The sequence below is a fragment of the Nonomuraea sp. PA05 genome, from assembly GCF_008086045.1.
In the GTDB taxonomy this organism is placed as follows: Bacteria; Actinomycetota; Actinomycetes; order Streptosporangiales; family Streptosporangiaceae; genus Nonomuraea; species Nonomuraea monospora.
The window spans coordinates 114,478-171,993 of record NZ_VSEY01000028.1 but is presented as its reverse complement, the minus strand read 5'-3'; the positions used below and the strand labels follow the sequence as shown (position 1 = coordinate 171,993).

Annotated in this window: 48 protein-coding genes (2 of these 48 cut by a window edge); 32 read left to right on the top strand and 16 right to left on the bottom strand. The window is 72.2% G+C overall.

What is annotated here, in order from left to right; all coding sequences use genetic code 11:
• The 3 genes in view from FXF51_RS37760 to FXF51_RS37750 are tightly spaced (at most 41 nt apart) and all read left to right on the top strand, a layout consistent with a single transcriptional unit that may run on beyond the window.
• Positions 1-74, top strand: the 3' end of a protein-coding gene (locus FXF51_RS37760) for a DUF4240 domain-containing protein (protein ID WP_187414787.1). 676 nt of this gene lie to the left of the window's left edge; the window shows 74 of its 750 coding nt (coding positions 677-750); its start codon lies beyond the left edge, outside the window; it ends in the stop codon at positions 72-74.
• A 41-nt stretch (positions 75-115) separates the two neighbouring features.
• The gene (locus FXF51_RS37755; protein WP_187414786.1) at positions 116-3,592 is read left to right on the top strand and encodes an NB-ARC domain-containing protein; all 3,477 of its coding nucleotides are present in this window, start codon (positions 116-118) and stop codon (positions 3,590-3,592) included.
• 9 nt (positions 3,593-3,601) lie between these two features.
• A complete protein-coding gene (locus tag FXF51_RS37750) occupies positions 3,602-4,012 on the top strand; it encodes a VOC family protein (protein ID WP_148439494.1) in 411 nt (136 codons plus the stop codon).
• A 70-nt stretch (positions 4,013-4,082) separates the two neighbouring features.
• Here FXF51_RS37750 and FXF51_RS37745 read toward each other — a convergent pair whose 3' ends face one another.
• Complete coding sequence (locus FXF51_RS37745; RefSeq protein ID WP_187414785.1) at positions 4,083-4,676, bottom strand: ankyrin repeat domain-containing protein; 594 nt, start codon at positions 4,674-4,676, stop codon at positions 4,083-4,085.
• Between the two features lie 104 nt (positions 4,677-4,780).
• Positions 4,781-5,380 carry a GlcG/HbpS family heme-binding protein gene (locus tag FXF51_RS37740; RefSeq protein WP_148439492.1) on the bottom strand — a complete coding sequence of 200 codons (600 nt, stop codon included), beginning with the start codon at positions 5,378-5,380 and terminating at the stop codon, positions 4,781-4,783.
• Between the two features lie 196 nt (positions 5,381-5,576).
• On the opposite strand from FXF51_RS37740, the gene FXF51_RS37735 reads away from it, so the two are divergent.
• The gene (locus FXF51_RS37735; RefSeq protein WP_148439491.1) at positions 5,577-6,743 is read left to right on the top strand and encodes a sensor histidine kinase; all 1,167 of its coding nucleotides are present in this window, start codon (positions 5,577-5,579) and stop codon (positions 6,741-6,743) included.
• Positions 6,740-7,363 carry a response regulator gene (locus FXF51_RS37730; protein WP_148439490.1) on the top strand — a complete coding sequence of 208 codons (624 nt, stop codon included), beginning with the start codon at positions 6,740-6,742 and terminating at the stop codon, positions 7,361-7,363. Before FXF51_RS37735 ends, FXF51_RS37730 begins: the two co-directional genes overlap by 4 nt.
• Positions 7,364-7,370: 7 nt before the next feature.
• Here the strand turns inward: FXF51_RS37730 and FXF51_RS37725 are convergent, their stop codons facing one another.
• On the bottom strand, positions 7,371-8,342 hold the full coding sequence (locus FXF51_RS37725; RefSeq protein WP_262380090.1) for a quinone oxidoreductase family protein: 972 nt from the start codon (positions 8,340-8,342) through the stop codon (positions 7,371-7,373).
• 154 nt (positions 8,343-8,496) lie between these two features.
• On the opposite strand from FXF51_RS37725, the gene FXF51_RS37720 reads away from it, so the two are divergent.
• From FXF51_RS37720 to FXF51_RS37705, 4 genes are all read left to right on the top strand, one after another.
• On the top strand, positions 8,497-10,011 hold the full coding sequence (locus FXF51_RS37720; RefSeq protein ID WP_148439489.1) for a hypothetical protein: 1,515 nt from the start codon (positions 8,497-8,499) through the stop codon (positions 10,009-10,011).
• A gap of 4 nt (positions 10,012-10,015) precedes the next feature.
• Positions 10,016-13,435 carry a hypothetical protein gene (locus tag FXF51_RS37715; RefSeq protein WP_148439488.1) on the top strand — a complete coding sequence of 1,140 codons (3,420 nt, stop codon included), beginning with the start codon at positions 10,016-10,018 and terminating at the stop codon, positions 13,433-13,435.
• Between the two features lie 116 nt (positions 13,436-13,551).
• Positions 13,552-14,688, top strand: coding sequence for a hypothetical protein (locus FXF51_RS37710; RefSeq protein WP_148439487.1), 1,137 nt, complete (start codon positions 13,552-13,554; stop codon positions 14,686-14,688).
• Between the two features lie 84 nt (positions 14,689-14,772).
• Positions 14,773-15,585: a hypothetical protein gene (locus FXF51_RS37705; RefSeq protein WP_148439486.1), complete on the top strand. Its 813-nt coding sequence runs from the start codon at positions 14,773-14,775 to the stop codon at positions 15,583-15,585.
• A gap of 208 nt (positions 15,586-15,793) precedes the next feature.
• Here FXF51_RS37705 and FXF51_RS37700 read toward each other — a convergent pair whose 3' ends face one another.
• Positions 15,794-16,513 carry a DUF4097 family beta strand repeat-containing protein gene (locus tag FXF51_RS37700; RefSeq protein ID WP_148439485.1) on the bottom strand — a complete coding sequence of 240 codons (720 nt, stop codon included), beginning with the start codon at positions 16,511-16,513 and terminating at the stop codon, positions 15,794-15,796.
• Between the two features lie 547 nt (positions 16,514-17,060).
• Between FXF51_RS37700 and FXF51_RS37695 the strand changes: the two genes are divergently transcribed.
• The 5 genes from FXF51_RS37695 (at position 17,061) to FXF51_RS37675 (ending at position 24,028) form a co-directional block, all read left to right on the top strand.
• Positions 17,061-18,017, top strand: a complete 957-nt coding sequence (locus FXF51_RS37695; protein ID WP_187414784.1) for a TOMM precursor leader peptide-binding protein — start codon at positions 17,061-17,063, stop codon at positions 18,015-18,017.
• A gap of 1 nt (position 18,018) precedes the next feature.
• Positions 18,019-19,398, top strand: coding sequence for a nitroreductase family protein (locus FXF51_RS37690; protein ID WP_148439483.1), 1,380 nt, complete (start codon positions 18,019-18,021; stop codon positions 19,396-19,398).
• Entirely contained in the window at positions 19,395-20,624 is a 1,230-nt protein-coding gene (locus FXF51_RS37685; RefSeq protein ID WP_187414783.1) for a YcaO-like family protein, read from the top strand. Before FXF51_RS37690 ends, FXF51_RS37685 begins: the two co-directional genes overlap by 4 nt.
• Before the next feature lie 171 nt (positions 20,625-20,795).
• Positions 20,796-22,034: an MFS transporter gene (locus FXF51_RS37680; RefSeq protein ID WP_187414782.1), complete on the top strand. Its 1,239-nt coding sequence runs from the start codon at positions 20,796-20,798 to the stop codon at positions 22,032-22,034.
• Entirely contained in the window at positions 22,034-24,028 is a 1,995-nt protein-coding gene (locus FXF51_RS37675) for a prolyl oligopeptidase family serine peptidase (protein ID WP_148439480.1), read from the top strand. The genes FXF51_RS37680 and FXF51_RS37675 overlap by 1 nt, the downstream gene beginning before the upstream one ends.
• A 125-nt stretch (positions 24,029-24,153) precedes the next feature.
• On the opposite strand, the gene FXF51_RS37670 is transcribed toward FXF51_RS37675, so the two are convergent.
• From FXF51_RS37670 to FXF51_RS37655, 4 genes are all read right to left on the bottom strand, one after another.
• On the bottom strand, positions 24,154-24,993 hold the full coding sequence (locus tag FXF51_RS37670; RefSeq protein ID WP_262380089.1) for an LLM class flavin-dependent oxidoreductase: 840 nt from the start codon (positions 24,991-24,993) through the stop codon (positions 24,154-24,156).
• Positions 24,990-25,835 carry a GNAT family N-acetyltransferase gene (locus FXF51_RS37665; protein WP_187414781.1) on the bottom strand — a complete coding sequence of 282 codons (846 nt, stop codon included), beginning with the start codon at positions 25,833-25,835 and terminating at the stop codon, positions 24,990-24,992. The genes FXF51_RS37670 and FXF51_RS37665 overlap by 4 nt, the downstream gene beginning before the upstream one ends.
• Positions 25,836-25,941: 106 nt before the next feature.
• Positions 25,942-26,289: an STAS domain-containing protein gene (locus FXF51_RS37660; RefSeq protein WP_148439478.1), complete on the bottom strand. Its 348-nt coding sequence runs from the start codon at positions 26,287-26,289 to the stop codon at positions 25,942-25,944.
• A 34-nt stretch (positions 26,290-26,323) separates the two neighbouring features.
• The gene (locus tag FXF51_RS37655) at positions 26,324-27,769 is read right to left on the bottom strand and encodes an LCP family protein (protein WP_148439477.1); all 1,446 of its coding nucleotides are present in this window, start codon (positions 27,767-27,769) and stop codon (positions 26,324-26,326) included.
• Positions 27,770-27,850: 81 nt separating this feature from the next.
• On the opposite strand from FXF51_RS37655, the gene FXF51_RS37650 reads away from it, so the two are divergent.
• Positions 27,851-28,867, top strand: coding sequence for a glycosyltransferase family 2 protein (locus tag FXF51_RS37650; protein WP_148439518.1), 1,017 nt, complete (start codon positions 27,851-27,853; stop codon positions 28,865-28,867).
• A gap of 61 nt (positions 28,868-28,928) precedes the next feature.
• Here the strand turns inward: FXF51_RS37650 and FXF51_RS37645 are convergent, their stop codons facing one another.
• Positions 28,929-30,665: a CDP-glycerol glycerophosphotransferase family protein gene (locus FXF51_RS37645; protein WP_262380088.1), complete on the bottom strand. Its 1,737-nt coding sequence runs from the start codon at positions 30,663-30,665 to the stop codon at positions 28,929-28,931.
• Between the two features lie 26 nt (positions 30,666-30,691).
• Positions 30,692-32,023, bottom strand: coding sequence for a bifunctional cytidylyltransferase/SDR family oxidoreductase (locus FXF51_RS37640; protein WP_148439476.1), 1,332 nt, complete (start codon positions 32,021-32,023; stop codon positions 30,692-30,694).
• 111 nt (positions 32,024-32,134) lie between these two features.
• On the opposite strand from FXF51_RS37640, the gene FXF51_RS37635 reads away from it, so the two are divergent.
• The 6 genes from FXF51_RS37635 to FXF51_RS37610 all read left to right on the top strand — a co-directional run bounded on the left by FXF51_RS37635 (position 32,135) and on the right by FXF51_RS37610 (position 37,870).
• Positions 32,135-33,553 carry a CDP-alcohol phosphatidyltransferase family protein gene (locus FXF51_RS37635; protein WP_148439475.1) on the top strand — a complete coding sequence of 473 codons (1,419 nt, stop codon included), beginning with the start codon at positions 32,135-32,137 and terminating at the stop codon, positions 33,551-33,553.
• Between the two features lie 11 nt (positions 33,554-33,564).
• Positions 33,565-34,173 (top strand): DUF5941 domain-containing protein, encoded by a 609-nt coding sequence (locus FXF51_RS37630; RefSeq protein ID WP_262380087.1) that lies wholly within the window; start codon positions 33,565-33,567, stop codon positions 34,171-34,173.
• A gap of 77 nt (positions 34,174-34,250) precedes the next feature.
• A complete protein-coding gene (locus tag FXF51_RS37625) occupies positions 34,251-34,985 on the top strand; it encodes a sugar phosphate nucleotidyltransferase (protein WP_148439473.1) in 735 nt (244 codons plus the stop codon).
• Positions 34,986-35,013: 28 nt separating this feature from the next.
• Positions 35,014-36,054, top strand: a complete 1,041-nt coding sequence (locus FXF51_RS37620) for an iron-containing alcohol dehydrogenase family protein (RefSeq protein WP_187414789.1) — start codon at positions 35,014-35,016, stop codon at positions 36,052-36,054.
• Positions 36,032-36,799: a CDP-alcohol phosphatidyltransferase family protein gene (locus FXF51_RS37615; RefSeq protein ID WP_148439471.1), complete on the top strand. Its 768-nt coding sequence runs from the start codon at positions 36,032-36,034 to the stop codon at positions 36,797-36,799. Before FXF51_RS37620 ends, FXF51_RS37615 begins: the two co-directional genes overlap by 23 nt.
• Positions 36,800-36,985: 186 nt before the next feature.
• Positions 36,986-37,870 (top strand): glycosyltransferase family 2 protein, encoded by an 885-nt coding sequence (locus FXF51_RS37610; protein ID WP_148439470.1) that lies wholly within the window; start codon positions 36,986-36,988, stop codon positions 37,868-37,870.
• Between the two features lie 33 nt (positions 37,871-37,903).
• Here the strand turns inward: FXF51_RS37610 and FXF51_RS37605 are convergent, their stop codons facing one another.
• Positions 37,904-38,617, bottom strand: a complete 714-nt coding sequence (locus tag FXF51_RS37605; RefSeq protein WP_148439469.1) for an acetoacetate decarboxylase family protein — start codon at positions 38,615-38,617, stop codon at positions 37,904-37,906.
• Between the two features lie 106 nt (positions 38,618-38,723).
• Between FXF51_RS37605 and FXF51_RS37600 the strand changes: the two genes are divergently transcribed.
• Both FXF51_RS37600 and FXF51_RS37595 read left to right on the top strand, forming a co-directional pair.
• Positions 38,724-39,170 carry an RNA polymerase sigma factor gene (locus FXF51_RS37600; RefSeq protein ID WP_187414780.1) on the top strand — a complete coding sequence of 149 codons (447 nt, stop codon included), beginning with the start codon at positions 38,724-38,726 and terminating at the stop codon, positions 39,168-39,170.
• Entirely contained in the window at positions 39,163-40,071 is a 909-nt protein-coding gene (locus FXF51_RS37595) for a hypothetical protein (RefSeq protein WP_148439467.1), read from the top strand. The genes FXF51_RS37600 and FXF51_RS37595 overlap by 8 nt, the downstream gene beginning before the upstream one ends.
• 34 nt (positions 40,072-40,105) lie before the next feature.
• Here the strand turns inward: FXF51_RS37595 and FXF51_RS37590 are convergent, their stop codons facing one another.
• The 4 genes from FXF51_RS37590 to FXF51_RS63005 form a co-directional block, all read right to left on the bottom strand.
• The gene (locus FXF51_RS37590) at positions 40,106-41,068 is read right to left on the bottom strand and encodes a glycosyltransferase (protein WP_148439466.1); all 963 of its coding nucleotides are present in this window, start codon (positions 41,066-41,068) and stop codon (positions 40,106-40,108) included.
• 56 nt (positions 41,069-41,124) lie between these two features.
• The gene (locus tag FXF51_RS37585) at positions 41,125-42,363 is read right to left on the bottom strand and encodes an acyltransferase family protein (protein WP_148439465.1); all 1,239 of its coding nucleotides are present in this window, start codon (positions 42,361-42,363) and stop codon (positions 41,125-41,127) included.
• A gap of 174 nt (positions 42,364-42,537) precedes the next feature.
• A complete protein-coding gene (locus tag FXF51_RS37580) occupies positions 42,538-44,196 on the bottom strand; it encodes an LCP family protein (RefSeq protein ID WP_148439464.1) in 1,659 nt (552 codons plus the stop codon).
• Positions 44,197-44,334: 138 nt separating this feature from the next.
• Positions 44,335-45,975, bottom strand: a complete 1,641-nt coding sequence (locus tag FXF51_RS63005) for a hypothetical protein (RefSeq protein ID WP_262380086.1) — start codon at positions 45,973-45,975, stop codon at positions 44,335-44,337.
• Positions 45,976-46,174: 199 nt separating this feature from the next.
• Here FXF51_RS63005 and FXF51_RS37565 point away from each other — a divergent pair, with 199 nt between their 5' ends.
• The 3 genes from FXF51_RS37565 to FXF51_RS37555 all read left to right on the top strand — a co-directional run bounded on the left by FXF51_RS37565 (position 46,175) and on the right by FXF51_RS37555 (position 50,340).
• Entirely contained in the window at positions 46,175-48,238 is a 2,064-nt protein-coding gene (locus tag FXF51_RS37565; protein ID WP_148439463.1) for a glycosyltransferase family 39 protein, read from the top strand.
• A 105-nt stretch (positions 48,239-48,343) separates the two neighbouring features.
• Positions 48,344-49,273 (top strand): glycosyltransferase family 2 protein, encoded by a 930-nt coding sequence (locus tag FXF51_RS37560; protein ID WP_187414779.1) that lies wholly within the window; start codon positions 48,344-48,346, stop codon positions 49,271-49,273.
• 2 nt (positions 49,274-49,275) lie between these two features.
• Entirely contained in the window at positions 49,276-50,340 is a 1,065-nt protein-coding gene (locus tag FXF51_RS37555) for a glycosyltransferase family 4 protein (RefSeq protein WP_148439462.1), read from the top strand.
• Here FXF51_RS37555 and FXF51_RS37550 read toward each other — a convergent pair.
• The gene (locus FXF51_RS37550; protein WP_148439461.1) at positions 50,241-51,218 is read right to left on the bottom strand and encodes a YbhN family protein; all 978 of its coding nucleotides are present in this window, start codon (positions 51,216-51,218) and stop codon (positions 50,241-50,243) included. The genes FXF51_RS37555 and FXF51_RS37550 overlap by 100 nt on opposite strands.
• 94 nt (positions 51,219-51,312) lie before the next feature.
• On the opposite strand from FXF51_RS37550, the gene FXF51_RS37545 reads away from it, so the two are divergent.
• From FXF51_RS37545 to FXF51_RS37520, 6 genes are all read left to right on the top strand, one after another.
• Positions 51,313-52,140 carry a class I SAM-dependent methyltransferase gene (locus tag FXF51_RS37545; RefSeq protein WP_148439460.1) on the top strand — a complete coding sequence of 276 codons (828 nt, stop codon included), beginning with the start codon at positions 51,313-51,315 and terminating at the stop codon, positions 52,138-52,140.
• Positions 52,134-53,036 carry a flippase-like domain-containing protein gene (locus FXF51_RS37540; RefSeq protein WP_262380085.1) on the top strand — a complete coding sequence of 301 codons (903 nt, stop codon included), beginning with the start codon at positions 52,134-52,136 and terminating at the stop codon, positions 53,034-53,036. The genes FXF51_RS37545 and FXF51_RS37540 overlap by 7 nt, the downstream gene beginning before the upstream one ends.
• A 94-nt stretch (positions 53,037-53,130) precedes the next feature.
• Positions 53,131-54,246 (top strand): glycosyltransferase family 4 protein, encoded by a 1,116-nt coding sequence (locus FXF51_RS37535; RefSeq protein ID WP_148439459.1) that lies wholly within the window; start codon positions 53,131-53,133, stop codon positions 54,244-54,246.
• A gap of 20 nt (positions 54,247-54,266) precedes the next feature.
• A complete protein-coding gene (locus FXF51_RS37530; RefSeq protein WP_148439458.1) occupies positions 54,267-55,358 on the top strand; it encodes a sugar phosphate nucleotidyltransferase in 1,092 nt (363 codons plus the stop codon).
• Positions 55,359-55,392: 34 nt separating this feature from the next.
• Complete coding sequence (locus tag FXF51_RS37525) at positions 55,393-56,286, top strand: DNA-3-methyladenine glycosylase family protein (protein WP_148439511.1); 894 nt, start codon at positions 55,393-55,395, stop codon at positions 56,284-56,286.
• 49 nt (positions 56,287-56,335) lie between these two features.
• Positions 56,336-57,516: the 5' end (the start) of a bifunctional FO biosynthesis protein CofGH gene (locus tag FXF51_RS37520; RefSeq protein WP_148439457.1), read on the top strand. Its footprint extends 1,366 nt past the window's final position; the window shows 1,181 of its 2,547 coding nt (coding positions 1-1,181); it begins with the start codon at positions 56,336-56,338; its stop codon lies off the right edge, out of view.

Genomic DNA, 57,516 nt, shown 5'->3' with positions numbered 1-57,516 from the left:
CGAACGGCGACAAGGCCGAGGCTCGGTGGCTGGGCTCCGGCGGCCCGCTGGACTCCGACCCGTCATCCCGCTGAGGTGCCCCATGGCGAGTGCCCGCCCTACGAACGTCCTGCATGTGCTCAGTCCTGTCCTGAGCATCGGGGTCGGCGCGTTGACCAACCTCGCCACCAGCAACCCGACCGTGTCCCTGATCGTCGCCCTACTGGTGCTGGGGCTGGGATACACCGGTGTGGAGTTCTTAAGGAACCGGTCGGAAGCCGCAGGAAGTGGGAAGAAGATCTTCCAAGTGCCGCTGCGGACCGACTGGGTGGAACGGCCCGCTGAGATCAGGGAAGTCCTCCGGGCGTTGCGCTTGTCCGACAAGAACTCCCCGGTGGCGCTGACCGCGGGCGTCCATGGGGCCGGAGGGTTCGGGAAGAGCGTTCTGGCCAACGCGGTCTGCTACGACTCCGAGGTCCGCAAGCGTTTCGACGCCGTGAAATGGGTGACCGTCGGGCGCGACCGCACAGGCCCGAAGCTGATCGAACTGATCAACGAGGTGGCGGCAGCGTTCGGCGCCTCCCGCTCGTCCTTCTCCGACCCGGAACAGGCAGGCCAGCATCTCGGGCAGGTCCTGGACGACGCGGGACGCGTCCTGCTGGTCATCGACGACGTATGGACTGCGGATCAGCTGGTCCCCTTCCTCCAGGGCGCCCCTCGATGCACCCGGCTGATCACGACGCGCAACCCGAAGGTGCTTCCCCGCGGCGCGGTGCCGGTCAGGGTCGATCAGATGGGCCCGGAGGTCTCTCGTGAGCTGCTGTTACGGGGTGACCTGCGGCTGTCCCAAGGCCAGATCGCCGAGTTGCTCGACCTGACAGGCGAGTGGCCGCTGCTGCTGGCGATCGTCAACTCCGCCCTCCTGCGGCGGGTGCGGCGCGGCGCGCGGGCCACGGACGCCGCGGCGGACATCATCGAACGGATGTCCGTCGGCGGGCCGACGTCTCTCGACGTGCGGGACGCCGCGGCTCGTGACACGGCGGTGCGAATCAGCATCGAGCACGGGCTCGAAACTCTGGACGGAACGGACCGCGTCCGGTTTCTCGAACTCGGCGTCTTCGAGGAGGACGCCGAGGTGCCCATCGCCCTGGTCGCGGCTCTGTGGCGGATGAGCGGCGAGGAGGCGGAGTCGCTGTGCGAGAAGCTGGACGGGCTGTCCCTGCTGTCGAGTTACAGCGCAGGGGCCGTCAGCATCCACGACGTGGTGCGCGGCTATATCCGGCACACCCTGGGCCACGCCGCGATCGCCGCCACGAACGAGCGGTTCGTCGAGGCCGTGCGCACGGGCTCGTCCGGCTGGTGGGAGCTACCGGAGGAGAACACCTACCTCTGGCGCCACCTGGCCCACCACCTCGCGGGGGCCGGTCTCACCGCCGAGCTCGACGAGCTCGTCTGCGATGCCCGCTGGGTCGCGGCCAAGCTGGTGAGGTTCGGCCCGTCAGCCGTGGAGGCCGACCTCGCGTGGTCGGCGGCGCCCCTGGCCGGGGAACTGGCCGGGATCATCGCGCAGAGCGCGCATGTCTTCGCCGAGGTGGAGGAACGCGCCACGGTGCTCGCGAGCCTGGCCCATCGCCTGCACGCGTCGCCCGACCTCGCGAAGAAGGTGCTCGATCTGCTGCGGGAGGAGGGCGAGCCCCGGCTGGAGAGCCTGCTGCCGCCTCCCGACCTGCCGGACCCGGCGCTGATCCGCACTCTGCACGGCCACCTCGGCCTGGTGAAGGGGGTGGCGTTCGCACCCGGCGGTCAGTGGCTCGTGAGCGCCGGTTTCGACGGCATCCGGTTCTGGGACGCCGACGGCGGCCTGGTCAAGGAGGTGGACGCCGCCGCCGGCGCCACCGGCCTGGCGATGGCGCCGGACGGCACGTGGATGGTGACCTCGCACACCGGCGGCGAGGTGCGGCTCTGGAACGCCGACGGGACGCTCCGCCGCGAGATCACGGCGCACCGGCGGCCCTGGCCGTGGGGCGGAGGCTGGATCAACGTCATCGCCATGGCGCCCGACGGCTCCTGGTTCGCGACGGGCTCCCAGAGCGGCGCCGTCGCCCTGTGGAACGGCGACGGCGACCATCTGCGCACCCTTCAGGTCTTCGGCCGTCGCGTCAGTCGTCGTGCTCACCACGTGGAACGCATCGTCATCTCCGCCGACAGCACGCGGATGACGGTGATCGGTAGGCGGGAGGCGCGTACCTGGCGAGTGGCCGACGGGCGTCCGGTGGGCGACCCGTCCCCGGACGAGGCCGTCTACACAGCCGCCGGCGGGCCGTGGGGAGCGGTCGGCCTCACGGCCGGGTGGCGGCTGGCCTGGCAGGCCGGCGGCGTCGCGCGCACCGCCGACGTCGAGGGGAGGCCGCACGGCGTGCTCGTCTCGCCGGACGGACGGTGGCTGGCCGCCCTGATCGGGCAGGGCATCGAGCTGTGGGAGTCCGACGGGACCCGGCGCGCCGGACTGCGGGGCCACAGCGCCCACGTGACCGGGCTGGCCCTCTCACCCGATGGCAGACTGCTGGCCAGCAGCGGCAACGACAGGACCGTCCGCATCTGGAGCGTCGAGCGCGCCCTCGCCAGGCCGGACGCGGAAGAAGGACACCGGGTGCGGGACGCGGGTGCGGTGGTCGTCTCGCGTGACGGCTCCCGCGTCGCGGCACTGACGCCGGTGGCGGTGCACCTGATGGACGCGGACGGGGGCCGTCGCGAGCACATCGATCTGCTGGAAGCGGAGCCGTACGAGGGGCTGCGGGCCTTGTTCGGCGACGCGGCCGCCGCCGACCTGCCGGCGCTCGACCGGCATGTCGCCTGGGTTCTCTGCGCGAACTACGGCCCCACGCGAGCGGGGCTGTCGCTCCTGACGAGCAAGTCGCCACTCAAGTTCCGGCTCTTCGACGAAGAGACGACCACGCTCGCCATGGCCCCGGACGACACCTGGTTCGCCACGCTGGACGCCGAAGGTTTCGTCCGCGTCAGAGGGTCGGACGGCAGAGTGCGCCATCGCTTCAAGAGCAGGCAGCGGCCCCGCTACACCGACATCGAAGGCTGCGACTGCCTGACCATCGCGCCGCGCGGCGACCGGCTGGCGACGACCGAGAACGGCCGTGTCCACCTGTGGCGCCCGGACGGAGCGCGGCTGGCCACGCTGCGCACCCGGTCCAGCCATCTCCAGGATGTGGTCATCTCGCCGGACCTGAGCGTCGTCGCCGCCTTCGGCAGCGGATCCATGGCGAAACGCACGTTGTGGGGGCTCGTCTGGGCGCGCCGGGACGTCAACGTCATCAGGGTCTGGTACGACGGCAAGATCGTCGGCGACCTGCGCGGCCACCGCGCGGGAACGTCGAGCATCGCCCTGTCCCCCTCCGGCCGGCTGTTGGCGAGCACCGGTGACGAGGGCGTCCTGCTCGTGTCGGAGGTGCTGACCCTGGACCCCGTGGCCGCTATCCGGGTGGACGACCGGCTCAGCGACTGCGCCTGGCTGCCGGACGGCTCCGGTCTGTTCGCCGTCGGAGCCGCGGGCGTGTACAGGTTCGCGCTGCGCGACCACGACGGAAGCCGGGGCCCGTAGGCTCCCGCCATGACCGAACCCCCGGCCACCGGCTCGTTGCACCACGTCGAGCTCTGGGTCCCCGACCTGCGGCGCGCCGCGACGAGCTGGCGATGGCTGCTGGAGCAGCTCGGCTACGAGCTCCACCAGGACTGGCCGGACGGCCGGAGCTGGCGGCTGGGGGCCACGTACATCGTCATCGAGCAGTCCCCCGCCCTCACCGCCGCCGGGCACGACCGCCGCCGCCCCGGCCTGAACCATCTGGCGTTCCACGCGGGCAACCGCGAGCGGGTGGACGAGCTGGCCCGGCGGGCGCCCGCGTACGGCTGGACGTTGATGTTCCAGGACCGGCACCCGTACGCCGGCGGGGAGCGGCACTACGCCGCATACCTGGAGGATCAGGACGGGTTCGAGGTGGAGCTGGTGGCGGATCCGGGCTGAGGGGTGGAGCTGGTGGCGGATCCGGGCTGAGGGGTGGAGCTGGTGTGGGGTCCGGGCTGAGGCGGGCGGGTCAGCGGGCTCCGGCGGCGCGCAGCAGGGCGGCGACCTCGGTCTGGCCCTTGGTGCGGGCGTGGGCGAGGGGCGTCACCCCGTCGCGGTCGGCGAGGTTCAGGTCGGCGCCGGCGGCGATCAGCAGGCGCACGATCTCCTGGTACGGCGGGCCGCCGTCGCCGAGGATGACGGCCTCCAGCAGGCCGGTCCAGCCGAGGTCGTTGACGTGGTCGACGTCGATGCCGGTCTTCAGCACCTCGCGGACGTAGTCCACGTGCCCCCGCTCGCAGGCCGGGATGAGGGAGACGCCTCCGTAGCGGTTGCGCACGGTCAGGTCGGGGCCGGCCGGGAGGAGCGTCCGGAGCATGGCGACGCTGCCGGTGACGCCGGTGACCAGCCAGGGCGTGTCCTGGCGGGCGTCCTGGGCGTCGGGGTCGGCGCCCGCCTTCACCAGGACCTCGGCCGCCTCGACGTGGTCGGCCGCGGCGGCGAGCAGCAGTGCCGTGCGGCGCCGGTCGTCGCGGGCCTCGATGTCCGCTCCCGAGCTCAGCGCGTCGCGGACGGCGGCGGCGTCTCCTCGCGCCGCGGCTGCCAGCAGTTCCTCGTCGGTCACGCCTTCTCCTTTTGTGTCGCGTCCGCCGCATGCGGCCAGTAGCGAGGCGAGCAGGGAGGCCAGGACGGTTCTGCGTCCAGGGCTGCTCATCCCCGTCAGGCCTCTCACCGCAGCTGACCCGCGACCGCCTTCAGCCCGGCGCGGGCGATGGCCTCGTCGATGTCGCTGCTCGGCGCACCGCCGACGCCGATGCCCGCCACGGGGGCGCCGCCGGAGGCGACGGGGACCCCGCCGCCGAGGAAGAGCGTACCGGGGATGTCGGCGATGCTCGGGCCGCCGCCGTTCAGGCCCTTGGCCAGCTCGCTGGTGGCCCGCCCGAAGGAGACCGCCGTGAACGCCTTGCGCCTGGCCGACTCCTCGGTCTGCGGGCCCGCGCCGTCGCCCTTGACGACCAGGCGGGTCGCGCCCGAGCGGTCGACGATCACGACGGTGACGCGCTGCTTCTGCTGGGCGGCCTCGCGCATCGCGGCCTGGGCGATCTTCAGGGCGGCGTCGGACGACAGCACCTCGGTCTGGACGAGCGGCTGGTCGGCGCGCGAGTCCAGAGCCGGGGCGGCGGCCGAGGCGGGCACGGACACCGGGGCGGGCATGGACACCGGGGCGGGCGCGGACGCCTCGGCGGCGGTGGGGGTGAGGGCCGCGGTCGCGAGGGCGAGGCCGACGGCGAGCAGGCGGACTGGGCGGATGGGGCGGGAGATGGTCATCTTCTCTTCCCTTCGTCGGTGTTCAAGCAGGTCAAGCCTGGCAACGAAGGCGCCGCGAGCCATCGGGAGCACGGGCGATCCCGCCGCGTCAAGGGGTTGAGCCGCAGGTCAACCGATCGGTTGATCCGCCACCGGACAGGTCCCGGCTGGTCGCCTGAACTGCATAAAGTCTGGACAGAACCGGACAGGGAGGGTGATGAGAGAGCGCGTCTGGCTGAACTGGGCCATGCATGCGGGCTTCTACCTGCTGCTGGCCGCTTCGGCGTGGAGACTGGTGTCCCGGCACGGCATGGTCGCGCAGACCGTGACGGCGCTGGCCGTCTGCGCGGCCCTCGCCCTGGCGTACCTGGCCGGCATGGTGTTGTGGAGCAGGCTCGGGCGCGGGCGGCTGGTGTGGCTGGGCTGCGTGGCGGCGGTCTGGCTGGGGCTGGTGGTCCTCGCGCCGTCGTTCAGCTGGTGCGCGGTGCCGCTGCTCTTCCTGTGCCTGCGGCTGCTGAACGCGCGGGCGTTCGCGGTGGCCGCGGCGGCGCTCACGCTGATCGTCATCGCGGCGCAGACCAAGATCGCGCAGGAGATCGATCCGAGCCTGATCCTCGCGCCCATCGGGATCGCCGCCATGACGGCGGTGACGTTCTGGGAGCTGCAGCGCGAGAGCGCCGCCCGTCAGCTGCTCATCGACGATCTGATCGCCGCCAGGGAGACGCTGGCCGAGACGCGGCACCGTACCGGTGTGCTGGAGGAGCGGGAGCGGCTGGCCAGGGAGATCCACGACACGCTCGCGCAGGGGCTGACCAGCATGGGCATCCTGCTGCAGGCCGCCGACCGCGCCTGGGCCGCCGATCCCGCGCTCGCCCGCGCGCACGTACGGCGGGCCGCGACGGCGGCGGCGGAGAACCTCGACGAGGCCCGCCGGTTCGTCCGCGACCTGCGACCGCCGGGGCTGGAGAACGGCACGCTGCCCGAGGCACTCGCCCGGCTCAGCACGAGCGCCGGTGATGACACCGGTCGGCCGTGGGTGCGGGTGCGGATGGAGGGCGAGCAGTACCCGCTGCGTCCGGACGTGCAGACGGCGCTGCTGCGGGTGGCCCAGGGCGCGCTGGCGAACGTCCGCGACCATGCGGGCGCCGCGAGCGCCACGGTGACCCTGTCCTACCTGGACGGCGAGGTCACGCTGGACGTCTTCGACGACGGGGCCGGATTCACCGAACCCTCCCCGGCGCCCGGACGCGGCTACGGCCTGCGCGCGATGCGCGACCGCCTGGAGGAGGTGGGCGGCGTCCTGATCGTGGAGAGCGCGCCGGGCGAGGGCACGGCGATCGCGGCCAAGGTTCCCGTCTCTTCATCCGGAGAGGCCGTGCGATGAGGTTGTTCCTGGTGGACGATCACCCGGTCGTCCGGGCTGGCCTGGTGGCGCTGCTCGGCGGCGAGGACGACATCGAGGTCGTCGGCGAGGCGTCCGGCGCGGAGGAGGCGCTGAGCGGGATCGCCGCGAGGAGCCCCGACGTCGTGCTCATGGACCTGCAGCTCGGCGACGGCGTCGACGGGGTCGAGGCCACCCGCCGGATCCGGGCGCTGCCGTCGCCGCCGCAGGTCCTGGTGCTGACGACGTACGAGACGGAGGCGGACGTCATGCGGGCCGTGGACGCGGGCGCCACCGGCTACCTGCTGAAGGTGTGCCCGCCGGAGGAGCTGTTCCAGGGCGTCCGGGCGGCGGCCAGGGGCGAGAGCGTGCTGTCGGCCAAGGTGGCGGCGCGGATGATGCGGCGGCTGCGCGATCCGGGCCCGGCGCTGAGCGTGCGGGAGGTGGAGATCCTGGAGCTGCTGGCGAGCGGAGCCGGCAACCGGGAGATCGCCAGGCGGCTGTTCATCACCGAGGCGACGGTCAAGACCCACCTGGTGCACATCTACGGCAAGCTCGGCGTGGACACGCGTACCGCCGCTGTCACGGCCGCCGTGGAGCGGCGCCTGATCAGGCTGCCCTGAGCAGAGGTCAGGGCAGGAGCAGCAGTTTGCCGGTGGTCGTGCGTGCTTCGAGGTCGTGGTGGGCCCGGGCGGCGTCCTGGAGCGGGTAGCGCCCGCCTATCTCGACCCGCAGCCGGCCCTGGCGGAGCAGGCCGAACAGCTCGGCGCTGTGGGTGAGGAGCTGCTCGCGGGTCGGGATGTGGTCGCGGAACACCGGGTAGCTCACCTTGATGCTGCGGGGCAGCTCGCGCAGGTTCAGGACGGGCGGGTCGCCGATGACGGCCCCGTAGTAGAGCAGGGTGCCGTGCCTGCGCAGGACCTGCGTCGATGCCCTGAAGGTGGTCTCGCCGCCGCCGTCGAACACGGTGTGCACGCCCTGGCCGCCGGTGAGCTCCATGACCGGTTCCACGAAGGCCGCGCCGGTGGAGACCACCACGTGGTCCGCTCCGGCCTGCCGGGCGACGCCGGTCTTGGCCTGGCTGGAGGTCAACCCGATGACGGTGCCGCCGCGCGCCTTGACGAGCTGGGTGAGCAGTTGCCCGAGCCCGCCGGCCGCCGCGTGGACCAGGGCCGTCTGGCCGGGCTCCACGGGTGCGGCCTCGGTGGTGAAGTGGTGGGCGGTGATGCCCTGCATCATCACGCTCGCCGCGATCTCGTCGGTGATGTCGTCCGGTACGGGCACCGCGCTGCCGGCCGGCATCACCACCTGCTCGGCGTAGGAGCCGTAGGCGTACACCCAGGCCACCCGGTCGCCGATCGCGAACTCGGTCACGCCCTCGCCGAGCGCGACGACCCGGCCGGCCCCTTCCACGCCGGGCACGAACGGCACGCGGCCCGTTGCGGGGCCGAGCCGGCGCGCCCCCGTGTCCATGAAGTTCACCCCCGCGGCGCTGATCGCGACGCTGATCTGGCCGGGCCCGGGGCGTGGGTCAGGGCGCTCGGCGATCCGCAGTTCCCCCGGCCCGCCTAGCTGCTCCACAACAATCGCCTGCATCGTCATGCCTTTCCTGGACGGATGTCTCACTGTCGCTCGCAGAAAGTGGACTCGCAAGTCCAAAAAATGCTCACGTGAAATCGGCTGGCGCGAACCGGGCGTCCTGGGGCATCATGACCACCATGATCTTCTACGGGAAGGGCGGCCACCGCCCCAGCCGGTGACCCCCGGCGAGAGGAAGCCGAGCGAGCAGCTCACCTTCCTCGCACACGCACTCTCCCTGTCCTGCCTGCACGGCCCCGGCCCCTGGCCGCCGTACGCGATGGACCTGCCCGACGAGCCGCCACGGCCGGACGACGGCAAGCCGCACATGCCGTCCGTGGTCATGGACGGCGTCCGCACCCACCACTTCGGCGTCGGCTCCGGCCCGGACACCGTCCAGGCGGTCGCCGACCTCCTCCAGGAACGAGCCCCGCACGCCACGCTGCACGACCGCCTGGCGCAGGCCCGCGCGCTGGAGATCTGCGACGACCTGCCGCGTGAGCTGGCCCGCAGGGAGCTGAGCAGGCAGCAGGTGTACGAGGCCGGCCACTGGCTGGCCGAGCACGGCACCCGCCGCGAGGCCGTCAAGATCGGCATCGTGCTCGTCGGCGTGTCCGGCGACGAGCGGGACCGCGAGCTGCTGCTCCTGCTGGGCACGCTGGAGGAGTTCACCCTGTACGCGGCCGTCGCCCTGCTGCGCACCCAACCCGGGCACCAGCGGGAACGGGCGGTGTTCGAGCTGGCCAGGCGGGTCACGGGCTGGGGCCGCATCCACGCCGTCGAACGCCTGGAAGGCAGCGACGACCCCGAGGTCAAGTCGTGGCTGCTGCGTGAGGGCTACCGCAACGACGTCATGGACGAGTACCTGGCCCCGCTCGCCGCCACCACCGGCGACCTGTACTCCGCGCTCCTCGACCCCGAGCCGGACGAGGCGCTGGTGGACGGCGCGGGCGGCATCCTGTCCGCGCTGGCCCGCGGCGACGGCGGCCCCACCACGGGCCTCGGCGCGTACGGCGACGCGGTGCCCGCCCTGGCCCGCTACGCCGGCCTGGCAGGGCAAGGGCAGGCCACCCTCCAGCGCCTCGACCACCTCCTGACCATCCGCCGTCACCTGCACGAACCGCCCGAGCACTGGCTCCCAGGCGACGTGCAGGCACTGCGGCGGCGCTACTGGGACGTGCTCGACCAGCCCCGCTGGGCCGAACTGGCGCTGGCGGGCGTGGCGGACCCCGAGGCCGACGGCTTCCCGTTCGCCCAATACTGCGCGAACCGGCTGGGCCTGCCGATCCTGCCGCAGCTCGTGGCCCGGCTGCGGGTGGACCCAGGCGACAGCTTCACCTGGGCGAACGTCCTCCGCCTGGCGGACACCGGCACGGCGGTCGCGCTGGCCGAGGAGCTGCTGCCCCTGGCCGGCGGCCCGGAGGCCCAACCCGTCGGCGACGGTCACAAGCTGGCGTTGGAGATGGTGGTCAAGAAGCTGGAGTCACATCCGGGCCTGGGCCTGCCACTCATCAGAGCGGCGCTGCACAACCGGAACCTCCCGGTCCGGCGGAGGGCGGTCCGGACGTTACAGGCCTGGCCCGAGCCGCCTGCGGAGGCCGTCGAGTGGGTGCGGGCGGCGCACGCGGCGGAGCCGGACGAGTCGCTGCGCGACTCCATGAACGCCTTTCTGACGGGACTCAAGCAGGGGTGACGAGATGCGAACCGAGGAACTGCTCGACGAGGTGGAGCCGCTGTCCCATCGGGAGCGCTGCCACCACCTGTCCGTCCGCGTCCGCGAGCTGTCCGGCCGCCCGGAACTGGCCGCCTTGCTGGGCGAGCTGGCCGAGGGCGGCTCGTACGAGAGGCTGCTGGCCGTCCGCATGGCCGCGATGGCGAAGGACCTCCGGCACCTGACCCGAGCCCTGACCGACCCGGACCCGGACATCTCGGCGCCCGCGATGGCGCAGGCCGTCAAGCTCGGCGCTCCAGCCGACGACATCCTCACCTTCGTCCGCACCGCCCCCGCGCACCACCGCATGACGGCCTACCGCGCCATCAGGCGCCACCGCCGCACCGACCTGGCCGAACGGCTGATCGGTGAGGTGGGCGAGCGGTGGGGCGACCGCGAGGCCGCGAGCCTGCTGGCGGCGTGCGGGGCCGACGCGGCTGCGGCCAGGCTGCCGGACCTGACGCACGCGGTGCCGAGCTGGGCGGCGCTGGCCAAGCACCACCCGATCCTGGTGCTCGACCACGCGGAACGGGTGCTGGACGGCCTGCCAGGCAGCCTGCGCGACGCCTGGTGGCAGGCGGTGGCCCCCGGCGTCGAGGTGGCCGCCTGGCACGCCCCCGAGCGGGTGATCGCGCTGCTGGAGCGGCACTGGACGCCCAGGTCCTGGCGCTGCGCGGGGCGGCTGCTGGACGCCGACCCGGCCCGCACGCTGGCCCTCTACCTGGCCCCCGGCCGGCAGCCCCAGCTCGCCGGGCTGCTCGCGCAGGCGTCCGTGCGGCGGCGGCTGGCCGTGCTCACCGACGAACGGCTGGGCGAGCTGGGCAGGGCGGTACGCGAGCGGGACGCCGCGGTGATCGACCTCCTGCGTGCGCTGCCACCCTCCCGCAGGGACGGCGTGTTCACCGCCACCATGCGGGGCGTCGACCTGTCCCAGTGGGTGCACTTCGGCGAGCTGATGAGCGTCCTGCCGCTGCGCCGCCGCGTCGCCGAGGCCCGCCGCATGCTCGGGCTGCGCGCCATCGCCGAGGACGACCTGCGCACGCTGGAGATCACCGCCTTTCTCCCGTACGACGAGGCGGAGCCGGTGCTGCGGGCGGCCACCCGCCGCTCCGACCCCCTGGACCGGGCGAACGGCTACGTCAACCTGATCGCCTGCGCGGGCCGCAGCCGCGACCCCGAGGCCCTCACCCGGCTGACGGACGCCCTGACCAGGCTGCGCAACGAGCAGGACCCGGTGCACGGTGCGGCCGTCTCGGCCCTGGCCGTGATCCCCGGCCGGCTCTTCCAGCCCGCGCACGTGCCGTTCCTCGACCGGCTCGCCGAGGACGCGCTGGCGGCCCGCGACTGCTCGGTCCGCACCCGGCACGCCGTCAGCGGCCTGGCCGCCCGGGTCTTCGAGCAGGGGGCGACGCGGGAGGACGCGGCCCTGCTGGAGTTCGGCATGCGGACGTTCGAGCGGGTGATCGAGCACGTGGGCACGGCCACGCTCAGCCACCTGCCGGAGGTGCTGCGGCGCGGCCAGGAGGTCGAGCTGGTCCGCAGGCTGGCCCCGTACCTGGAGGCGGCGGCCGGCCACGACCGGCACCGGCTCGCCTTCCTGCTCGCCACGGCGCTCGGCCGGCGCGGTCATGAGCTGCCCGAGCTGCGGCGGGCGCTGGAACGCGCGCTGGACGCCGTCGAGGGCACGGCGGCGATCGAGGCCGTCGAGCACTGGCTGCGTCCGCCGCGGACCAGGGGCGAGCGGGTGGCGGGGCTGCTGGCGGCCGATCCGTCCGCGGTGAACCTGGGCCAGGTCTTCGAGGTGCTGGCATGGTGGCGTACCGACCTGCTGGAGGTCGCGCTCGGTCCGCGGGACCCGCAGGGGCGGTTCGGCGGGAGTGGCGCGCGCCGGACGCACGACGTGCCGCGGCGGGCCGTGTTGCGGTGGACGGCGCGGCAGCGGGAGGCGTATCTGGGGCTGCTGGAGCGGATCGCGCGGGACACGACGCTGCCGGTGTGGGAGCGCGCGCGGGCCGTGCGCAAGATCGGTGAGGTGCCCGGCGCCGACGCGGGGCGCCTGCGGCCGTTCGTGACGCCGGGGAAGGCCGCGGCAAGGCAGCCTCACACGACGGCGGAAGACGCCGCCCCGGCGCAGGCGCACGCGACGGCGGAAGACGCCGCCATGACGCGAGGGGAGGCCGTGATCCGGCGGGCGGCGCTGACCGCGTTGCCATGGACGGCGGCGCCGCAGGACGTGCTGGGCGACCTGCTCGCGCACGCGGGCGGGAACGACGCGCACGTGGCGGTGTACGGGGCGGCGCGGGCGGCCAGGTTCGTGCGCCCGGCGGAGCTGGCGGCGGCGCTGGAGCCGGTGCTGGCGGGCGGCAAGGTGACCGCGCGTAAGGAGGCGGTCCGGCTGCTGGCCAGGCACCGCGCGCCCGGCGTGATGGGCGTGCTGCGGCGCCTGTGGGACGAGGAGGGCGGGCACAGGGACGTCCGGGCGGCGATCGTGTCGGCGATGCCGGAGCTGCTCGCCGATCCGGCGGCCTGGGAGCTGCTCAGGGAGGCGGTGGCGGCGGTGGAGGACGTGGCCGCCGCGGTGCTGGCGCCGCATCCGCTGAGCCTGCCGGAGCGGTGGCGGCCGGCGTACGGGGAGCTGGTCGCCGCCGCGACCCGTTCGGCCGAGCTGAGGACCCGGCTGGCGGCCGTCCAGGCGCTGCCTCGCTGGGACTCCTACGTGCCGGGAGCCGCGGCGCGGCTGGGCGAGATCGTCCGCGAGCTGGGCGAGACCGCCGAGTGGCGGTCGGCGGCCCACGGGCTGGTGGGGGTGGCGTGCTCGGAAAGCGGGGTGGCGGAGCTGCGGCGGACCGTGCGCGCGCTCGCCGCCGCGCCCGACGGCCCGGACGCCGGGGCGGAGCGCGACCGCCCGGCCACCCAGCGGCTCGCGGCCCTCGTGCTGAGCCTGCGCCTGAGCCTCCAGGCAGATGCGAGGCGGCGAGGGAGACGGGGCACGCGCCACGTCATGGACCCGGAGTCGGCGCGGCGGCCCGCGCGGGCGGTCGTGGACGAGCTGCCAGAAGACCTGGCGGCCGAGTTGCTGGCCGCCGTCGTGGACTGGGAGCACGACCCGGGGGACGACCTGGCCCGCCTGCTCGGGACGATTCCCGGGGTGCTGGCGGCCGTCGAGGCGGGCAAGTCGCTCGCGGGGTCGGCGCGGCACGTGCCGGCGGAGCGGCTGCTGCCGCACGCGCGGTGGCTGGCGGAGCAGGGCGAGGGGGGCGCGTTGCTGGCCGTCGCGCTGGCCGAGACGGCCGCCATCGGGGCGGGGTGGGACGAGCCGTGGCGTGAGCTGCTCCGAGGGGTGCGGGCGAGCGGCTGGCCGGAGGCGGAGTACCGGGCGCGTCAGGTGAGGACGGCCATGGAGTGAACGGGGAGGGTTCGGCGCCACTTCACTGACAGTTCAGGAAATAGTCAGATATGCGCATAAGGCCGGTATAACGTCGATTTTTGATCAATGAACGCCGAAGACGGGTTATCGCACTGATGCGCAAGGTCCTGACACTCACCCTCGCCGCCACCTCCGCCCTCTCCCTCCTCACCGCGACCCCGGCGGGCGCCGCCGACCGTCCCCGCGACCTGCCCGCGGAGATCTACGGCGGCGCCTGGACGGCCGGCCACGTCCAGGGCATGGCCATCGACCAGCGCAAGGGGTACATGTACTTCTCCTTCACCAACCTCCTGGTCAAGACCGACCTCCAGGGCAAGCTGATCGGCTCCGTGACCGGCTTCACCGGCCACCTGGGCGACCTCGACTTCAACACCCAGGACGGGCGCGTGTACGGCTCGCTGGAGTACAAGGAGCAGGAGTCGTTCTACATCGCGATCTTCGACGTGGACCGCATCACCGCCCCCGACATGGACGCCCAGACCACCGACGTGGTCAAGACCGTGTACCTGAAGGAGGTCGTGGCCGACTACGTGGCCGACATGAACGGCGACGGCGCCTTCGACGGCAACGTCGGCAACACCCCGGACCACCGCTACGGCTGCAGCGGCATCGACGGCGTCTCGTTCGGCCCCGAGTTCGGCAAGAAGCACGGCAAGCAGAAGCTGACCGTCGCCTACGGCATCTACGCCAACACCACCCGCCAGGACAACGACCACCAGGTCCTGCTCCAGTACGACATCCAGCAGTGGCGCAAGTACGAGCGCCCGCTGACCGAGAGCGCCCCGCACAAGAGCGGCCCCGAGCGGGTGGACGGCAAGTACTTCGCCTACACCGGCAACACCACCTACGGCGTGCAGAACCTCCAGTACGACGAGCACACCGGCAACTGGATGATGGCCGTCTACAAGGGCACCAAGCCGCAGTTCCCCAACTACACCTTCTTCATGGTGGACGGCGGCGCGCGCCCCAGGACGGGCGAGCTGGCCGGCCAGCCGCAGGCCGAGCGCGGCAAGCTGCTCACGCTCGCGCGGGGCGGGCTGCAGGACGAGGCGACGGGGGTCAGGGGGTGGCAGTTCACCGGCGAGTACGGGCTGATCTCCCTCGGCGGCGGACGCTACTACGTGGCCAAGGCCGACAAGGTCACGGAGGACGGCGTCTCCAAGCACACCGGGCACGCCCAGCTCTACCGCTGGACCGGCCAGTCGCCGACGCCCTTCGAGCGCATCGGCTGACACACGGTATGCGGCCGGTCAGTAAGGGCTGTTAGGGTCGTGCCTTATCCCTTGAACGAGTAAAGAATCCTGCATGGGAGGGTCATGCGGACCACAGGGAAAGTCGCGATCGTCACGGCCGTGCTGGCCGGGGCCGCCGTCCCGATGACGACGGGGGCACAGGCACAGGCACAGGCCTGGTACGCCTACCACGGCCTGAGCGCGAGCCAGAGCGTCGCCAAGGTGAAGCAGCTCAAGGACCAGGGCTACCGCCCGATCACGGTGAACGTGTCGGACGGCGAGCGCTACGCCGCCGTCTGGGTCAAGGGCGGCTCGTCCAGCGAGTGGGGCATCTGGCAGGGCATGTCGGCCGACGGCTTCCAGAAGCGCTTCGACGCGGGGCTGAAGGAGGGGGCGCAGCCGACCTCCATCTCCGCCACCGGGCCGGCCGGCTCGGCCGTGTTCGCCGCCGTCTTCGAGAAGAAGAAGGGCGCGTTCCTCGCCAAGGCCGGCCTCACCCCGGCGGGCTTCGCCGCCGCCAACAAGGAGGCCCTGGCCAAGGGGCTCGCGCTGACGTCGGTGGACGCGTACGGCACGCCGGGCGACATCCGGTACGTCGGCGTGTGGAGCGCCAACAGCGGCGGCGCCTGGTACTACACCTACGGCAAGTCGCTCAAGCAGCACGAGGCCGAGGTCTACGCCAAGAAGGAGAAGGGCTTCCGGCCGGTCAAGGTCTCCGTGGCGCCCGACGGGACGTACGCGGCGGTGTGGCGCAAGGACGGGGTCAAGTCCTGGGCCCACTACGTGGACATGAGCGCGTCCGGCTACCAGAAGCGCTTCGACGACCTCAAGGCCAAGGGGCTCGCGCCGGTGCAGGTCAACGCCGAGAACGGCAAGTACGCCGCCATCTGGCAGTAGCCCTGGCGGGCGCACGGGTGCGGTGGACGGCGCCGCCGGGTCGCCGGGTAGCGGCACCGCACCCCGCCGGGTCGCCGGGTAGCGGCACCGCACCCCGCCGGGTCGCCGGGTAGCGGCACCGCACCCCGCCGGGTCGCCGGGTAGCGGCACCGCACCCCGCCCGGCCGCCGTGAGACGGTGCCGCGCTCCCTCCGCCCCCGCCGTGTCGTCACTTGGTCAGGATGCGGACGTCGCCCGTCGTGCTGCTGGCCGCGATCTTCCGCCGCCCCTCCGGGTCGTCCTTCACCTCGGAACGCGTGCTCCCGTCCACACTCCTGGCCGTCACCTCGTACGCGCCCTCGGGAACCCTCGCCGTCACCCTCCCGTCGCGCGACCGCAGGTCCAGGGTGGCCGGCGGGTCGGTGAACGCCACGTCGATCGACCCGTCCGAGGTTCGGCAGCGCACGTAGCCCGACTTCAGCCCCTCGCCGGTGATCGACCCGTCGCTCTGTAGACGCAGCCGCCCCGACGCGCCTGTGACCTGGATGCGCTCGCGGCTCTTGGCGGCCACGTCCTGGGTCAGGCCGCTCAGGATGAGCCCGTCCGTCACGTCGATCGAGAGCCGGACCCCGGGCGGCACCTTGACGTGGTAGCGGGCGCCGCAGTCGCCGAAGACCAGGTTGCAGTCCGCGCTGAGGCGCAGGGCGCCGTCGCGCAGCGACCAGGCGGGCGAGTCGGCCGCCTTGCCGCGCACCCACCGCTCCACCTGGACGGCGCCGCCGGCGCCCTGGAGGACGCGGACGCCGCCCAGGGAGGCGTCGATCTTGAGGTCGGTCCCGGTGAAGGGGAACGACTGGGTGGCGTGAACCTCTTCTGCCTTCAGGTCCACGCTGCAACCGACGGTCGCCAGGAGCGCCGCGCACGCCGCGAATGCCGCAATCTGCCTCATGGCCCACGATCGTCGCCGACCAGCCCCGGCCGGCCATCAACCGTCCGGCCGACCCGGCCCGGTCCGCCTCGTCCATTCGGTCATTCCGAGAGGGGCGGCCGAGTCTCACGGAATAGCGCGCATATACCGGAAGCATACTCCGGCTCACTAACTTTGCGGGTGTCCGAAATTCATCCGAATCCGCGAAGGAGGTGGACCGACGATGGAGATTCAGGAGCAGGCTACGCCGCTTGTTTTCGAGGAGATCGATCCTCTTGAGGCCGGCGCATATCTGGCGCTGAGCTACGAGGAGGAGCCGCGCTAATCGGCTTCGGTCGTAAGACGCGTGTCCCGTGGTGGTTGCTCCCGCCACGGGACAACGGGCACGGACCAGCGGAAAAGGGGAGGTATGCGCAGTCTGTCCATCGTTCTCGATCACGCGGAGCCGGGGAGCCGGATCCGCTTTCGATCGACTGTGGTGCCGCTGGTCCTGCCCGGCGGAAAGGTGCTCTTTTTCGCGGGGAGCCAGCCACTTCGCGCCGCGGCGGATCCATTGTTGTGGTCGCTCGTGGAAAAACTGCGGATCGGTCACGAGTCGAGCGCCATTGTCGGCGCCGTCACCGCGGAAGGGCATGACCGGGCAACCGTGATCAGTGCCCTCGAACAACTTCACGCCCGTGGTCTGCTGTTCGAGGAACGTCCGGCGGAGGTCCGGTCGTACGGCGAGCGTTACGCCCGGCAGCTCGACATGTTCGGCGGCGCGGAGACGGATGAGAACAGCCGGTTCACGATGCAGGACAACGTGTCGTCCGCGCACATCGCCCAGATCGGACTCGGCGGCCTGGGCACGTGGATCGCGCTCGCGCTGGCGCCGACGGGCGTGGGGCGGCTCACGCTCATCGACGGCGACACGGTCGCGAGGTCGAATCTGAACCGCCAGATCCTCTACCGCGAGGACGCCGTCGGCCGGCCCAAGGTCGAGGCCGCCGCACGCCGGCTGGCCGAGGTGAACCCCGATCTCGTGGTGGATCCGCGCGCGGGCTTCGTGGAGGGCGTCGAGAGCGCGAACGCCCTCGTTCCCGACTGCGACCTGCTCATCGTGTCCGCCGACGAGCCGTTCCTGCGGATCCGCAACTGGATCACCGAGGTCTGCCACGAGCGGCGCATCCCCCACCTCTTCGTCGCCGCGGGCGGCGTGGGCCCCCTGGTGCTCCCGGGCGGCGCGCAGGCGTGCTGGCGATGTCTCGAAATACGGACGCGCAGCACGTTCCCCGAGCTCGACCAGGTCGTCGAACTCCTTGCGAGCGCCCGGCGCCCCCGTCATCCACAGCCGATCACGCCTGGCTATCACCCGCTGATGGCAGGGGTGGTGGTGCTGGAGGCCGTACGTCACTGCAGCGGTTTCGAACGGCCTCGTACGATCGGCGCCCAGCTCGTATGGGACGCCGGCAGCTCGACGATGCGCCGGACGGAGATCGCGCCGAACCCGGCATGCCCCAACCACGCCGGCCCTGCGACGTCCTGACATGCACCAGGACCTCCGTGCCACGGTCGCACTGGCCGATCACGTGCGGGCCAGGAGCCACGGCGACCTCGTCGAGCTGGCGGCGCCCCTGTGGCGCATGAGGCTCGCCGACGCCGCCGGCGCCATCGCGTCGTTCGCCGCCGCGGGCGAGGTGCCGCTCGACGCGTGCCCCCAGGACGACGCCTTGGCGGATCTGGGGCTCCTCGGGCTGCTGCGGGTCGCGTTGAGCGGACCGCAGGGCCTTCACGGACGGGGACGCGGCCCCTTCAGCCTCGCCGCCACCCGTTCGCCGCATCCGGGGCCCGGCGCGGACGGCGCTGCGCGGCGGCTCATCGTCGTGCTCGAAGCACGCCGCGCCTGCCTGACCTTCGCCGGTAGCGGGACCCTCGACCTGCCGGCCGAGCTCGTGGGAGCCGTGCTGCCCGCCTGGCCCTCACCGGAGCCCTGCCGCGCGGCGCATCCCGCGCTCGCGCGAGTGCTGGCGGGCTACCGCGCGGCCCCCGCCACGCTGCGCCCGCGGGAGACCTGGCAGGAGGCGGCCTTCCGCGAGCACGCCGACCTCGCCCTGTGGAAGGACGCCGGAGGGGATTTCGGCGCGGACCCGACCCCATCCGCCCCTCGGAGCCCGACCGCCCCTCCGCCCTCGGCCGCAGTGCCTCCGGCCGCCACATCCCCGGCCGCCGCACCCCCGACCGCCGTACCCCCGGCCCCGGTTCTCGGCTCAGCCCAGATACGCGCGGCGGACCGGCGGGAGGTCAACGGCGACTTCCGCCGGCTCGCCGCGGCCAGGAGGTCCCGCAGAGACGTGACCGGCGGGCCGGTCAGCGTCGCCGCGATCACCGCGCACCTGTCGGAGGTCCGGAGATTCCGGTCACGGTGGCCGAGCCGCTGGGGATCGCAGGTCGGCCGCACCAGCACGCCGTCCGCAGGCGCGCTGCACCCGCTCGACGCGGTGCTGCTGGTATTCGACGGCGAGGTGGAGCCGGGGGCGTACCGGTACGACCCGGAGGCAGACGTGCTGCACCGGCTGAGCGCGTTCGCCGGCCGGCGCGGCGCGGCAGCCGCGTCCAGGATCCGCTACGCCGCGGCGGCCTCGACCGGCCTGCCCCACGGGCCCGCCGCCGTGCTCGTGCTGTGCGCGACGGACGCCGTGCTGCACGGCAAGTACCGGGGCTTCGCCTACGCCAACGCCTACAAGGACGCCGGCGCGATCCTGACGGCGCTTCAGTACTCCGCCGTGGGATCGACGGTCGGCCTGTGCCCCATCGGCGCCACCATCGAGGCGGACGTGAATCGCTGCATGCCGTACGGCCACCCCGTCGTTTCCGTGTTCGGCGCGGCGGTCGTGGGCCGCCTGCGCGACGGCGAGGCATCCGCGTGAGCCTCGCCGTCGCCCACGTGCGCGCCCGGGGGACGTACACCACGAGGTCGGGCGAGGTGTTCCCGTTCGACGTGGTCGGGTCAGGCGCGGGGCGCACCGAGCAGGAGGCCCGCGCCGTCGCGCGAGGCGAGGCCGCCGAGCGGGCGGCCGCGCACGGCTGGGACGCGCGCACCGCGACCTGGTCCACCGCCGGGGAGTTACGCGCAGGTGGGGTGCCGCACCGCACGCAGCAACAGCTCACCCGGCAACGGGACGTGGCGCCGGGCAGGTCATGGGTCCGGGACGACGAGTGCCAGGCGTGGTTGCCGGCCGCCGAGCTCGCGGGTGACGCCGTCACGCTCGTCCCGGCCCCGCTGGTCTGGCTGGGAGGCGGGGGCGGAGGTCTGCCCGCCCAGTCGGTCGGCACGTCCAACGGGCTGGCCGCCGGGGTCACGTTCGATCGTGCGACCGTCGCCGCCGTCCTGGAGCTGTGCGAGCGCGACGCCGTTCTCGCCTGGTGGTGGGGACGGTGCCAGGGACGCCCCGTCACGCTGGGGGACGCGCGTGCCGCCGCCTTGCGAGACCTGGTGGGCGGTCCGGTGGACACGATCGGCGTGGCCGTCGAGCGTGTTCCGGGAATCACGGTCTTCCTCGTCGTGGCACGCTCCGGGCCGTGGCATTCCCTGGGGTGCGGCGCGGGGACCACGCCGTCCATGGGCCTGGAGCACGCGCTGCGGGAGGCCGCCGCGGGGCTGGTCCAGTCGAGGCGTGCGGGTGCGGCGGGGCTGGTCCAGCCGAGGTGTGCGGGTGCCGCGGGGGTGGTCAGGCCGAGGTGTGCGGGTGTCGCGGGGGTGGTCAGGCCGAGGTGTGCGGGCGCGCGGGCACGGCCGCCCGCCGAGGTGGCCAGCCTCGCCGACCGCTACGTCCGGTACTTCGCGAACGGGCACATCTGGGAGTCGATGCGACGGCGGATCCCCGGTGGCGACCCTGAGCCGATCCGTCCCATGCCCGCGCCGCCGGGCACACCCGGACCGGGACAGCTCGCGGCGCTGCTGAGAGCGTCCGGCCACCGCGTCTGGACCGTGCCCCTGCCGGGCGCCGGGAACATCCCGGTCGTGCGCGCCCTGAGCGACACGCTTCTGCCCCTCAACGCCCACCCAGCCGAGCAGGCGGTGGAGCCCGTGAGCGGGCGCACCCCGCTCCCGCGGCAGCGCGACGATCGCGCGGAGCCGCACCCGATCTACTGACCGACCGCGCCGGGCGCCGCTGAACGGACGTCGCCGAACGCCACCGGCCGACCGCCACCGGCCGACCGCGCCGAACGCCACCGGCCGACCGTGCCGGGCGCCATCGGACGGACCGTGCCGAGCGGCCCCTCGCCCGGCACCGGCGCCCCACCTCAGAAGGGAGGAACCGTTGTGCCGAGCGTTCTGCGACATCGCCGCTACCGCTACCTCTTCACGGCTCAGCTCGCATCGACGACGGCGTCGTCCATGCTGCACTTCGTGCTGCCGCTCCTCGCGTTCGACATCACCGGGTCGACCACGCTGGCCGGTGTCGTCACGGCGGTCAGCCTGACTGCGGCGTCCCTGGCCGGTGTCCTGGCGGGCACGATCGCCGACAGGCACGACAGGGCGCTGCTCGTCATCCTGGCGCTGCTCGCGCAGGCGCTCGCGTTCGGGGCCCTGCTCGCGCTGACGCTGCCAGGCTTCGGCGGTGGGTCGGCGCCCGGCCTGGCCGTCCTCGCCGGCGTGGTGGCGGCCGCGGGCTCGCTCCTCGTGCCGGCGTACGCGGGAATTCTGCGCGCCGTCGTCCCGCGTGCGGAGGTTCGCGACGCCTACACGGTCAATCAGGGCCGGATCCATGTCATCGCGGTCGTTGCTCCGGCGCTGGCCGGGGTGCTCTACGCCGCGCATACGGGCTGGGTGCTCGTGGCGGGACTCCTGCTCGTGCTGCTCGCCGCGGTCGCGGTGCGGGGAACGAGGGCGCGAGCCCGCGGCGTGACACGGACGGCCCGGCCCGCGTTCGTCGTCGATCTGCGTGACGGCCTGCTGTACGTGGCGCGCCGTCCGCCGGTGTGGACCGCGGCGGTCGGCGGTGCCGTGATCAACCTGGGCATCAACGGCGCCCTCTTCACGGCGGTACTCGCGCTGCGCTCGCGCGGCACGGCGAGCGCCGAGATCTCCCTCGTCGAGTCCGTCAGCGCGGCCGGGGCCATCGCCGGCGTCCTCGCCGCGGGTTGCCTGCTGCGGCGCCTGCGCGTCCCGACGATCGTCGTGTGGTGCGGCGCCGCGTACGCGGCCGCCGCGCTGGTGTCGGGGTTCGTGCACACCGCGCTCGTCATCGGTCTCCTGTTCGGCATCGCCACCCTGCTGCTGCCCGCGTGGAACTCGGGCGTGTTCGGCTCGATCGCCGCCGACACACCGCATGAGCTCCAGGGCCGGGTGCAGAGCTCGATCCAGCTCATCTCGGCCGTCCTCGCGCCACTGCCACCGATGCTGAGCGGGTTGCTGCTGGCGAGCGTGCCCTATGAGGCGGGCATGGCCGCGTTCTCCGCCGTGATCGTCGCGGGCGCAGCGGCGCAGTACGCCGGACGGGAAGATCGACGGCGCGGGGAAACACCCGCCGGAGCGACGCGGACGGAGAAGGAGGGATGATGACCGGCCACGAGGTGCTCGGGGTGCCCTTCTCGTGCCTCACCGCCGGCGGCCTGATCGAGAGCCCGTGGGTGGAGTGCGAGGACGCGCCGGCCCTCCTGGCGGACTCGGCCGCGCGCCCGGCCGTGCGGTACCTCGTCGTCCGGGACGGGAGCGTCTACCGCCTCGCCGACGGCGGCACGCCCGGGCGCGGACGGATCGAGCGGGCCGTCCTCGACGACGACGGGAGCGTCACCGGGCCATGGGCGTCCGTCCTGGAGACCGGCGACCTCGGCGGGCCGCGGACCGGCCGGCTCGTCTGGCGCGCGGTCGAGATCCTGCGCACGCCGCACGCCGGACGGAGCGGGGCGCGGGTCCTGGTGACCCTGGAGGGTGACGGCCGCCGGCTCGTCGCGGAGGCCGATCTCGCCGAGCGGCGCTGGGTAGGCACGGCCGAGGGAGGGTACCGCCTGACGGGGGAGGCGATGTCGGCGACGTGGCGCGGGCCCCACGCCGTGCTCGTGACGGACCGGACGACCGGGCCCGGCGGCGAGGCTCTGTGGCGCGTGCGCACCGTGCGCCGGCATGACCGCGTGGAGAACGCTCACGTGGAGGCCGTGTTCCGCGACGACACCGCGTCCGTGGCGGCGTCTGTGGCGGCGTCTGTGGCGGCGGCGTCCACAGCCGCGTCCGTGACCGCGTCCGTGACCGTGTACGCGAGCGCCGACGGAACCCTGTGGGTACGAGCCCGTTCGCGCGACGGCCGCCGCGCCCTTCTCATGAAGCGCCCTGACGCGGGATGGTGGCGGGTGCGGCCCAACCGGGGATATGAGGCGTACGGCGTCGGCGACCGGGTGTTCGTCGTCAGGAACGGGACACCGGACCCCGTTCTGGGCGTGGCGCCGGGCACGCTCCTCGCCTGCGAGCCACCGGCAGCGCCGGGCCTGACACCGTCCGGACCACGGGTGCTCTTCCGCCCGGAAACCGGCCAGGCGCTCGCCAGAGTCCTCGTCACCGGCGACGACCTGGCACTGTCCGTGCTCGACCACGGCAGCTCCGAGATCCGGCTCGTCACGCCGGGCCCGGCGGGTGAGCCGGGCACGGCGCGCGGCGCGATCCCCGCCGGGTTCACCCCGCAAGCCCTGGTCGCCGCCGACGACGGCGCGCCTTTCGTCACCGCGTCCGGCTTCAGCACGCCGGCTCGCCTCGTCCGCCCGGGCGCACCGCTCCGCACCCCGGAGTGGCCAGGGTCACGGGCTCTCCTGGCGACCGCCGACGACGGCGTACGCGTGCCCTACACCCTGCACCAGGCCGGGAGCGACGGGCCACGTCCGACGGTGGTGCTGGTGTACGGCGGGTTCGGGGCGGTCATCGGGCCGCGCCACATGCCCCACCTCGAGTCCGCCTGGATCGCGCGTGGATGCAACGTCGCCATCGCGAACGTCCGCGGCGGCGGCGAGCTCGGCCCCGCATGGGCGAGCGCCGGGTTCGGTCTCCGGATGCGGCGGGCCTTCGCGGACCTGCACGCGGTGGCGGACGCGCTGGTGGCCACCGGCGCCGCCCGGCGGGAGCAGATCGGCCTGCTCGGAGCATCGTACGGGGCTCTGGTGGCCGCCGGTGCGCTGGTCTCGTCCCCGCGGCGATTCGGCGCGGCGGTCCTGCAGTCAGGGATCTACGACCTGGAGGACGCGGACGGGCTCGCCGGCGGCCCCATGCTCGTCACCAGGCTCGGGCTCGGCCGCACCGCCCGGCGGGAACGCGCCGGGATCTCTCCGGCGGCCATGCTGGACGAGCGCCTCCCACCGACGCTCGTGATGGCGGCGGAGGACGACGCGGTCGTCGACCCGGAGCACTCGCGACTCTTCGCCCGGGCGCTGAGGCGGGCGGGGTCACCGTCGGCGCAGGTCGTCCTCCCCTCGGGGGGTCACTATCTCGCGGGGCCCGACGTTCAGGCGGTCACGAACTCCCTGACGTTCGCATTCTTCCGCAGCGCGCTTCCCGGAGCGCACGAATGAGAGCACGCGGCCGTGAACGGGCCGCCGGTGGCGCGCCCGCCGGCGCGGTCAAGACCGGGCCGCCAGCAGCACGCCCGCCGGTCCTCGCCTACAGCGCCGCCGGCAGCGCGCCCGCCGGTCTTCGGCTACAGCGCCGCCAGCAGCGCGTTCACCTGCCCCAGCGGATCGCCGCCGATCGGCCGCACCGCCACCGACGTGGCCCCCGCCGCCCACAGCGCCTTGACGTGCGAGGCGGCCTCCTCGGCCGTGCCGGACGCCATCGCCACGTCCTCGGGCGCCACCCCCAGGAACCCCGCCTGCCCGGCGACCATCGACCGCGTCTCCTCGTCACTGCCGGACCCGAGACGCAGGAACGTGAACACGACCAGCTCGTGATCCTCCCCTGCGCCGATCGTCTCGACGATCCCCGGCAGCTCGTCGGGCCCCACCCCCTCGGGCACGATCGTCCCCTGCGCCACGCGTCCCGACAGGGCCAGCGAGCGCGGCCGCTTGACCCCGGCCAGCACGGGCGGCGGCTCAAGGGGTGGGTGCACCAGCGACACGCCGTCCAGGTGCACGGACCTGCCGTGCAGGGTGACCGTCTCGCCGCGCAGCAGCGCGCTCACGGCGGTGATCGTCTCCTCCAGCAGGGCGAGCGGCGAGGCGGCGGCGGCGCCCACCTGGCGCATCCAGTCCTGGACGCCGTGACCGATCCCGGCGGCCAGCCTGCCGGGGTGCACCCGGGCCAGGTTGCCCAGCTCCATCGCCAGCAGCATCGGGTTGCGCAGGGGAGCGGGGGCGATGCCGAGGCCGACGCGCAGCCGGGAGGTGACGGCGAGCGCCGTGGCGGCCGAGGTGAGGCCGCCCGTCCAGCCCAGGTCCTCGACCACCCACAGGTCGTCCACGGACGTCTCGTCGAGCGCTCGCGCGAACGGGATGAGCTGCTCGGGCGGCAGATCCCGGTCGAACATGACGCCAAGTCTCACGATGCCCTCCAGTAATAGCGGAACAGCCTGCCGACCTCCGAGTATCCAGCACGCCTGAAGGCGGCGGCGGTCGGGACGTTGGCGACGTCGGTGGCGGCCACGACGCGCTGCAGGCCGGCCTCGGCGAGCGTGCGGGTGCCCCAGGCCAGCAGGTCGTCCACGTAGCCGTGGCCGCGGTGCTCGGGCACCACGCCGATGTAGGCGATCGAGTGGTCGTCGGGGGCGACCAGGCCCACGGGGGAGTCGCCCAGGTAGCCGATGACGAACCAGTTCGGCTTGGCCTTGCGGCTCATCAGGTCGTCGTACATCCAGCGGGCCTCCTTCTCCGCGCCGGACGTGGCCACCTCCACCCGCGTGTCGTGGTCGAGCGAGCCCTCGGAGACGCGGACGAGGATGCCGATCACCTCGGCGGGGTCCATGCGGCGCGCGGGCACGTACGTCAGCCTGCCCGGATCGGCGGGAACGTCGCTCACGGCCGCCCACTCCAGCAGCAGCCGCTCGACCTCCATGGCGAACCCGGCCTCGATGAGCGCCTCGTGCTCGACGGCGCGATCGACGGCGGGGTCGAGCCCGGGTTGCAGTGAGATGTCGTGGATGACCTTGGTCAGGCCCATCTCGCCGAGGCTGCGGCGCAGCAGGCCGGCGGCGGCGACGGGGTCGGCGCCCGGGTCGAACTGCCAGACGATCACCGGCTCCGAGCCGGGGAAGGGCGCCCAGTAGGCCAGCCGGGCCTGCCCTTCCGCGAAGCACCACTCAGGCCGCGTCTTGCCCTCGTCGAAGGCGGCGCGGAGCTGGGAGCGCCCAGGCTCGGGGAACTGGTCGAACAACGTGAAAGCCTCCACCGCTGAGGGGGCTCTCCCGCGACTTCGCAAGGGGGTCGTGGAGAGGCGCGCCGACATGACACGACCATGTTCTCGCACACCTCTTACCGGTTTTACCCGTTACCGCTCAGGCGGCGCTCTCCAGCACGCTGCGCGCCTCGGTGAGGGAATGGCTCGTCTCGAAATGCCGGTCGAGATTCGTGATCGTCAGCAAATGACGGATCATTCCGGGCGCGAGGACGAGGATCATGCGGCCGTTCAGGTCTTGGACGTGGTTGAGCGTGGCCACCAGCACGCCCAGCCCGACGGAATCGCAGAACGGCACTTCGGTGAGGTCGACGACCACGTTGAGGGGATCGGCGGACGCCAGGGCCTGTTCGAGCTCCGCCCGCAGCCGGGGCGCGCCTGCAACGTCGAGATCGCCTACGACGTGCAGAACCGTACAGGGCTCCTCCCGCCAGTACCTGACCACCATGGGCCTCACCTGCCCGACACCCAGATAATTATGCCTATTTCTTACATATGTTCTGCATTGCCGTTTTGGTGGTTGGTGTAACACTCGGTTTCGCAGTTGGGGTGCCGGAAGACTTCTGTTGCAGAACTTTCGGCTGGTCGCTGCCCAGGATCAGCTCGATGCCGTCGAGCTCCACCTTCCGCAGCTTCGCGCCGGGAATGGCGGCCGCCACGACTTTCGCCTGCTGCTCGAAACCCTCGCCGTAACGGATGAAGGTCTCCTTGTAGTCCTTCTTCGAGGTGTTGCCCGGCTTGCCGGGCACCTTGAAGCCGTAGGCGACCAGCGCCTCCTTCGCCCGCGCCGCCAGGCCGGTGATCAGCGTGCCGTTCTTGACCTCCAGCGTGATCTGGTCGGGCGCGATCGCCGAAGGCTTGGGGGAGGCCGAGGCGGACGCGGACGGCGTGGGCTTGGCGGGATCCTGGTCCGCGTCGATCTTGGCGAACAGGTCGCGGGCCGCCTGCTTGTCCCACAGCACCGCCGACTCGCCCGTAGGGGCCTTGAAGTCCACGTCGGCCAGCGGCACCTCGGCGAACTTCACGTTCTGCAGCGAGACGTCCCGCATCTGCGTGGCCAGCCCGAGCAGCCCGTCGTCCGGATCGACCTTCACCGTGCTCAGCGTCGAGTTGACGAACGAGGCCAGCTTGGCCGGGTTCGCCAGCGTGTCGGCGCTCAGCGCCCGGTTCAGCAGCGCCGAGATGACCTGCTGCTGCCGGTCGATGCGGTCGAGGTCGGAACGGGCGGTGGCGCGGGTGCGGGCGTAGCCGAGCGCCTGCACGCCGTCGAGCTGGTGGGTGCCGGCCGGCAGGTTGAGCGCGATCTTGGTGTCGTTGATCGGGACGGGCGTGCAGACGGTGACCCCGCCGAGGGAGTCGACGACGTCGATGAAGCCCAGGATGTTGACCTCGATGTAGCGGTTGATCTCCAGCCCGGTGGCCGCCTCCACGGTCTGCTTGGCCAGCTTGGGCCCGCCGAACTGGTACGCGGAGTTGATCTTGTGGTCGCCCTTGCCGGGGATCGTCGTCCACGTGTCGCGCGGCAGGCTCACCACGGTGACCTCGCTGTGGTCCTCCGACAGGTGGATCACCATCATGGTGTCGGTGCGCTGGCCGCTCTCCCGGCCCAGCTTGAGCCGGTTCTGCTGCTGGCGGGTGAGGTCGTCGCGCTTGTCGACGCCGACCAGGAGGATGTTCTCGGCGCCACGGGACGCGGGCGCCGTCACGCCGGCGTCCACCGTGCCGATCTGACGCGGGGTCGCCCACACCACGCCCGTGGTGATCAGCACGCCCGTGGACAGGAGCCCGGCGGCCAGCACGTTGCGGCGGCGGGCCTTGGCACTTCTGCGCGGCGGCCTGCGAGTGCGGACAGGAGTGGTCAGCTTGACGCCGCCGTAGGCGTCGCCGCCCACGAGCACACCGCCGTCCTCCTCGTCCGGGTCGCGCATGTGGTCCCCCTTTTGTCACCCAGGAGGATCAGCCTTTCGATTGCCCTCCTCCCACGGTCGTACAGTAGCGTGAGCCCCGCCATGAAGCAGTTCCCCGACTCGCCGCACGCGCCCGCGCAGACGCGCGGCTGGCCCCCCATCTCCGTCGTCATGCCGGTCCTCAACGAGGAGCGGCACCTCCGCGAGGCCGTCGAGATGGTCCTCGCCCAGAGCTACCCAGGTGAGATCGAGATCGTTCTCGCCGTGGGTCCGTCCCAGGACCGCACCCAGGAGGTCGCCGACGCCATCGCGGCGGCCGACCGGCGGGTGACGGTGGTGCCCAACCCGACGGGCCGCACCCCCAACGCACTCAACGCGGCCATCGCCGCCTCCCGCAACGACATCGTCGCCAGAGTCGACGGGCACGCCATGCTGCCCTCCGACTACCTGCGCGTGGCCGTCGAGACACTGGCCGAGACCGGTGCCGACAACGTGGGCGGCATCATGGCGGCCGAGGGGGTCACCCCCTTCGAGCAGGCCGTGGCCTGCGCCATGACCTCCAAGATCGGCGTGGGCGCGGCCGCGTTCCACGTGGGCGGCTCGGCCGGGCCCGCCGACACCGTCTACCTCGGCGTCTTCCGGCGGTCGGCGCTGGCCAGGGTGGGCGGCTACGACGAGCACTTCCAGCGGGCCCAGGACTGGGAGATGAACCACCGCATCCGTCAGACGGGCGGGCTCGTGTGGTTCCAGCCGCGCATGCGGGTGCTCTACCGGCCGAGGCCCAACGTGAAGGCGCTGGCCAAGCAGTACTTCCACTACGGCCGGTGGCGGCGGGTGGTCGCGCGCACCCACGAGGGCACGATCAACCTGCGTTACCTCGCGCCTCCCGCGGCCGTGCTCGCCATGCTGCTCGGGCTGGTCGTCTCGCCGTTCCTGCCGCTCGCGCTGATCATCCCCGGCGGGTACGCGCTGGCGATCGTCGCGGGTTCGGCGCTGACCGGCGGCGGGCTGCCGATGAGCGCCAAGCTGCGGTTGCCCGTGGTGTACGCGACCATGCACTGCTCGTGGGGCTGGGGCTTCCTGACCAGCCCGAAGAAGCTGTCCCGGCCGCAGAGCTGAGTTTCCGAACGTCCCCCGCACCCCGCCGTACTCCGGCGGGGTCCTTCCAGGACCCGCGGGCTCAGCCGCCCGAGAACACCCGCTCGACCGCCGCGTTGAAGCGGGCCATCGCGTCCGGGTACTCCGGCCCCAGCAGGTAACTCCGCAGCTTGACGCGTGCCCTGGCCAGCGTGTCCTCCCCGTCCAGGAACTCCGCCAGCCCCGACAGGTCCTCGCCCAGCAGCGTCCCCGCCTCCGTGCTCGGGTACCGCTCGTGGAAGGCGCGCTCGGGGAGCCCCGTCACGTTCGTCACCGCGTACGGCTTCTCGCTGGCCAGGAAGTCGGCCACCACGCTGGAGATGTCGCTGATGAGCAGATCGCACTCGTTGAAGCAGTCGTACAGGTGCGGCGAGTGCCCCGTGACGACCAGGTGCCTGATGTGCGGCGCCGTGCCGTCGGCCCTGGAGGGGTGGCGGGCCTTCGACTTGGCCAGCTCCGCCGCCTCGATCATGGCGACGATCTTCCTGTGCGCCCGGGTGGCGCTCTTGTCGCGGTGCCCGGTGAGCGGGTGCGGCTTGTAGACGACCCGCAGCGGAGGCTGGTGGTCGAGCAGAGCGCGCACCAGACGCGGCCCCATGGTGATCAGCGAGGTGTGGAACAGGTCGTCGTTCCAGCCCTCCCAGGTGGGCGCGTACAGGACCGTCCGGTACGGCAGCCCGGGCCCCTCCGTCGAGATGCCCTGGAGCTGGGGCCGCCCGACCTCGTGGATGTTCTCGTCCCTGACCCCGACCCTGGCCCGCCGGTACCGGTCGCGGCCCGCGGGGCCCGCCACCCACACCTCGTCGTACACCCGCGAGAACGGGTTGAACGAGGCCTCCTTGTCACTGTCGCCGTGGTTGAGGAACGCGCTGCGCAGGGTCGGGATGCGCAGCATGTGCACGTTCCTGCCGACGTTGGCGACGTACAGGCACAGCTTGGCGCCGGCCAGCGCGCGGAAGCTCATCAGGTCGGCCGACGACGGGATGCACACCATCGGCAGCGTCGTGGACTCCAGGTGCCTGGCCATGCCGCGCTCGCGCAGCACGACGATGGCACGCCGGTTGATGCGTTCGAGGGTGGGCAGCCACATCCTCGCCTGGTAGGCGGCGGCCGTGGCGCCGGAGAAGTACAGGATGACCTCGGGGCCGTACTTCTCGACCTGCTCGGACACGACCTCCAGCACCCTGGCCCGGTCGGTGAGGGGCCTGGCGCGGCGCACGTACGGGATGAGCGCGAGCGCCGCCGCCAGGCCCGCCGCGAGCGCCACCCCCGCGCCCGCCGTGGCGGGGACGACGCCCAGGACGGCGCCGAGCACCGGCAGCGCGTCCAGGTAGAGGAACGGCACGCTGCGGGCGTCGCGCAGCGGCCCCGGCGGCATCTTCGGGCTGCTCAGCGCGGAGACGTCCAGGTTGCGGGTGGTCACCGGCATCCTGCTGAGCATCTGGCGCAGCCGCAGCGCCAGCCCCGTGTGCAGGGCCCGCACCGCGTGGATCGCCAGCATGCCGGCCGCCAGCGCCGCGAACCACGGCAGCTCGGCCCCCGCCGTCCTGGCGACCAGGAGCAGCGCCATGGTCTCCCGGGCCGCGAAGCGCAGCGTGATCCCGAGGTGCACCTTGCCGAGCAGCTCGGGCAGCGGGCGGGCGGCGCGCGGCGCCGCGTACTCGATCAGGTACGAGGCCGCGGCCACCACCCCGAACAGCACCGGCGCCGGCCATAGCGCCGCCACCAGCAACACCGGGTAGCAGCCCAGCAGCGCCGCGATCACGATGAGTCTCCCCATGTGATCGCACGGTAACAAGCGTCAGGTCAAGTGCCGTCCACGCGGGCGTCTATGACCTGCCCTGATAGGTCGGAGATGAGGATGTCCAGCGAGGTCTGCGCGACCACGAGCGGAGAGGCGCCGGTATTGACGCAGTTGACCCGGATGCCGTCGGCGACCCATTCGCGGGCCAGCGCCCGGGTGAGCCCGGCCACGGCCGCCGCGCCGGACTCGTGCAGCGCGCCGGAGCCTGGCGGGACGTGCAGCAGCAGGCTGCTCCGAGGGCCGGGAGCGGCCCCCGCGGCACGCCCTCCCGACGCGGCTCCGCGCAGGTGCGGGCGGGCGGCGCGGGCGACGTTGAGCGCGCCCAGGTGGCCGGCGCCGACCGCGTCGGTCACGGTCTCGGCGCTCGCGCGCGCCAGGTCGCCCGAGTGGGACGGACCCGCCGCCAGCACCACGTGGTCGGCCGCGCCCACGTCGTCGAGCGCCTTGGCGACCGAGTCGGAATCCTCGACCCGCACGCCGTCGGCCCTCGTCAGGACGTGCACGGTCGCGCCGTGACGGGCTGCCTCCCGGCCGATCACGGAGTCCGCCGCCGAGGCGTCCGTGCCCAGGACGACGATCACCTGTCCCGCCAGCGCGTCCCGGTCGCCCGCAGGCACGGGCGCGGGCAGCCGGAACAGCAGCTCGGCGATGTGCAGGTCGGCCGGGTGCGTCACCTTGATGTTGCGCTCGCTGCCCTGCACCAGGTGGATCGGCACCTCGGGCAGGTACCGCAGCACCACCCCGCAGTCGTCCGTGGCGGGCAGCCAGGCGAACCCGGGGTCGGCCATCGCCCGCTCGTACGCCTTCCGGATCACCGACAGCCGGAAGCACTGCGGCGTCTGGCTGCGCCGCAGCCGCGACCGGTCGAGCACCTCGCCGATGGCCCCCTCGGGCGTCGCCACGAGGACCGTGTCGGAGCTCGGGATCGCCACGTTGACGGCCTCGTGGGTCTCCAGCGCCCTGACACATTCCGTGATGATCCGGGGCTCCAGGAGGGGGCGTACAGCGTCGTGCAACAGCACGTCGCACTCTTCCTCCCCGAGCGCCGCCAGCGCCCGCCAGGTGCTCTCCGTGCGGCTGGAACCGCCGTCCACGACCTTGCTGACCTTGCGATATCCGCCCCTGGCCACGATCTCGCGCACCCGGTCGGCGTACCCCGGCGTCATCAGCACCACGATCTCGTCGATCTCGGGCGCGCTCTCGAACACCGCCAGCGAATGCTCGATGATCGACCTGCCCGCGACCTCGATGAGCTGCTTGGGCGTGCCGAGCCCGACCCGCTGCCCCACACCGCCCGCGAGGAGCACTCCTACCGACCGCAGCCGTGAATCCATACCGGCAGCGTAACGGTGCTGTTCCGTGATATCGCGTTGACCTGTCGCTACGCTGTGTCTACGCACCCCCAAGACCACGTGCTCCACCCCGACCGGGAGGAGACCTGAGCTTTGCCCGACTCATTGACCCGCGAAAGCACGACCACCTCGGTCCTGCTGCTCGCCACGACACCCGCGTGCAGGCTCCTCAGCGGCGACGGCACGCTTCTCGACCGCCTCGGCGACCAGCTCGCCTCGCTGCCCGTGCGCGAGGTGCAGGTGATGTCCGCCGCAGGCGGCCTCGCGGCCGACCTGCGCGGCGTCGCCAAGATCGCGCGCACCGCCACGGGCGCCGTAGCCGTGCTGCCCGCCGACCTGGTGCTGCACACCGAGGCGCTCGCCGTGCTGCTGGAGCATCCCGCCCGCAGCACAGCCGCGCTGATCTCGCACGACGCCACCGCCGGGCCGCTGCGCCCGCCCGTACGCGTGGAGGGCGGCAGAGTCGTCGCCGCGGGCAGCTCCTTCCACCTGGTCCCCGAGGCGAACGCCACCTTCAGAGGCGTGCTGCAGGCAGGGGAGGCCGACCTGGCCTCGCTGGCCGACGTCGCCGAGGAGCTGGCCGAGCTGGCGGAGGCGGGCAAGCTCGGCCCCGTCACCCCCGTCGAGGCGGTGGACCTGCTGCTGGTCGGGCTGGTCAGGTCCGGCGTGAGCGTGCGCGCCACGGGCATCGGCCAGTTGCACGCCGACCGGGTGACCGGCCAGATCTCCGCCGACGCCGCCCTGGCCCGGCTGGCGGAGGTGGACGAGGCGCAGGTCAGGCTCGACGCCTCCGTCAAGGACGACGACGGCTTCTTCGCCACGTTCTTCGTCTCCACCTGGACCCGCCACCTGATCAGGCCGTGCGTCCGGCTCAAGCTCACCCCCAACACGGTCACCGGCATCTCGGCCGGGCTGGCGCTGCTGGCGGCCGTCTGGTTCTCGGCCGGCACCCAGGGCGGGCGGCTGGCCGGAGCGGTGCTGCTGTACCTGTCGTTCGCGCTCGACTGCCTCGACGGCCAGCTCGCCCGCTACACGCGCACGTTCTCCCCGCTGGGGGCCTGGGCCGACGGCATGTCCGACCGGCTCAAGGAGTACGCCGTCTACGTCGGCCTGGCCTTCGGCTCCGCCGCCGCGGACATCTGGTACCTGGCCGTGGCCGCAATGGTGCTGCAGGTGGTCAGGCACGCGGTCGACTACACGTACGCGGGCGCCGTCACCGACGCCGCCCGCGTCGGCGCCATGTGGGGCAGGCCCGCGCGGTCCCTGCTGGAGACGCAGGACGTCCGCGCCGCCCCCGGCGGCGTGCTCAGGCTCGCCCAGCGGCTCGAACGCGACACGATCGCCCGCTACCTGAAGAAGATGATCGTGCTGCCCATCGGGGAGCGGATGGCCCTGATCGCCGTCACCGCGGCGTTCTGGGACGCCAGGGTGACGTTCCTGGCGCTGCTCGGCTGGGGCGGCGTGGCGGCGCTCTATCAGCTCGCCGGACGGATCGCGAGGTCGGCAAGGTGATTTCGGTTCACATGACACCCGTTCCGAGCAGCACGGTCGTGGCCTACCGCGACGACGGGCCGCTCTCGCGGGCGATGGGGCTGCTCGTGGCAGGGCAGCTCCCGCCGCTGCCGCCGGTGATCGCCGGCACGTTCGTCACGGGCGTGCTGCTGGTGCTCGGCGTGGCGGGCACGGACGGCCTGGCGGTGTTCGCGCCCGCCGTGACGCTACTGCTGGCCGGGCCCGGCAGCACGCACCCGCACGACGGCAGGTTCGACTGGCTCGTGCCGCCGATCCTGCGGCTCATCGAGTACACGTTCATCGCGGCGTGCGGGTTCGCCCACGACGTGCACCCCCTGGTGATCTTCATGCTGCTCGCCGCCCTGGCGTTCCACCATTACGATCTGGTCTACCGGTTGCGCCAGCACGTCTATCCGCCGGCCTGGCTGTCCACTCTGGGGCTCGGCTGGGACGGGCGGATGATGGTGGTCTCCCTGGTCGCGCTGTCGGGCTGGCTGACCGGGGGCTACCTGCTGCTCGCGGTCTACCTGTGGGGACTGTTCGGCTGGGAGAGCCTGACGTGCTGGCTCGCCGCGCCCCGATCCGGGGTGGATGCGACCGATATGGGAACGCAAGACTAACGCCGGATTACCCGCACGGGGCCCAAAGACGAATACTCTTTGGGCCATCGGAGTCATGCTCGACTGAGGAGTGCACGTTGCTGGGAATGGTTCTGGCCGCTGGGGCCGGACGACGCCTGCGGCCGTACACCGACACGCTGCCCAAGGCGCTCGTGCCGGTCGACGGCGAGACCACGATCATGGACATCTCGCTGCGCAATCTCGCCGAGGTGGGCCTGCGGGACGTCGTGGTCGTCGTCGGTTACGCGGCGCAGGCCGTACACGAGCGCAAGGAGGCCCTGGAGGAGCGCCACGGCGTCAAGCTCACCCTCGTGCACAACGACAAGGCCGAGGAGTGGAACAACGCCTACTCCCTGTGGTGCGCGCGCGACTACTTCGCCCAGGGCGCGCTCCTGGTCAACGGCGACACCGTGCACCCGGTCTCCATCGAGAAGACGCTGCTCGCCGCGCCCGAGACCAGCGACATCCTGCTGGCCGTCGACGACGTCAAGTCGCTGGCCGACGAGGAGATGAAGGTCACCCTGTCGCCGGAGGGCGCGCTGCGCCGCATCACCAAGCTGATGGACCCGGCGCAGGCGTACGGCGAGTACATCGGCGCCACCCTCATCAGGCCGGCCGCCGCCGACCGGCTGGCCGACGCGCTCAAGGCCACCTTCGAGCGCGACCCGCAGCTCTACTACGAGGACGGTTACCAGGAGATGGTCGACCGCGGCGAGATCATCCACGCCGCGCCCATCGGAGAGGTCGACTGGGTCGAGGTGGACAACCACGACGACCTGGCCAAGGCCCGCGCCATAGCCGTTCACTACTGAGGGGGCGCGGATGCCGCTTCTAGCGAGGATGTTGCCGGCGCCGCTGACCATGGACGTCAGGCGCGGCGCGGTCGCCGAGCTCGGCGCCCTGCTGGCCGACAGCCGCGTGGCGACCTCCGGCAGGGTCGCGGTGGCCGTCGGCATGGGCCAGGGCGACCACATCGAGAGCCTCATCGCGCCCACGCTGGGCGAGGCCGAGGTGTTCAGGGTGGCCGACGGGTCGGTCGACGCGGCCGTCTCGCTCGGCGCCGACCTGCGCAAGGCGGCCTACGAGGTGGTCGTGGGCGTGGGCGGCGGCAAGACGATCGACGTGACCAAGTACGCCGCCTCCCTGGCAGGCATCCCCATGGTCGCGGTGGCCACCAACCTCTCCCACGACGGCATCTGCTCGCCCACCGCCTCGCTCGTCTACGAGGGCGGCAAGGGCTCCTTCGGCGTGCCGATGCCGCTGGCCATCCTGGTCGACCTCGACTTCGTGCACAACGCGCCCGAGTCGCTGGTCAGGGCGGGCGTGGGCGACGTGGTGAGCAACCTGTCGGCCATCGAGGACTGGCAGCTCGGCAACGTCGAGCGCGGCGAGCCGATCGACGGGCTGGCCTGCTCGATGTCCCGCACCGCCGCCGAGGCGCTCATCGGGCGCACCGACTCCATCGAGTCCGACGGGTTCCTGACCGTCCTGGCCGAGTCGCTGATCCTGTCGGGCATGTCGATGGTCGTCGCGGGCTCTTCGCGGCCCGCGAGCGGTGGAGACCATGAGATCCTTCATGCCGTGGATCAGCTCTTCCCCGGCACCTCCAACCACGGCGAGCTCGCCGGCATCGGCGCCGCCTTCTGCTTCTTCCTCAGACAGGACGACGCCCGCGTCAAACAGGTGGTCGACTGCCTGCGCCGGCACGAGCTGCCCGTCGTCCCCGGCGACATCGGGCTGAGCGCCGAGCAGTTCGCCGAGGTCATCGCGCTGGCCCCGGCCACCCGTCCCGGCCGTTACACGATCCTGGAGCACCTGCGCATGCAGGACTCGGAGATCCGCGATCGGGTGGGGGACTATGTCCGGGCCTTCGGTAGCTGAGCTGCGCCAGGTGGCCCAGCCACCCGGCCACCTGGAGCGCAGGAACGGCGAGCACTGGGCGGGCGTGCTCTACATGCGCCGCCTGTCCATCTACGTCACCTGGATGTTCACCAAGACCTCCGTCACGCCCAACCAGCTCACCTGGGTGATGACGGTGGCCGGGGTCCTGGCCGGCGTCGTGCTGGCCCTGCCGGGGCTCTGGGCGGCGGTCCTGGCCGCCTTACTGATCCAGGTCTACCTGCTGCTCGACTGCTCCGACGGCGAGCTGGCCCGCTGGACGGGCAAGACGTCCCTGGCGGGCGTCTACCTCGACCGGGTCGGCGCATACTTCGCCGAGGCCGCGGTGCTGGCCGGGCTGGGCTGGCGGGCCTCGGCCGTGCTGCCCGACTGGTACACGGTCTTCGGCTTCGCCGCCGCGCTCGGCGCCATCCTCATCAAGGCCGAGAGCGACCTCGTCGAAGTGGCCCGGGCCAAGGGCGGGCTGGGAGCCGCGAGCGAGGCCGCGGCCGTGCAGTTCCGCTCCGGGCTGCTCGGGCTGGGGCGGCGGGTGCTGGCGGCCACGAAGTTCCACCGCATCGTGCAGCCGATCGAGCTGTCCATGCTGGCCGTGGTGACCGCGGTGATCGACCTGGTCATCGGCGATCTGACGGCCACGCGGGTGCTCGTGGTGGCCTGTCTGCTCGCCGCCGCGCTGCAGACCGTCCTGCACCTGATCAGCATCATGGCGTCGAGGCGACTGGCTTGATGGCGCGCCTGGAACCGAGGAAGCCTTTCGTCCGTCGTATTGATCGGACGTCCGCCGTTCGGTGGGGGTTCATCGTCGGTTCCGATACGCTTAGCTTCACCATTCCCAGACCATGCAGACCAGCAGACTCGGTGATCATGAAAGAATGCTCCGCTCGTGCTCTCAACGCGTCAGGACAGTGATTCGTTGAAGATCTCGTGCGTCATCCTCACCATGGGCAACCGGGTCGCGGAGCTGAACCGGGCGGTCGAGTCCGCGCTCAACCAGGTCGACGGCGACGTCGAGGTGGTGATCGTAGGCAACGGTGCCGACGTGCCCGAGGTGTCGGCGACGCCACCCGAGGGGTCGGCCGCGGTCGTGAAAGCGATCCGGCTCGATCAGAACACGGGCATCCCCGCCGGCCGTAACCGGGGCGTGGAGGAGTGCTCGGGAGACGTCGTGCTGTTCCTCGACGACGACGGCTGGTACGCCAACCCGAAGGTCGTCTCGCACGTGCGGGACCGCTTCGCCACCGAGCCCGACCTGGCCGTGATCTCCTTCCGCATCATGGACCCTGACGGGAGCGGCAGCCAGCGCCGCCACGTCCCGCGCCTGCGCGCGGGCGACCCCCAGCGGTCCAGCCCCGTCACCACCTTCCTCGGCGGCGCCTCGGCGATCAGGCGCTCCGCCTTCCTCCAGGTGGGCGGCCTGCCCGAGCGCTTCTTCTACGCGCACGAGGAGACCGACCTGGCCTGGCGGCTGCTCGGCGAGGGCTACCGCATCGAGTACGACGCCGAGACGGTGATGTACCACCCGCAGGTGCCGCCGACCAGGCACGCCGAGTTCCACCGGCTCAACGCCCGCAACCGGGTGTGGCTGGCCCGCCGGAACCTGCCGTGGCCACTGGCGTTCCTGTACCTGACCAACTGGGTCGTGCTCACCGTGATCCGCGAGCGCGGGGCCTCTGGGGCGCTGAAGGCGTGGTTCTCCGGCTTCTTCGAGGGGCTGCGGACTCCTGCCGGTGAGCGCCGGCCGATGGCCTGGGCCACGGCTTGGCGGATGGTCAAGCTCGGCCGGCCGCCGATCGTCTGAGGGCCGGGGGAGGGATGGATCCCTCCCTCCGGCTCAGGCCTCGCTCGCCTCGCCGAAGCTCATCTCGGCGTGCGAGATCGTCGTGCTGAACAGCGCCCGCTTGGGCAACCCCAGCTCGCTCAGCTCCTTGGCGATGGGATGGTTGCCCAGCCGGATCAACGCCCCGCTGGGCCGCACCCTGGCCCCCTTGGCCCGCACGCTCCACGGCACCCGCCGGGTGACCCCGTCGCGATGCGTGTAGGCGTCCAGCGGCGCCATCGCGGCCCCGGCCGGCACGGGCAGCCCCGGCTTGACGAGCATGTCGAGCACGAGCCGCCCGTCCTTGCGCAGGATGCACCTCTTGTACGGCGACGAGAGCCGCAGCTCGATGTCCGCCAGCTCCTTGGGGAAACCCCACAGAGTGCGCCCGGCCTCCAGCGTGAACCCCTGGTCCACCGGCAGCCAGTGCACGAACACCCCGGCGTGCCGCAGCTCGCCCGGCCCCACGGAGCCGGCCGAGCCCGGCGGGCGCACGAGGAAGGCCATGCCGAACTCGTGGTAGGTGTCGAGGTCGCCGTCGCGGTAGTCCACGAACACCAGCACGCAGACGGCCTTGCCGGGCAGCACCTCTGCCACGTCCAGCCCTGAGTACGCGATCACCGCCCGGGCGGCGTCGGCACGCACCGGGTAGAGGGCACTGCACACCTCGGCGTCCCTCACCCGTACGGGCATGCCCACCGTCCGGCCCTGGATCTGATGCGATGCCATGGGTCCAAGTACATCAACCAGAAAGCCGTGTGACCATTCCCGCCCCGGTCCCGTCTACGTGTGATGTGACAATGAACAGACCACGGGGGGCGCCATCATCGAGGACTTGTATCGCGAGCACTGGCCGCTCGTGTGCGGGTTCCTCCTGCGCAGGACCCGTGACCCCCACCTCGCGGAAGACCTGGCACAGGAGACGTTCGTCAAGGCGACCAGGGCCCTGCTGGGCTGGCGCGGCGAGAATCCGGCCGCGTGGCTGCTCACGATCGCGCGCAACGTGCTCGTCGACCACGTCCGCCGTTCGCGGCGCGAGCTGCCGCTGCCCGAGCCGGACGAGCTGGGCGCGCCCGGGTTCCACGTGGACTCCCTGGAGGTGCGCGACGCGCTCGCCCGGCTGCCCGAGCAGCACCGGAGGCTGCTCACGCTGGTCTACTTCGAGGGCTTCTCGCTCGTGGAGGTGGCCGCGATGACCGGCAGGAAGCACGCCTCGATCAAGACCGCGTTGTGGCGCGCCAGGAACGCCTTCGCCGAGACCTATGGAGTGCCCCATGAGTGATGACTTTCCGGAAATGCCGGACTTCGACCCCAAGCTGACCAGGAAGGCCGTCCGCAGGGGGCTGCTCAGGACGACCTCCAGCGTGCTGGCGGTGCTGCTGGCGCTCGCGCTGGTGGCCACGCTCGGTTCATCCCTCGTCCAGCAACGCGGTGACCGGGAACGGCGCATGATGGACGTGCTCGGCACCGCCTTCAAGCTCTACAACCCGGCCTACACCGTGACTGTGGGCGACTGCTGCGAGACCACCCCGTGGTCGATGTCGTTCCAAGCGAGCGCCTCCCCGCTGCGCGCAATCGGGGGCTTCTGGCCGACGGGGGGCGGGACCTACACCATCAGCCAGGACTTCTTCGGGCGCGTGGGCCGCCTGCCCCTGGGCAGCACCGCCGGCACCAGGCTCTCCATCTCCTTGTTCGACGTCGGTGGCACGCTGGCGCCCAAGGAGCAGGTCCGCAAGGTGCTGGCGAGACTGCCGGACGGGCTCAACGCGCTGGCGGTGGTGGAGTTCGCCGCGCCGCTCAAGGAGGCCGAGCTGAAGGGGTTCCTGGACCAGAACAGAACGTGCGCCGACAAGGTGGTCTACGAGCGCAGGACGGGTTCGCTGCCCATCACCTGGGGCGACATCACGTGGGATCGCGGCGAGTTCGCCGAGGGGAAGCAGGGCTGCGGGGTCGGGCTGGACAACTTCCGGACCTGGGTCGGCCTGCTGCGCGAGCACGACGACGCGAACCTGCGCAGGTTCGACCTGTCCCTGAACCGGCTGCGCAAGGCGGCGGGCGACGGCCTGGCCTACGCCTACGTGGACCAGCTCGCCTCGGTCGCGGAGCTGCGCAAGCTCATCGAGGACCCGCGCGTTCGCACCGTCCGGCTGGCCGATGTCACCTTCGACCTGGACCGCCCCTAGACCAGACGGCCGCGCGCGTGCCTGGTCATCCCGCCTAGACGGCCAGAGCGTGCCTGGTCACCCCGGCCCACGACTCGGCCCGCCGCACGAACGCGTCGGCGTGATCCGGCCAGTGGTGCCGCAGCCGCGCCTCCGCGTGCCCCTGGGCGCCGAGCCTGACCCGCCGCGCCACGTCCTCCTTCAGGTCCAGGACGGCGTTCAGCACCGCGTCCACGTCCAGCGGCACCACGAGCCCGCACCCGACGCCCTCGACCAGCGAGGCGCCCTGCGGGGTGGTGATCACCGGCAGCCCCCTGCCCATGTAGTCCATGATCTTGGTGGGCAGGGTCCTGACCGTGTCGTCGGCCAGCGACAGCCCGGCCAGCGCGCCCTCGGCCATGCGCAGGGCGTGCCGGTTGGGCACGTATCCGAACCAGTCGAGCAGGCCGACCCGCTGCGCGTCCCGCAGCAGCGGGCGCACGTCGCGGGCGGCGGCGCCGATGAGGTCCAGCCGGACGCCGTGCGGGACCAGGCGCTCGGCCAGCCCGATCAGCTCGGTCACGCCGCGGTCGGCCGCCAGCCGGCCGATGTGCACGACCCTGGTGTCGCCAGGAGGGGGAGGACTGGGTGACACCAGGGTCGCCTCGGGGACCACGGAGGGGGTGATCACCCGATGCCGCCTCGCGGCGCGGGACAGTTGCTTGGAAGTCGCCTCCTCGCGTACGTCCCAGACGACCGGAGGCCGCCGGTACGGCAGCGCCCGCAGCAGCCGGTGGTCGTGCACGATCAGCAGGTCCGCGTCCCGCACGCCGCGCCTGAGCGCGGCGCGCGCCCGGCTGTGGGACGCCTGGCGGGCCACGTCGATCGCGGTCAGCCCCATGGCGGGGGTCACGTTGAAGTAGGTGAAGGGCGCGACGTAGGTCACCTCGTGGCCCGCGTCGAGCAGCGCCCGGATCTGCCGGTGCATGATCCGGGCGTCCTCGGGATGATGGACGGTCGTGGCGACACAAGCGCGCATGTGTCGATGCTGAGCGGTTACCAGGTCAAAGGCGTTAATGCGGGTGGAACGGCTGCTTAACTTCGGGAGGGGCGCCGATAGAGCCAGGTCAGGCGGGGCTCCAGCACCCACTTGAACACCGTTCGGGTCTCCGGCAGGCACAGCACGATGGCCAGCGCGAAGCAGCTCGCGCTGATCGCCAGCACGCCCAGCGGCCCGTACAGCCACGGGACCGACAGCCAGCCCATCTCCTTGGCGATCAGCACCGGGATGCCGTGCAGCAGGTAGCAGTAGAGCGTGCGGGTGCCGAGGTCGGTGTACCAGGTCTCCTTCCTAGGCACCAGCGCGAGCACGGCGAGGCACATGGCCAGCGCGCAGACGAGCAGGCCGACGCGCATGCCGAGGCCCATGTACCAGGACAGGTTGAGGTCCTGGTAGCTGTTCTTGAAGTAGAACGGGCCCAGCTTCGCCCCCCTGGACGCGAGGAAGATCGCCACCGCTGCCGCGCCGAGGAGGATGCCCCCGGAGGCGATCTTGATCCAGCGCCGGTTGAGCATCTCGAAATGCTCGGGCTGCAGCACCAGGCCGATCACGAAGAACGGCAGCAGGCCGAAGAACCGGTCCATGCTGAAGTCGCCGGAGATCTGCGAGAACCCGGCGAACAGGTAGATCGCGATCGCCACCGGAACCGGGTACTTCATCCGCTTCCACACCGGTGTGGACAACCGCCAGAACAGCAGCGCCAGCAGGTACCAGTTGAGCCACGCCGGGTCGATGATCGTCAGACTCCACTTGCCGCCGAGTGCGGCGCGGAGCGCGGCGTAGCCCACCTCGACGATCACGTAGGGGACGAGGAAGGTGTCGACCAGCTTGTTGGTCTTCGCGTTGGAGTTCCAGAAGTTCCTGGACAGGTAGCCGCTGATCACCACGAACAGCGGCATGTGGAAGACGTAGATGAAGATGTAGGCCGCCCGCGCCGAGTCGGCGGCCAGCGTCGGCACCAGCGAGTGGCCGATCGGCACCAGCGCGATCAGGATGAACTTGACGTTGTCGAGGAACGGGTCGCGCCTGCGCTTGGCCGGCTCGGCGGCCGGTTGTGGCTGCGGCTGCTCCTGCCGCTTCTCTCCCGAGGCCGGCTTCGTGGCGACCGCCGCCTGCGGCGCGGTGCGCTCGCCGGGGGCGGCCCCGTGCGGGTCGGTGGACTCGCTCCAGAACGCCTCTTCCGGCAACGGCCAGCGGGCCCCCGTGTTGGCGGGCCCTTGCTCCTCGGGGCTGCGCTGGGGCGTGGCCGATGGGGAGGATCTGGTGTCAGACACAGAAGAAGTCGCTCAGCTTCGCTCGGGGCCGGGGAACCAGGACGACAACAGGATCGAAACCCTTGCGGAATTGCGTCGCGCTGCGTCGCCAACCCACGACAGACTATCCCGCCCTCGTGGGTCCTGTCTCTCGCAGTGGACCAGAATGCCCGGTTACACAGGGAACTTGGAGCCTCACGTGCACACGTTCTTCTGCTCCGACGCGGTGATCGAGTTGTTCTTCACGCTGTCGGGAAGCTCGGTGACCTTGACCGAGTCGAAGTCCTCGCCGACCACGAGCTGGATGATCGGCGTGCCCTTCGTGGCGCCGCCCGCCGTGGCCGTGCCCGTCGTGGACGTGTACGGCTGCACGTTGGACGCCTGCACCTTGCCCGAGGCGGCCTGGGGCTTGGGCAGCACCGCGGTGCCCAGCTTGACGGCGTGGTCGGTCGCCGTCTCCGTCTTGGTGTAGTGGATCTCGCTCTTGGGCAGGCTGGCCCCGCCGGGCGCGGTGTAGTTGCCCACCGAGACGACCTTGTAGCCCTCCTTGGCGAGCTGGTCGGCCACCTCGCGGGCCTTGCCGAAGGTCTTGGTGCCGTTGAGCACCTGGACGCGCACCTGCTGCGGCTTGACCGCGGCCTTGGGCTTGGCGCTCGTGCTGCTGGTCGGCTCGGGGGTGGCGACCTCGGTGTCGGTCCTGATCGCCTTGAACAGCTCGCCGGCGTCCGGCTCGGTCCAGACCACCCGGTTGGGGTCGTCGGGAGCCGCGCCCCAGGGCACGGTGATGAACTTGACGCCGTTGGCCGTCAGCGCCTTGGCGCTCATCGCGATCCTGATCAGCTCTTCGGTGTCGTTGGCCAGCTCGGGGTCCATCGTGACGGACTTGCCCGCGGCGGCGACGAAGTCGCGCAGCCGGCCCACGTCCGTGAGCAGCTCACTGCTGGTGGCCTTGGCCACGACCTTGCTCAGGAAGATCTGCTGGCGCTTGATGCGCTGGATGTCGCTGCCGTCGCCGTAGTGGCGCAGGCGCACGTAGCCGAGCGCCTTCTCGCCGTTGAGCAGGCTGGTGCCGGCCGGGAGCACCAGCTTGGACGACTTGTCGTTGACGGCCGTCTTCAGGCAGATCTCGATGCCGCCGAGGGCGTCGACGATGTTCTTGAAGCCGCTGAAGTCCACCTCGACGAAGTGGTTGACGCGGATGCCGGTGAGCGTCTCGATGGTGGAGATCGTGCAGGCGATGCCGCCCGAGTTGTACGCCGAGTTGATCATGTCCCGGCGGGCGGGCATCTCCTGCTTGGTGGTCTCGTTCTTGCACCGGGGTATCTGCACCATCGAGTCCCGAGGGAAGCTGATGAGCTGCGCCTTGTCCCGGTTGGGCGAGATGTGCATGAGGATGATCGTGTCGGTGCGCTTGCCGCCCGCGTCGGACTGCCGGGCCAGCGCCTGCCCGTACTTCGCGTTGCCCTGGCCCGCGCGCGTGTCGGAGCCGACGAGCAGCACGTTCAGCGCCCCTGTCTCCGGCGGGCGCGGGTTGATGATGTCTTCCTTGACGCTCTTCTGGTTGATGTTGCCGAAGGCGTCGCGGTAGGTGGTGTACGCGGTCAGCGCGCCCGCCACCATGACCGAGGTCAGGCCGATGCTGACCCACGCCAGCACGCGCATCCTGTTCTGGCCGCCCGGGCCGCCGCCTGAGCGGTGGCCGCGCGGCGGCCGGTCGTCAGGCGGGGGCGGCGCGGCGGCGGCCGCCTGACGGCGGGCCATCCGGCTGCCCGGTTGTGTGCTGCCCGGTTGTGTGACGGCGGTGCGGCGGTCATGCACGGAATCGGCGACCGGCACGCTCCTGTAGTCACTCATACGCCCCCTAGCCTCACTCCTTGCGCCGCCGGATTGGTCGCTCCGCGCCATGAGACTAGGTCACGTACGGCGTGCCCCGAGCCATGATCGTGGGGAACGACCGTGACCCGGACGTGATGTTTCCGCGGCAAAGCATACTCAGAGCCGGACATTGGGTGGAATATCATCGCCAAACTCTTTCGCCCTTTGATCGCCACCGGACTGTCGGAGCAGGTCAGGCCTGATGCTCTGGGCCGCCGCCAAACAAGCCAGGGGCACGGCCGGCAACACGTACCGGTAGTCGAACTCGGCGGCCGCGGCCGGTGTGATCAGCAGCACAATCGCCGCCGACCAGGGCACCAGCCACACCGGACCCGCCGCAGGACGCTCTCGCCTGCGCCTGCGGGCGACGGCCGCCACCGGTGGCACGAGCAAGATTCCCAGGAGCACCGGGCCGGGCAGTCGCACCATGCTCTGATAGGCCCGCAACCATCCGGCGAAGGGCTCCACGATCTCCGTGCCGATCGCACCCTGCTCGTAGAGCTTGGCATATTCGGCGCCCACCTGCGCGGGATAGCGGCCAGGAGGTCCGGGCTCGGTGACCGGAAACTGGTAATAGCCGTAGATCTCGGCGTCGGGATAGATCGGCCGGTCCCACGTGAACGAGCGGCCCAGCTCCTCCAGCACCGAGGCGGCGTAGTCGAGCGGCTGCGACGTGAGCGCCAGCATCGCGAACCTGGCCGCCAGGTCGTCGTTCTCCTTCGAGAACGTGATCCCCGGCAGCAGCACCAGCGGCGCGTCCTTGGCCCAGATGTACTCCTGCGAGGGCGGCCGCTGCTCCGGCGGGCGCGGATCGCACAGGATCCTCAGGTCGGGCGGCGGGTCCATCCTGTCGCAGTCGGCGAAGGACATCGTCCGGGCGTACAGGAAGACGCCGTTCGCGCCCACCAGGCCGACCCGCTGGTAGGTGACGTAGAACCAGGCGCCGTAGGCGACGATCGGCACCAGTGCGGCGGCCAGCAGCACGGCCGCCGGCCGGAACGCCGCTGCCCTGAACCCCGGTGCCCTGAACCCCGGTGCCCTGAACCCCGGTGCCCTGAACCGCACGCCGGCTCGTCTCGCCGGCGCGGTGCCCGGCTCGGCCCGGCCGTCGGTCGGCCTGGTCCTGCGGCGCGGCGAGTCCGGCGGCCACAGCCATCCCCGCAGCACGAACCAGGCCGCCAGCACCACGATCAGCGGCTGCCCGACCGTCCTGGTCAGCGTGGCGGCGGCCAGCAGCAGGCCGATCGCCGCGGCGGTCGCCGTCCGCCGCGTGGCGCACAGCGCCACGGCGGCCACCACCAGGAACATGAACAGCGTGTCCGAGACGAGCAGGTGCTCCAGCTCGATCTGGTACGCGTCCAGCAGCACCGGCACCGTCGCCAGCGTCGCCACCCACCTCGGAGCCCTGGGCGCGGCCCTGAGCACGGCACGGTAGACGAGCACGCCCGTGGCCAGGCCGAGCAGGTGCTGGGCCGCCGTCACCGCGCCGAACGCGTGCAGCGGCTCCAGCAGCTTCATGAACATCGAGTAACCGGCCGGGCGCACCAGGTCGGGGCGGGGTTTGAAGACCGTGACGATGTAGGTGTAGGAGTCGGGGAACCACAGGGCGGGGCGGTAGCCCAGCATGGCCAGCGCCCTCAGCGCGGTGCCCAGGGCCAGCACGACCAGGAACCAGCGGTGCCGACGCGCCCAGTGCGGCAGGCGCCGTCGGCCGCGGCCGGTCCTCGTGGGCTCGCCGTCGTGAGCCTCCGGCCTCACCGCATGTCCTCCCGCTTCTCCGGCACGTCCGTACGCTACCGGCGATCGCGCCCGAGCCGCGCACCCCGCCCCGCGCCCGCCCCACCCCGCGCCCGGGCCGCCCCGCGCCCGGCCCGCCTCGCGCCCAGGCCCGTCTCGCGTCCGCAGGGGTGGCGCGCGGGCGAGGGGTGGGCTCCGGGTTGGATACGCTCGCTCGACGATGGAACTCGATCGACCCGGCCGGGTGCTCACCACGCTCTCCGTGCTGCCCGCGCTGGCAGTGACGGGCTGGCTGCTGGCCGGGCTGCCGCTGCTCCTGCTCGGCCGGTTCGCCCCCCTGCCCGCCACGCTGCTGGGCGTCCCGTTGGCCGCGCTGCTGTGCTGGGCGGGCGCGCGAGGGCTGGGCGGCGGGCCGGCGGGCGACGCCTCACGGGCGGCCGTGAAGGGATCGCCGGGGGTCATCGGCGCCGTGAGGCGCGTACGGAAGAGCACCTGGCAGGTGGCAGGCGTCGCGGGCGTGGCGGTCGCGTCAGGCGCCTTCAACGCGATCATGCACAGCGAGCAGGTCGCCGTGAGACGCGACCCCGCCACCTACACCCAGTACGCCGCCTGGATCGCCACCCACGGCGGCCTGCCCATCCCCGTCCAGGCGGAGGCGTTCGGCGGGCCGGATCCCTCGCTGGTGTTCAAGAGCGTCGGCTTCTTCCCGGCGGACGGCGCGGTGGTGCCGCAGTTCATGCCGGGCCCGCCGATGTTGTTCGCGATCGGCCACTGGCTGGGCGCGCCCTACGTGGTGCCGGCCGTGCTGGGGGCGCTGGCGGTGCTCACGGTGGCCGGGGTGGTGGCGCGGCTGGCGGGGGCCAGGTGGGCGGTGCCGGGAGCGGTGGCGTTCGCGGTGAGCATGCCGATCCTGTACACCTCGCGCACCACGTTCAGCGAGATCCCGTCGCTGATCCTGCTGTTCGGCGGCCTGGCCCTGGCGCACGACGCGCTGGCCCGGCGGGAGCGGGGCAGGGCGCTGCTGGCCGGGCTGGTGTTCGGGCTGGCGGTGCTGGTCAGGGTGGACGGGCTGCGTGACGTGCTGCCGGTGCTGGCGTTCGCGGGGCTGCTGATCGGCATGCGGCGGTTGCGAAGGCCGGCGGGGGGGGGGGGGCTGCCGTTGCTGGCTGGGCTGGTGGCCGGGGCCGGGGTGGGGATGCTGGCGGCGTATCTGCTGGCTCGTCCTTACCTTTCTTATTTGTCCGCTTCGGTGCGGCCGTTGCTGTTCGTCTGCGCCGGGGTCCTCGTGCTCACCGCCGCCGGCACGGCCGTCGCCCCCGCCCTCGCCCGGATCCGGCTGCCGAAGTGGGCGCCGAGGACGGGCGCGGTGCTGGTCGTGCTGCTGATGGCGGCCCTGTACGCCCGCCCGTGGGTGCAGACCGTCACCCGGGTCCCCGCCAACCCCGACGACCGCCGCACGTTCGAGATGATCGAGCAGATCCAGCGCGCCAACGTCATGCCCGTGGACGGCACGCGGCTCTACTTCGAGAACTCCCTGCACTGGGTGACCTGGTACGTCGGCGCCCCCGCCGTCCTGCTGGCCACGATCGCCGCCGCCCTGCTCGTGCGCAGGCTGCTGCGTGACGGCTCGTCGTTCGAGTGGCTGCTGCCGCTGGCGGTCGTGGGCTGGACGACCGTCACCACGCTGCTGCGCCCCGAGATCACCCCGGACCATCCGTGGGCCGCCCGCCGCCTGGTCCCCATCGTGATCCCCGGCATGATCCTGCTCGCCACGTACGGCCTGGCCCGGCTGCGCCGCCTCACGGACCGGCACGGGCCGAAGGTGCTGAGGTGGGGCATGGCGCTGGCCGTGCTGCTCGTGCTCGCGCCCCCGGCCGTGACCTCTATCGGGACCGCGTTCACACCGGTCGAGCGGGGGGAGGCGGCGGCGGTCGAGGCGATGTGCGCGAGGATCCCGGCCAACGCCACGGTGCTGACCGTGGAGCGGGTCACGGGCGACCGGTTCGTGCAGGTCGTGCGGGGCATGTGCGGCAGACCGGCCGCGCAGGTGGCCCGTACCGAGGGCGACCTCGCGCCGCAGGATGAGGTGCGGCGGCTGGTCGAGCGGGTGCGCGCGGCGGGCCGGGTGCCGGTCGTGCTGGGGGCCGAGGACTGGCACGTCTCGCCGTACGGGGCGGCGTCGCAGGTCATGAAGCTGGTCACCCGCCAGGACGAGCGCTCGCTCACCGAGGCTCCGAACGGCACGTGGTCCCTGACGATGAACGTGTGGATGGCGGTCGCCTGACCGGCCCGCGATGAGCCAGACTGGTAGAAAGATCCGGGGAATCGGGAGCTCCCGCTGGCCCGATGTGGACTCGCCTCCCGGCTGGGCAGAGTACCCTCGACCCCCGTGAGCACGCTTGAGACCCCCAAGAGTGGAACTGCCGTGGATGAAGCGCCGTACGTCACGATCGTCCTGCCCTGCTACAACGAGCAGGATCACGTCATCGACGAGGTGGAGCGCATCACCAAGGCGATGGACTCGAGCGGCTACACCTACGAGCTGGTCGCCGTGGACGACTGCTCGACCGACGCGACCCTGGCCAAGCTGAGGGAGGCCGCGCCCCACTACCCGCACCTGCGCATCCGCGCCTTCCACCGCAACGGCGGCGCGGGCACCGTGCGGCGCATCGGCTCGCAGGAGGCCAGGGGCGAGATCGTCGTCTGGACCGACGCCGACATGTCCTACGCCAACGAGCGCATCCCTGAGCTGGTGCAGATCCTGGACAAGGACGCGGCCATCGACATGGTGGTCGGGGCGCGCACCAGCGAGGAGGGCTCGCACAAGCTGCTGCGCGTGCCGGCCAAGTTCGTGATCCGCAAGGTGGCCGAGATGCTGGCCGGGCAGAAGATCCCCGACCTCAACTCCGGCCTGCGGGCCTTCCGCAAGGCGGTGGCCAAGCCGTACCTACGGCTGCTGCCCCCGGGGTTCTCCTGCGTCACGACGATCACGCTGTCGTTCCTGTCGAACCAGCACGACGTCTACTACCTGCCGACCGAGTACGCCAAGCGGGCCGGCAAGTCGAAGTTCAGCTTCGTCTCCGACGCCTACCGCTACATCCTCCAGGTGCTGCGGATGATCATGTACTTCAACCCGCTCAAGGTGCTCATGCCGCCCGCGTTGTGGCTGGTCGCCATCGGGTTCGTGAAGGGTGTCTGGGACATGATCCAGCACCCGTTCTACTTCCCCGCCAACACCGTCATGATCTTCCTGTCGGGGCTGCTGATCGGGTCCGTCGCGTTGCTCGCCGACCTGATCGTGCGCTCCCGGGGAGAGTGACCTTGCGGATCGCGATCGTCGGCCCGACCTATCCGTACAAGGGGGGCGGGGCGCAGCACACCACCGAGCTGGCGCACCGCCTGTCGGCGCTCGGGCACGACGTGGTGATCGAGTCGTGGCGGGCGCAGTATCCGTCCTTCCTCTACCCGGGGCAGCAGACGATCTCCGCGCCCGAGGGCACGCCTTACCGGAAGACCGTGCGGCGGCTTGACTGGCGGCGGCCGGACGGATGGGTGGCGGCCGGGCGGCGGCTGCGGTCGGCCGACCTGGTCGTGCTGGCGGTGCTGAGCCCGGTGCAGGTGCCCGCCTACCTGGGCATCCTCGCCGGAATCGGGCGGAAGGCCAGGACGGTCGCGCTGTGCCACAACGTGCTGCCGCACGAGCGCAAGCCGTACGACGCGCCGCTGATGAAGGCCTTGCTCAGGCGGGTGGACGGGGTGCTGGCCCACTCAGAGCCGCAGGCCGCGCTGGCCAGGGAGCTGACGGCCAAGCCGGTCAGCGTGGCGGGGCTGCCGCCGCACCTGCCCTCGACCTCCGGTGACAGGGCTGCCGAGGCGGTGCACCGCAGGCTGCTGTTCTTCGGCATCGTGCGCCCGTACAAGGGGCTCGACCTGCTGCTGCGCGCGCTGCCCGAGGGCATCGGGCTGACCGTCGCGGGCGAGTTCTGGGGCGGGCTGGACGAGACGAAGGCGCTGATCGGCGAGCTGGGCATCGGCGACCGGGTGGAGCTGCGCCCCGGCTACGTCGCCGCCGAGGACGTGCCGAGGCTGTTCGCCGCGGCCGACGCGCTGGTGCTGCCCTACCGCAACGCCACGGCCAGCCAGAACGTGTGGCTGGCGCACGAGCACGGCGTGCCGGTGATCGCCACCCGCGTCGGCGCGCTGGCCGACCACGTCACCGACGGCGTGGACGGGCTGCTGGTCGAGCCGGGCGACGCGGGGGCCCTGCGCGCGGCCATCGAGCGCTTCTACGCCTCCGGCGAGCCGGAGAGGTTGCGGTCGGGGGTCAAGGCGGTCGATCCCGAGCCGTTCTGGTCGGCGTACGCGACGGCGCTGCTCGGCTCCTGAGCCGCGGTGACGGGCCGGCGGCCGAGCACGAACGAGATGCCCGCCGCCACCGCGTCGGCCAGCGTGAACGCCAGCCGCGACACGATCGCCACGGCGAGCGCGGCGGGCGTGCCGATGATCGGCCCGAGCACGAGCACCAGCGCGCCCTCCCTGATGCCGACCCCGGCAGGCACGACCACGGTCAGGATGCCGGTCGCCCAGGCGAACGCGTAGGCGCCCGTCGCCACCACGTACAGGTCGGGACGGCCGGCGATCAGCCAGATGTGCAGGCCGTACACGAGCCAGCCGAGCACCGTCCACGCCACCGCGACCACCACCGTGCGGCCCGGCAGCGCGCTCTCCAGCGGCTCCCTGCGCGCGATGCGCAGCGCCAGGTTGAGGCCCCAGGTGAGCACCTTGGGGTGCAGGCAGACGATGATCACCGGCACGAGCAGCACGAAGTACCAGGCCTGCCGCACCGCGTCCAGGGTGCCCAGCGTGGCGGCGGCGATCGAGATCGCCACCCCCAGGTTGATCACCAGCCCGAGTGAGATGGTCGCGAACGTGCGGCGCGGCGGGCTGCCGTGGTCGCGCCCGAGGTCCATCATCGCCGCGTACGCCCACACCGCGCCCGGGATGTACTTGCCGAGCTGCCCCACGAACATGATCCGCCCGGCGATCCGCACCGGCACCCGCGTGCCCAGCCCGGAAAGGATCTCCCGCCAGGCCAGCAACATGCAGAACTGGCCGACCAGGACGGCCACGAACGAGCCGAGCACCGCCCACGGCGACATCGCGGCCAGCGCGGTCGTCGTCTCGTCCCAGTTGGTGGCCAGCCCGTAGCCGAGGAAACCGAGGGCGACCAGGGCCAGGACGATGCGCAGCAGGCGGCGGAGCATTGGCTCAGGTTACGCGCGGTGCTCCGGCCAAATCCAGCAGCCGGAGCAGGCGATTGGCGTACGGGTCCGCACGGGGTCGGTACGGTGGGGAACCGTGGTGAAGCAACGGGTCGCGCAGCTCGAATACTCCGAGTTCCAGTCCGCCATGCTCGACGAGGAGAAGCGCAGGCGGAAGGCCGCGAAGATCATCGCGGTGCTGGAGCACTTCAACGGGCCCCTCGGCGGGCTGACCGTCGGCGACGTGGGCTGCTCGGCCGGGTTCATCGCCGACGAGCTGGCGCAGGCCGGGGCGAAGCACACGCTCGGCATCGACATCGACGTGCCGGGGCTGCGCAAGGCGGCCGATCGGTTCGGCGAGCGGGTGGCGTTCGTCTGCGGCGACGGCACGGCGCTGCCGTTCCCCGACGGCTCGATCGACGTGCTGGTGTTCAACCACATCTACGAGCACGTGGTGGACCCCGACGCGGTGGTGGCGGAGATGCACCGGGTGCTGTCCGACTCGGGGGTGCTCTACCTCGGGCTGGGCAACCGGCTCGGGGTGATGGAGCCGCACTACAAGCTGCCGTTCCTGTCGTACCTGCCGCCGGCGCTGGCCGATCGTTACGTGCGCGCGTCCGGGCGGGCGGACCACTACTACGAGCGGTTCAGGACGCGGCGCGGGCTGCGCAGGATGCTGCGCGCCTTCCACGTGTGGGACTACACGTTCCCCGTGCTGGCCACGCCGACCCGGTTCGCGGGCGGCGAGCTGTTCCCCGGGGCGCTGGGGAAGGTGGTCAGGGCCGTGCTGTCGCACATGCCGCGCCCGGTGCTGCGGCTGCTGCTGCCGGTCGTGCCGACGTACCTGTGGGTGGCCACCAAGACGCCGCGCCGCCCGGCCGGGCCGCGGTTGCCGCAGCCGCCCGAGCGGGTGCGCCCGTGGTGAAGGCTCCCGTGGAACCGGTGCCGCGGCGGCGTTCGGCGGCTCGCCGTCTGGTCAGGTACGGCTTTCTGGCGGTCGCGCTCGCCTTCGGCGTCTGGGCGGTGGCCGGGCAGTGGGACGCGGTGGTGGCCGGGTTCGCCAGGCTGTCGTGGGCCGCGCTGGCGGGCTCGCTGGTCGCGGTGGTCGCGGCGCTGCTCGGAGCCATGCTCACCTGGCGCACCCTGCTGGCCGACCTCGGCTCGCCGCTGCCCGCCCGCCCGGCGGCCAAGGTCTTCTTCGTGGGCCAGCTCGGCAAGTACATCCCGGGCGCCGTCTGGCCCGTGCTCGCGCAGATGGAGATGGGCCGCGACCTGGGCGTGCCGCGCTCGCGCAGCGCGGCGGCGTTCTTCCTGATGATGCCGATCCAACTCGCCACCGGCCTGCTGGTGACGCTGGTCACGCTGGGCTGGGACCGGTACGGCTGGCTGCTGCTGTTCATCCCGCTGCTGCTCGTCCTGCTCGAACCGAAGGTCATCAACGCCGTCATCGGGTACGCCCTGCGCCGCCTCAGGCGCGACCCCCTCGAACGCCCTCTGACCAGGCGCGGCATGCTGACCGCGCTCGGCTGGGCGCTGACCGGCTGGCTCGCCTACGGCGTGCACCTGTACTTCGTCGCCCCCCAGGGCGGCCTGCTCTTCGCCGTCGGGGCGTTCGCGCTGTCGTGGTGCCTGGGCATCCTGACGTTCGTGATCCCGGCGGGTGCGGGGGTCAGGGAGGTTGCCATGGTTGCGGTCCTGGCACCCCATCTGGAGTCCGGTGCCGCAATTGCGGTGGCTCTTTCATCCCGCATTGTCATCATCGTGGGCGATCTGATCTGCGCGGGCCTGGCGGGAATTGCGGCGCGTCGCGACTCGGTGTGATTTGGCCCACGATTTAGGGGAGGCTGGTCATAAGCTGAACTTCAGAGGGGGACGCCCGGTCCCACGTTGATCTTGAGGGGAGAAGATCTTCGTAATGCCTCGAGTGCTCGTCGATGCGGCGGCGGTTCCCGCGGACCGCGGCGCGTTGATCAGATACGTGGACGGGCTCGTGGCCGCGCTCGATCGGGCCGGCGCGAATCTGTCGGTGGTCTGCCAGCGTGCCGAAGCGGAGCGATACCGGCGCCTCGCGCCTTCGGCCCAGATACTTCCCGGGCCCGTAGCGATCACCAACAGGGCCGCCAGGCTGGCGTGGGAGCAGACAGGGCTCCCGTTACTCGCCCGCCGGGCCGGCGCCGACGTGATCCACGCCCCCTACTACTCCATCCCGCTCGGATCGGGCCTGCCGACCGTCGTGACCGTGCACGACGCCACCTGGTTCACCGAGCCCGACGACCACAGCCCGCGTGCCGCGTTCTTCCGCTCGGCCACGCGCACCGCCGTCCGCCACGCCAAGCGGGTGATCGTGCCGTCCAAGGCGACGCGCGACGAGCTGGTCCGCGTGCTGGAGGCCGACCCCACCCGCATCGACGTCGCCTACCACGGCGTCGACCTGGCGCACTTCCATCCGCCGACCGAGGAGGAGATCCGCCGCGCGGCCATGCGGTGCGGGCTGCACGGCCAGCCGTACGTGGCCTTCCTCGGCGCCCTCGACCCCCGCAAGAACGTGCCCAACCTCATCCGTGGCTTCGCCGCCGCCGTGAAGCGGCTGGACAAGCCGCCGGCGCTGGTGCTCGGCGGCGGCGTGCACGAGGACGACGTGGACGCGGCCTGTCGCGAGGTCGAGGCCACCGTGCGGGTCATCAGGCCCGGCTACCTGCGCGCGCCCGACCTGCCCGGGTTCCTGGGCGGGGCGCTGGTGGTGGCCTTCCCCTCGCGTGGCGAGGGGTTCGGGCTGCCGGTGCTGGAGGCCATGGCCTGCGGCGCCCCCGTACTGACCACCCACCGCACGTCGCTGCCCGAGGTGGGCGGCGACGCGGTGGCCTACACTGAGCCGGACGTCGGCAGCATCGCCGAGGCGCTGGGGCACCTGCTGGCCTCTCCCGAGCGCAGGAACCAGTTGCAGGAGGCGGGGCCGGCCAGAGCCCGCGAATTCACGTGGGACGCTTCGGCGGAGGCCCATCTCAGCTCCTATCAACGCGCGATCGAATAGTTCGGTAACCTCACGGAGTGATGGAGAGCTCTTTGCCAGACCTCGAGGCGATCCTCCTGGTCGGGGGGCAGGGCACGCGCCTGCGTCCGCTGACACTGGGCACGCCCAAGCCGCTGCTGCAGACCGCCGGGGTGCCGTTCCTGGCACACCAACTGGCGCGCGCCCGATCTTTCGGCGTACGCCGCATCGTGTTCGCCACCTCCTACAAGGCGTCCATGTTCGAGCCTGCCTTCGGCGACGGGGCGGCGTTCGGGCTCTCACTCGAATACATGACCGAGGAGACACCGCTGGGCACCGGCGGCGCCATCCGCAACGCCGCCGAGGCGCTGACGGCCGGCCCCGACGACCCGGTGCTGATCCTCAACGGCGACATCCTGTCCGGCCACGACATCGGCGAACAGGTGCGCGCGCACCGTGAGCGGCAGGCCGCTGTAACGCTCCATTTGACGGAGGTCGACGATCCTTCGCGGTTCGGCTGCGTGCCGACCGACGAGGCGGGGCGCGTGACGGCGTTCCTGGAGAAGACCCCCAACCCCGTCACGAACCGGATCAACGCCGGCTGCTACGTCTTCACCCGGTCGGTGATCGACTCGATCCCGCGCGACGAGGTCGTGTCGGTCGAGCGGGAGACGTTCCCGGGGCTGATCGAGTCCGGCGAGCTGGTGCTGGGGTATGCCGACCGCACCTACTGGCTCGACGTCGGCACGCCGACCGCGTACGTGCAGGGCTCCCGCGACCTGGTGCTGGGCCGGCTGGCCTCGCCCGCGCTGCCGGGGCCCACGGGCGAGTTCCTGCGGCTCGAAGGGGCCCGCATCTCGCCTGAGGCGAAGGTCCGGGGCGGCACGGCCGTCGGCGCGCGGGCCGTCGTCGAGGCGGGCGCCTCGGTGGTCGGCTCCGTGCTCAGCGACGACTGCGTGGTAGAGGCGGGCGCCTCGGTGACCGACTCCGTGGTGGGTCAGGGCGCGCGGGTCTGCTCCGGCACGGTGGTGCGCGACGCGGTGATCGGCGACGGCGCCATCGTGGGGCCGGGCAACGAGCTGCAGAACGGCGTACGCGTCTGGCCGGGCATCGAGCTGCCCGAGCGGGCGCTGCGTTACTCCAGCGACGTCTGACCCAGCCCTGCGGGGCGGGCAGACTGTACAGGTGATGGAGCGCAGGTGGGAGCCCGACGGGCCGCTGGACGTGGGGCTGGCGTTGCAGCCCCACAAGCGCGGCGGCGGCGACCCTGCCTGGCGCCGGACCCCTGACGGCGCCGTGTGGCGTACGTCGAGGACCCCCGACGGGCCCTGCACGCTCAGGGTGAGCGTGCGGGCGGGCGCCGTGCACGGCCAGGCGTGGGGGCCGGGGGCCGGCTGGGCACTGGAGACGATGCCGGCGCTGGTGGGCGCCGAGGACGACCTGGCGGGGTTCAGCGTCAGGCACGAGGTGCTGGCCGACGTCGTCAGGAGGCATCCCGGGCTGCGCATCGGGCGCACGGGGCGGGTGATGGAGGCCCTCGTGCCCGCCGTGCTGGAGCAGAAGGTGGTCGGGCAGGAGGCGTGGCGGGCCTGGCGGTGGCTGCTCGGCCGGTACGGCGAGCCCGCGCCCGGCCCGGCGCCCGAGGGCATGCGGGTGGTGCCGGAGCCTGAGGTGTGGCGGCAGATCCCGTCCTGGCACTGGCACCGGGCGGGCGCCGAGGCCGTGCGCGCCCGCACGATCGCCACCGCCGCCTGGCACGCCGCCAAGCTGGAGGCCGCCGCCACCACGCAGGAGCTCGACCGGCTGCTGCGCGCGCTGCCGGGGGTCGGCGTGTGGACGTCGGCCGAGGTGCGGCAGCGGGCGTTCGGCGACCCCGACGCGGTCAGCGTGGGCGACTTCCACCTGGCCAAGCTCGTCGGCTACGCGCTGACGGGGGAGAAGACCGACGATCCCGGCATGATGCGGCTGCTGGAGCCGTACACCGGGCATCGGCACCGCGCCACGGTGCTGGTGTGGCTGAGCGGCCTGCGCCCGCCGGCCAGGGGGCCGAGGATGGCCGCGCGCGACTACCGGGCGTTCTGAGCGCGCCCTGGGTGCGTACGGCGAACTCAGCCCGTCGTACTGTGCCTCTATGAGTTCTGACTCCGCGCTCCGCCGCGCCCTCGCCCGAGCCAGGGACGGCAAGACGCTCGATGTGACCGAGGCGACCGTGCTCCTGCACGCCAGGGACGAGCACCTCGACACGCTCCTCGAACACGCCTCCCGCGTGCGCGACGCCGGTCTGCGGGCCGCCGGTCGCGAGGGGATCATCACCTACAGCAGGAAGGTTTTCATCCCGTTGACCCGGCTGTGCCGGGACCGGTGTGGTTATTGCACGTTCGCGACGGCGCCGCACAAGCTGGAGGCGCCGTTCCTGAGCCCCGACGAGGTGCTGGAGATCGCCCGGCAGGGGGCGGCGATGGGGTGCAAGGAGGCGCTGTTCACGCTGGGGGACCGGCCGGAGGACCGCTGGCACCAGGCCAGGGAGTGGCTCGACGCGCACGGCTATGACGACACGTTGTCCTACGTGCGCGCGATGGCGATCAGAGTGCTGGAGGAGACCGGGCTGTTGCCGCACCTGAACCCGGGGGTGCTGAGCTGGCGGGACTTCCAGCGGCTCAAGCCGGTCGCGCCGTCCATGGGGATGATGCTGGAGACGACGTCGCGGCGGTTGTTCGAGGAGAAGGGCCAGCCGCACTACGGCTCGCCCGACAAGGACCCGGCCGTGCGGCTGCGCGTGCTGGAGGACGCAGGCCGCACGAACGTGCCGTTCACCACGGGCATCCTGATCGGCATCGGCGAGACCGTCGAGGACCGGGCCGAGTCGATCTTTGCGATCCGCAGGGTGGCCAGGGAGTACGGCGGCATCCAGGAAGTGATCGTGCAGAACTTCCGCGCCAAGCCCGACACCGCCATGCGCGGCCTGCCGGACGCCGACCTCCAGGAGTTGGCCGCCACGATCGCGGTGGCCCGCCTGGTGCTCGGCCCCCGCGTACGCCTCCAGGCGCCGCCCAACCTGGTCGACGCCGAGTACGAGCTGATGATCAGGGCCGGGATCGACGACTGGGGCGGCGTGTCGCCGCTCACCCCCGACCACGTCAACCCGGAGCGGCCGTGGCCGCAGATCGACGACCTCGCCGCCCGCACGGGTGAGGCCGGGTTCCTGCTCAGGGAACGGCTGACGATCTACCCCGAGTACGTGCAGGCCGGGGAGCCCTGGCTCGACCCCCGCCTGATCGGCCACGTCTCCGCCCTGGCCGACCCGGCCACCGG

What these genes read in the sequence shown, in the direction of transcription:
- FXF51_RS37580 (WP_148439464.1), bottom strand. Translation starts at nt 44,196, where the DNA reads ATGAGTGACTACAGGAGCGTGCCGGTCGCCGATTCCGTGCATGACCGC.
- FXF51_RS37705 (WP_148439486.1), top strand. Translation starts at nt 14,773, where the DNA reads ATGCGGACCACAGGGAAAGTCGCGATCGTCACGGCCGTGCTGGCCGGG.
- FXF51_RS37605 (WP_148439469.1), bottom strand. Translation starts at nt 38,617, where the DNA reads ATGGCATCGCATCAGATCCAGGGCCGGACGGTGGGCATGCCCGTACGG.
- FXF51_RS37640 (WP_148439476.1), bottom strand. Translation starts at nt 32,023, where the DNA reads ATGGATTCACGGCTGCGGTCGGTAGGAGTGCTCCTCGCGGGCGGTGTG.
- FXF51_RS37650 (WP_148439518.1), top strand. Translation starts at nt 27,851, where the DNA reads ATGAAGCAGTTCCCCGACTCGCCGCACGCGCCCGCGCAGACGCGCGGC.
- FXF51_RS37565 (WP_148439463.1), top strand. Translation starts at nt 46,175, where the DNA reads ATGGAACTCGATCGACCCGGCCGGGTGCTCACCACGCTCTCCGTGCTG.
- FXF51_RS37590 (WP_148439466.1), bottom strand. Translation starts at nt 41,068, where the DNA reads ATGCGCGCTTGTGTCGCCACGACCGTCCATCATCCCGAGGACGCCCGG.
- FXF51_RS37735 (WP_148439491.1), top strand. Translation starts at nt 5,577, where the DNA reads ATGAGAGAGCGCGTCTGGCTGAACTGGGCCATGCATGCGGGCTTCTAC.
- FXF51_RS37730 (WP_148439490.1), top strand. Translation starts at nt 6,740, where the DNA reads ATGAGGTTGTTCCTGGTGGACGATCACCCGGTCGTCCGGGCTGGCCTG.
- FXF51_RS37710 (WP_148439487.1), top strand. Translation starts at nt 13,552, where the DNA reads ATGCGCAAGGTCCTGACACTCACCCTCGCCGCCACCTCCGCCCTCTCC.
- FXF51_RS37715 (WP_148439488.1), top strand. Translation starts at nt 10,016, where the DNA reads ATGCGAACCGAGGAACTGCTCGACGAGGTGGAGCCGCTGTCCCATCGG.
- FXF51_RS37740 (WP_148439492.1), bottom strand. Translation starts at nt 5,380, where the DNA reads ATGACCATCTCCCGCCCCATCCGCCCAGTCCGCCTGCTCGCCGTCGGC.
- FXF51_RS37690 (WP_148439483.1), top strand. Translation starts at nt 18,019, where the DNA reads ATGCACCAGGACCTCCGTGCCACGGTCGCACTGGCCGATCACGTGCGG.
- FXF51_RS37655 (WP_148439477.1), bottom strand. Translation starts at nt 27,769, where the DNA reads ATGCGCGACCCGGACGAGGAGGACGGCGGTGTGCTCGTGGGCGGCGAC.
- FXF51_RS37530 (WP_148439458.1), top strand. Translation starts at nt 54,267, where the DNA reads ATGGAGAGCTCTTTGCCAGACCTCGAGGCGATCCTCCTGGTCGGGGGG.
- FXF51_RS37630 (WP_262380087.1), top strand. Translation starts at nt 33,565, where the DNA reads ATGACACCCGTTCCGAGCAGCACGGTCGTGGCCTACCGCGACGACGGG.
- FXF51_RS37620 (WP_187414789.1), top strand. Translation starts at nt 35,014, where the DNA reads ATGTTGCCGGCGCCGCTGACCATGGACGTCAGGCGCGGCGCGGTCGCC.
- FXF51_RS37645 (WP_262380088.1), bottom strand. Translation starts at nt 30,665, where the DNA reads ATGGGGAGACTCATCGTGATCGCGGCGCTGCTGGGCTGCTACCCGGTG.
- FXF51_RS37615 (WP_148439471.1), top strand. Translation starts at nt 36,032, where the DNA reads ATGTCCGGGCCTTCGGTAGCTGAGCTGCGCCAGGTGGCCCAGCCACCC.
- FXF51_RS37535 (WP_148439459.1), top strand. Translation starts at nt 53,131, where the DNA reads ATGCCTCGAGTGCTCGTCGATGCGGCGGCGGTTCCCGCGGACCGCGGC.
- FXF51_RS37675 (WP_148439480.1), top strand. Translation starts at nt 22,034, where the DNA reads ATGACCGGCCACGAGGTGCTCGGGGTGCCCTTCTCGTGCCTCACCGCC.
- FXF51_RS37725 (WP_262380090.1), bottom strand. Translation starts at nt 8,342, where the DNA reads ATGACGATGCAGGCGATTGTTGTGGAGCAGCTAGGCGGGCCGGGGGAA.
- FXF51_RS37700 (WP_148439485.1), bottom strand. Translation starts at nt 16,513, where the DNA reads ATGAGGCAGATTGCGGCATTCGCGGCGTGCGCGGCGCTCCTGGCGACC.
- FXF51_RS37660 (WP_148439478.1), bottom strand. Translation starts at nt 26,289, where the DNA reads ATGGTGGTCAGGTACTGGCGGGAGGAGCCCTGTACGGTTCTGCACGTC.
- FXF51_RS37525 (WP_148439511.1), top strand. Translation starts at nt 55,393, where the DNA reads ATGGAGCGCAGGTGGGAGCCCGACGGGCCGCTGGACGTGGGGCTGGCG.
- FXF51_RS37595 (WP_148439467.1), top strand. Translation starts at nt 39,163, where the DNA reads ATGAGTGATGACTTTCCGGAAATGCCGGACTTCGACCCCAAGCTGACC.
- FXF51_RS37750 (WP_148439494.1), top strand. Translation starts at nt 3,602, where the DNA reads ATGACCGAACCCCCGGCCACCGGCTCGTTGCACCACGTCGAGCTCTGG.
- FXF51_RS37550 (WP_148439461.1), bottom strand. Translation starts at nt 51,218, where the DNA reads ATGCTCCGCCGCCTGCTGCGCATCGTCCTGGCCCTGGTCGCCCTCGGT.